This is a genomic window from Cellulomonas xiejunii (assembly GCF_024508315.1).
Classification (GTDB): Bacteria; Actinomycetota; Actinomycetes; order Actinomycetales; family Cellulomonadaceae; genus Cellulomonas; species Cellulomonas xiejunii.
Genome location: NZ_CP101987.1, coordinates 2120290 through 2177960, shown reverse-complemented (window position 1 = coordinate 2177960; position 57671 = coordinate 2120290). Strand labels below are relative to the sequence as shown.

The window sequence follows — 57671 nt, the reverse complement described above, 5'->3', positions numbered from 1 at the left end:
ATCCTGCGGCGCCTGGCGCTGCTCATCCCCACCCTGCTCGGGTTGTCGGTCCTGCTGTTCCTGTGGGTGCGCGCTCTCCCGGGAGGGCCGGCGACGGCCCTCCTGGGGGAGCGCGCCACCCCCGAGGCCGTGGAGCGCATCAACCAGCTCTACGGGTTCGACCGGCCGCTGCCGCAGCAGTACGTCACGTGGCTCGGCCAGCTCCTGCAGGGCAACTTCGGCGTGTCGACCCGCACGGGCCGTCCCGTCCTCGACGAGTTCTGGGCGCGCTTCCCGGCCACCGTCGAGCTCTCGCTCGTCGCCCTGGTCGTCGCCGTCGGCATCGGCATCCCGCTGGGGTACCTCGCCGCGCGCCACCAGGGGCGCCTCGTCGACCACGCGGCGGTCTTCACGTCGCTGCTCGGCGTCACGATTCCCGTGTTCTTCCTCGCGTTCCTGCTCAAGTGGCTGTTCGCGGTGCAGCTCGGCTGGTTCCCGTCCACCGGGCGTCAGGACGCGGCGATGATCGCGACGCACCCCACCCGCTTCTACGTGCTCGACGGTCTGCTGACCCGCGAGTGGGACGCGAGCTGGGACGCCCTCGTGCACCTGGTGCTCCCCGCGCTCGCCCTCGGCACGATCCCCCTGGCGATCATCGCGCGCATCACTCGGGCGTCGGTCATCGACGTGCAGCACGCCGACTACGTCCGGACCGCCCGCGCCAAGGGCCTGTCCCCGGCGCACGTGCGCAGCCGCGTCATCCTGCACAACGCGATGCTCCCGGTGTCCACGACGATCGGCCTGCAGGTGGGGCTGCTGCTGTCCGGTGCCGTGCTCACCGAGACCGTCTTCGCCTTCCCCGGCATCGGCAAGTTCCTCGCCGACGCCGTCTTCAACCTCGACTACGCGGTCCTGCAGGGGTTCATCCTGCTCATCGCCGTGGTCTACGCCCTGGTGAACCTGGCGGTGGACGTGTCGTACGGACTGATCGACCCGAGGACGAGGACGCGATGAGCGCGCCCGAGGTGTACGAGGTCCCGCAGGGACCGGTCGACGCAGGTCTGGCCCTGGCGGAGGACCGCCGGGCGGGGGAGGCGCTCTGGCGCGTCGCTGGGCGGCGGTTGCTGCGCAACCCCGCAGCGATCCTGGGGGTCGTCATCGTCCTCGCCTTCGTGGCCGTCGCACTGCTCGCCCCGGTGATCGCGTCGTACGGTCCGGGCGCGCTCCCCGGCCGCGCCCAGATCCGGCCGACGTTCATCCCCGGTCCGTCTCCCGAGCACCCCCTGGGGCTCGACCGCTACGGGGCCGACGTGCTGTCCCAGCTCGTCTGGGGGGCGCGCGCGTCGCTGCGCATCGGTGTGCTGTCCACGCTGCTGGGCCTGGCGGGCGGCCTGCTCGTCGGCCTGCTCGCGGGTGCGTTCGGCGGTTGGGTCGACTCCGCCGCGATGCGTCTGGTCGACCTCATGCTCGCCGTGCCGAGCCTGCTGCTGGCGGTGTCCGTCGCGGCCGTCGCGGGCCAGACGCCGTCCGCGGTGATCGTCGCGATCGGCGTGGTGCAGGTGCCCGTCTTCGCCCGCCTGCTGCGCGGGTCGATGCTCGCGCAGAAGGGGCAGGACTACGTCCTCGCGGCCCGCTCGCTCGGGCTGTCGCGACGCACCGTCACGATGAGCCACGTCCTGCCCAACAGCGTCTCCCCGGTCATCGTGCAGGCGACCCTCCTGCTCGCGACGGCCGTCATCGAGGCCGCCGCGCTGTCCTTCCTCGGGCTCGGTGGCGGGTCGCCGACCACCGCGGAGTGGGGACGCATGCTCGTCGCGGCGCAGAACGAGCTGGAGATCGCGCCGCGCCTCGCGCTGTGGCCCGGCATCTGCATCTCCGTGACGGCACTGGGCTTCACCCTGTTCGGCGAGGCGCTGCGCGAGGCGCTCGACCCGCGATCGAGGAGGCGATGAGCGTGACCGACGCACCGCAGGGATCGGCCGGCACCCCGCTGCTGAGCATCCGGGACCTCGAGGTCACCTTCCGGACGGAGTCCGGCAGCGCGACCGCGGTGCGCGGGGTCTCGTTCGACGTGCACGCGGGGCAGACGGTGGCCGTCGTGGGGGAGTCCGGCTCCGGCAAGTCGACCACCGCTGCGGCCGTCATCGGGCTGCTCGCGGCCAACGGCTCGGTGACCGCCGGGCAGATCCTGTTCGAGGGCGAGGACCTCGCCGCCCTCGGCCCGGACGCGATGCGCCGCCTGCGCGGCTCGCGCATCGGCATGGTGCCGCAGGACCCGATGTCGAATCTCAACCCGGTGCGCCGCGTGGGGGCCCAGGTCGACGAGACGCTGCAGGACACCGGCGTCGTCCGCGGACGTCGGGCGCGGGCGCGGACCATCGAGCTCCTCGCCGAGGCGGGACTGCCGGACGCCGAGCGACGCGCGCAGCAGTACCCGCACGAGTTCTCGGGCGGCATGCGGCAGCGGGCGCTCATCGCGATGGGCCTGGCGGCACGTCCGCACCTCCTCATCGCCGACGAGCCGACGTCGGCCCTCGACGTGACCGTCCAGCGCACGATCCTCGACGGGCTGACCGACCTCACGGATCGGCTGGGGGTGGCGGTGCTGCTCATCACCCACGACCTGGGGCTCGCGGCGGAGCGCGCGGACCGGGTGGTCGTGATGTACCGCGGCGAGGTGGTCGAGGAGGGTGACGCGCGCTCGATCCTCACCGAGCCCCGGCACGAGTACACGCGGCGGCTGCTCGCGGCCGCGCCCTCGTTGGCATCGCGCCGCATCGAGCTCGCACGCCACGGTGTCGAGGTCGGGGGGACGCCCGAGCAGGACCTGCTGGTCGCACCCGCGCCGGCGACCGGCTCCACCCCGGCGACCGCGACCGCCCCACGGCGCCCTGCGGAGCCGCAGGACGCGGTCCGGCCGCTGGTCGAGGTCGACCACGTCACGAAGGTCTTCACGATCCGGGGGCGCGGGCTGCTGGGGCGCTCCGCCGACTTCACCGCGGTGGACGAGGTCAGTCTCGCGGTGCCGCGGGGACGCACCCTCGCGGTCGTGGGGGAGTCCGGCTCGGGCAAGTCGACGGTCGCGCGCATGATGCTCGGTCTCCTCGAGCCGACATCGGGATCGATCCGGTTCGACGGCGCCGACGTCGTGCAGCGCGACCGTTCCGGGGAGGTGGCGTTCCGCAGGCGCGTGCAGCCGATCTTCCAGGACCCGTACGCGTCGCTCGACCCGCTCTTCACGGTGTACCGCACGGTCGAGGAGCCCTTGCGCGCCCACCGCATCGGCGACCGCGCGTCGCGCCACGCGCGCGTCCGCGAGCTCATGGAGCAGGTCGCACTGCCTGCGGGGCTGCTGCGCCGGTACCCGGCGGAGCTGTCGGGGGGCCAGCGGCAGCGCGTCGCGATCGCGCGGGCCCTGGCGCTGGAGCCCGAGCTGGTCGTGTGCGACGAGGCGGTCTCGGCGCTCGACGTCATCGTCCAGTCCCAGATCCTGCGCCTGCTCGCCGAGCTGCAGGAACGACTCGGCCTGACGTACCTGTTCATCAGCCATGACCTCGCGGTCGTGCGTCAGGTCGCCGACGAGGTGTGCGTGATGCAGGAGGGGCGCGTCGTGGAGCGCGGCACCGTCGACGACGTGTTCGACGCACCTCGGACGACGTACACGCGCACACTCCTCGACGCGATCCCCGGGCGTGACCTGGACCTGGGGCGGCCGGCCTGAGCCGCCACGGCACGGGCGCACCAGGGGGTCTCGGGACCGAAGGCGTGCCGGTGGCGCCGCGGGGGTGGATAGTGTGGTGAACGGTGCGCGTCGACGCGCGCCAGCCCCCGAAACTTTGACGGGGGTGACCCCTGCGAACGAGGAGCTTCCAGCGTGCGAGTCGGTCTGCTCACCGGAGGCGGCGACGTCCCGGGTCTGAACGCCGCGATCCGTGCGGTCGTCAAGCGGGGGGAGGGGGAGCACGGCCACTCGATCATCGGCTTCCGCAACGGCTGGAAGGGCGTCGTCGACGGCGACGTCCAGCCGCTGACCCGCCGGGACATCCGCAACGTCCTGCCGACCGGTGGCACGTTGCTGGGCACGGCGCGCTACCACCCCCACGCCTCGGACGGCGGTCTGGACGCCGCGCTCGCCACCCTCGAGGCGGAGCGCATCGAGGCGCTGATCTGCATCGGTGGTGACGGCACGCTCAACGCGGCCAGCAAGGTCGCCGAAGCGGGCGTGAAGGTCGTGGGCATCCCCAAGACGATCGACAACGACGTCTGGGCGACGGACGCGTCGATCGGGTTCGACACGGCCGTCAGCATCGCCACCGAGGCGATCGACCGGATCCACACGACGGCGGAGTCCCACAACCGCGTGATGATCGTCGAGGTGATGGGGCGGCACGCGGGCTGGATCGCGGTCACGTCGGGCATCGCGGGTGGCGCCGAGCTGGTGCTCGCGCCCGAGGAGCCGTTCGACATCAACCGGATCGAGAAGTTCCTCAAGCACCGTCACCGCGCCCACGCGAGCTTCTCGATCGTCGTCGTCGCCGAGGGCGCCGTGCCGGCCGAGGGCACGACGATGCACTACGAGACGCAGGTCGGGAAGTTCGGCGAGATCGTCGCCGGCGCCATCGGCGAACGGCTCAAGGTCGAGATCGAGCAGCGCACCGGGTTCGACACCCGTGTCACCGTGCTCGGGCACACGCAGCGCGGCGGCATCCCCACGGCGGCGGACCGCATCCTCGCGTCCCGGTTCGGCGTCGCCGCGATCGACGCGGTGACCGAGGGGACGACGAACGTGATGACCGCGATCCGCGGCGAGGAGGTCGTGCTGGTGCCCCTGTCCGAGGTCGCGGGCAAGGTCAAGTTCGTCCCCCAGAACCTGCTGACCGTCGCGCGCGCTCTCGCGTGACGTTCCCTTTGCCTGCCCGGCCGTCCACCCGATAGGGTGGACGGCGGTCCCGCGCGTCCTCGTGCGTACCGGTCCTCGACATCCGCCGTTCCTGACGTGCGCGGCTGCGGGGCAGCTCGAGCCGTGGCGCCCTGTCACGCACCATCCCTGTCCGTCCTACTTCCTGTCCGCATCGGAGTCCACCACTACATGAGCATCTCCACCCCCGCGAAGCCCGCCAGCCCGCAGGTCGCGGTGAACGACATCGGTACGGCTGAGGACTTCCTCGCCGCGATCGACGCCACCATCAAGTACTTCAACGATGGCGACATCGTCGAGGGCACCATCGTCAAGGTCGACCGTGACGAGGTCCTGCTCGACATCGGTTACAAGACCGAGGGCGTCATCCCCTCCCGTGAGCTGTCCATCAAGCACGACGTGGACCCCGGCGAGGTCGTGAAGGTCGGCGACGAGGTCGAGGCCCTGGTCCTCCAGAAGGAGGACAAGGAAGGTCGTCTGATCCTGTCCAAGAAGCGTGCGCAGTACGAGCGCGCGTGGGGCACGATCGAGAAGATCAAGGAAGAGGACGGCGTCGTCACCGGCACCGTCATCGAGGTCGTCAAGGGTGGCCTCATCCTCGACATCGGCCTGCGCGGCTTCCTGCCCGCCTCCCTCGTCGAGATGCGTCGTGTGCGCGACCTCCAGCCGTACGTCGGCAAGGAGATCGAGGCCAAGATCATCGAGCTCGACAAGAACCGCAACAACGTGGTCCTGTCGCGCCGTGCCTGGCTCGAGCAGACCCAGTCCGAGGTGCGCTCGACCTTCCTGCAGACGCTGCAGAAGGGCCAGGTCCGCCCCGGTGTCGTGTCCTCGATCGTCAACTTCGGTGCGTTCGTCGACCTGGGTGGCGTGGACGGGCTCGTGCACGTCTCCGAGCTCTCCTGGAAGCACATCGACCACCCCTCCGAGGTCGTCGAGGTCGGCCAGGAGGTCACGGTCGAGGTGCTCGAGGTCGACTTCGACCGCGAGCGCGTCTCCCTGTCGCTCAAGGCGACGCAGGAGGACCCGTGGCAGGCGTTCGCCCGGACGCACGCCATCGGCCAGGTCGTGCCCGGCAAGGTCACCAAGCTGGTCCCCTTCGGCGCGTTCGTGCGCGTCGAGGACGGCATCGAGGGCCTGGTCCACATCTCGGAGCTGGCCGTGCGCCACGTCGAGATCCCGGAGCAGGTCGTCCAGGTCGGCGACGACGTCTTCGTCAAGGTCATCGACATCGACCTCGAGCGTCGCCGCATCTCGCTGTCGCTGAAGCAGGCGAACGAGGGCTTCGACCCCGAGTCGGACGACTTCGACCCCGCGCTGTACGGCATGGCGGCCGAGTACGACGAGCAGGGGAACTACAAGTACCCCGAGGGCTTCGACTCGACCACCAACGAGTGGCTCGAGGGCTTCGAGGCGCAGCGCGAGACGTGGGAGGCCCAGTACGCGGCCGCGCACGAGCGCTGGGAGGCGCACCGCAAGCAGGTCGCCGCTGCCGCCCAGGCGGACCTCGACGCGTCCACCTCGGAGACCCCGGCCAGCAGCAGCTCCAGCAGCAGCCCGGCGCCGTCGACGTACTCGTCGGCGACCGAGGAGGTCACCGGGACGCTCGCGTCGGACGAGGCGCTCGCCGCGCTGCGTGAGAAGCTCACCGGCAACTGACGCCGCGCGGGCCTGCCCGCACCGGTAGCACGACGACGGCCGGTCACCTTCGGGTGACCGGCCGTCGTCGCGCCAGGGGGTCGCGCGCGGCCGCGCAGGACGCCACGATGGGGCGATGCAGAGGATCGGGCTGACCGGAGGCATCGCGGCAGGCAAGTCGGTCGCCGCCCGCAGGTTCCACGAGCTGGGCGCCGTGGTCGTCGACGCCGACGTGCTGGCCCGTGAGGCGGTGGCGCCCGGCACGGTGGGCCTCGACGAGGTCGTGGCGGCGTTCGGCACCGGCGTCGTCGACGACGCCGGCGCGCTGGACCGGGCCGCGCTCGCCCGGATCGTGTTCTCCGACCCGGAGGCGCGCGCCCGGCTCGACGCGATCGTGCATCCGGTCGTGCGGCGCCTGGCGGCCGAGCGCGAAGCCGCCGCAGCTGCGCTCGACGCGGGGGCCGTGGTCGTCCAGGACATCCCGCTGCTGGTGGAGACCGGCCAGGCGGACGACTTCCACGTCGTCGTGGTCGTGCACGCCCCCGCGGTGCTGCGGGTCGAGCGGCTGGTGCGCCTGCGCGGCATGCCGCGCGCTGACGCGGAGGCACGCGTCGCCGCGCAGGCTCGTGACGAGGACCGGCTCGCGGTCGCGGACGTGGTCCTCGACGGCTCGGGCAGCGAGGTCGACCTGCGCGCCCAGGTCGACGAGCTGTGGGCCCGGTTGGCCGTCGAGCGGGACGACGAGCGCGCCGCGGACCAGCACTGAGCCCTGCGGTGTGCGCTGCAGGACCTAGGTCCTCCGTACCGGTGGGTAGCAGCACCCGTTCGGGTGAATTGAACGCGTGTCCATGCGAGGAGTAACGTGAACGAGCCGATCACTCGGAAGGACGCGCGGCACGCGCGTCCTGTGGGCCGCGTCGGGCGGTCTGCGGCAACGGAGCCGGAGGAACGATGGCGGTCCAGTCGGTCGGTAGTGGGTGGGAGGCGCGCCCACTGCAGTCCAAGGCGTCGATGTCGGTGGCCACAGGGGCCCTGTCGGCGACCCAGGTGCTCGATCTGGTGACGGCAGCGGCGTCGCAGGTCGAGGACGAGAGCGGCTGGCTGCGGGTCGGGGAACGCAGCGCGAACAAGGTCTCCGTGTCGGTCCGTGACATGACCCGGGAGAGCACCGATCCGGTGCTCTTCTTCGACGTCGAGGTGGACCGCGCCGTCGGACGCGTGACCGTGCGCACCGTCATCACCAGCTACGTCGTGAAGTCGGGCGGGATGAGCGCCCTGGTGCCGATGACGAGGCGCAAGATCGGCGGGTTCAGCGCGTACCGCGCGTTCATGGACCGGTACGCCAAGATGCTCGGCAAGGCGGACCCGTCCGCGAACGTGTCGTTCAGCGGGGAGTGGTAGGGCTTCTGCCGCGCGTCCCCCCGGGGGCCGCCAGGACGCCGCGTCGATGTCGGTGGGTCGACGTAACGTGGGCACATGCGTCCCGTCACCGACCTGCAGCGGACCGTCGCGCCGTTCGAGGTGGTCTCCGAGTACACCCCGAGCGGTGACCAGCCGGCGGCGATCGCGGAGCTCGCCGCCCGGGTGCGCGCAGGCGAGAAGGACGTCGTCCTGCTGGGCGCGACCGGGACCGGGAAGTCGGCCACGACGGCATGGCTCATCGAGCAGCTGCAGAGGCCGACGCTGGTCATGGCGCCCAACAAGACGCTCGCGGCGCAGCTCGCCACCGAGTTCCGTGAGCTCATGCCGAACAACGCGGTCGAGTACTTCGTGTCGTACTACGACTACTACCAGCCCGAGGCGTACATCGCGCAGTCGGACACCTACATCGAGAAGGACTCCTCGATCAACGAGGAGGTCGAGCGGCTGCGCCACTCCGCGACCAGCTCGCTGCTGACCCGGCGCGACGTCATCGTCGTCTCCACGGTCTCCTGCATCTACGGCCTGGGGACGCCCCAGGAGTACGTCGACCGGATGGTGACGCTGGCCGTGGGGGACCAGGTCGACCGCGACCAGCTGCTGCGGAAGTTCGTGACGATGCAGTACACGCGCAACGACATGGCGTTCACGCGCGGCACGTTCCGGGTCCGCGGTGACACGGTCGAGATCATCCCCGTCTACGAGGAGCTCGCGATCCGCATCGAGTTCTTCGGGGACGAGATCGAGGCGATCGCGACGCTGCACCCGCTGACGGGTGACGTGGTGCGCTCCGAGCAGCAGATGCACGTGTTCCCTGCCACGCACTACGTGGCCGGCCCCGAGCGCATGGAGCGCGCCATCGCGGGCATCGAGCTGGAGCTCGAGCAGCGGCTCGCCGAGCTCGAGCAGCAGAACAAGCTCCTCGAGGCGCAGCGGCTGCAGATGCGCACGACCTACGACATCGAGATGATGCGCCAGATCGGCTCCTGCTCGGGCATCGAGAACTACTCGCGTCACATCGACGGGCGTGCACCGGGGTCCGCCCCGAACACCCTGATCGACTACTTCCCCGAGGACTTCCTCCTCGTGATCGACGAGTCGCACGTGACCGTCCCGCAGATCGGCGCGATGTTCGAGGGGGACATGTCGCGCAAGCGGGCCCTGGTCGACCACGGTTTCCGGCTGCCCAGCGCGATCGACAACCGGCCGTTGCGCTGGGAGGAGTTCGTCGAGCGGATCGGCCAGACGATCTACCTGTCCGCGACGCCGGGCGACTACGAGCTGTCGATGTCCGACGGCGTCGTCGAGCAGATCATCCGACCGACCGGGCTGGTCGACCCGCAGGTCCTCGTCAAGCCCACCAAGGGGCAGATCGACGACCTCCTGGGCGAGATCCATGAGCGGGTCGAGCGCGACGAGCGCGTCCTGGTGACGACCCTGACCAAGAAGATGTCCGAGGACCTGACCGACTACCTCCTCGAGAAGGGGGTTCGCGTGCGCTACCTCCACTCGGAGGTCGACACGCTGCGTCGCGTCGAGCTGCTGCGTGAGCTGCGGCTCGGCGAGTACGACGTGCTCGTCGGGATCAACCTGCTGCGCGAAGGGCTCGACCTGCCGGAGGTGTCGCTGGTCGCGATCCTCGACGCCGACAAGCAGGGGTTCCTGCGGTCCGGCAAGTCGCTGATCCAGACCATCGGCCGCGCAGCGCGCAACGTCTCCGGCGAGGTCCACATGTACGCGGACACGGTGACGCCGGCGATGCGGCAGGCGCTCGACGAGACCGAGCGTCGTCGTGACAGGCAGATCGCGTACAACCTCGAGCACGGCATCGACCCGCAGCCGCTGCGCAAGCGCATCGGTGACATCACGGACATGCTGGCGCGTGAGGACGCCGACACGGCCGAGCTGCTGGGCGGCGCGGCGCGGCAGTCGAGTCGCGGCAAGGCGCCCGTGCCGGGCCTGGGATCGCGCGGCACGGGCGACGACCGCACGCGCCTGGTGGGAGCGGCCGCGCACGACCTCGCCGATCTGATCCAGCAGCTCACGGACCAGATGCACGCCGCCGCCGGGGAGCTCCAGTTCGAGCTCGCGGCACGCCTCCGCGACGAGATCTCGGGGCTGAAGAAGGAGCTCCGGCAGATGCAGTCCGCGACCGCCTGACGCGCCAGGCGTGCCGCCGCGTGCCGTCGCCGCCGGATGGCGCGGCACGCTCCGTCACCTATAGTTCTCGGCGGAGGGGAGTACTCCCCACGACGTCATCGTCATCACGGTCGCCAGCGTTGCCGGCCCGGTGGCGTCGGCCGCGCGCACGATCTCGCACCTGATGCGGTCGGCGCTGGGCGGAAGAGACCTCCGGTCCCTTGTCGTACCGATCCGGAGGTCTGTTCGTGGATGTTCCCCTGTGGGCGTGGGCCGTCACCGTCGGCGTCATCCTGCTCATGCTCGCCGTCGACTACGTCGGCCACGTGCGCTCGCCGCACGAGCCCACCCTGCGCGAGTCGGCCTGGTGGTCGGCCGGGTACGTGGGCGTCGCGCTCCTCTTCGGGGTGCTGGTGTGGGGCGTCTGGGGCTCGACGTACGGGGCGGAGTACTTCGCCGGCTACGTGACCGAGAAGAGCCTGTCGGTCGACAACCTGTTCGTCTTCGTCCTCATCATGGCCAGCTTCCGGGTGCCGCGGCTGTACCAGCAGAAGGTGCTGCTCATCGGCATCACCATCGCGCTCGTGCTGCGGACGGTGTTCATCTTCGTCGGCGCGGCGATGATCGAGAACCTGTCATGGATCTTCTACATCTTCGGTGCGTTCCTGCTCTACACCGCCTGGACCCAGATCAAGGCCGGCCGCGAGGATGACGACGAGTACCACGAGAACAGCGTGCTGCGCTGGACGCGCCGGGTGTTCCCGACCACCGACGACTACGTGGGCGACAAGATGTTCGTGCGCCGCGACGGCACGCGCTTCATGACCCCGATGCTCATCGTGATGATCGCCATCGGCACCGCGGACATCATCTTCGCGGTCGACTCGATCCCCGCGATCTTCGGCCTCACCCAGGAGACCTACCTCGTCTTCGCGGCCAACGCGTTCTCTCTCCTCGGTCTGCGCCAGCTGTTCTTCCTCATCGACGGGCTGCTCGACAAGCTGGTGTACCTGTCGTACGGCCTGGGTGCCATTCTCGGGTTCATCGGGATCAAGCTCCTCATCCACGCGCTGCACACCAACGAGCTGCCCTTCATCAACGGCGGCGAGCACGTCACGGCCGTCCCGGAGATCGGGACGTGGGTCTCGCTCGGCGTCATCGTCGGCACCCTCACGGTGACGACGGTGCTGTCGCTGCGTCGCACGCGTCTCGACGAGGCGGCCGCCGCGCGTGCGGCCTCCCGCGCGCAGACCCACGGTCTGGCGTCCGACGCCGACGAACGCCCCGAGGGCCGGGCGTGACGTGACGCGGGAGCTGCCGGTCGCCTTCGAGGTCGCGACGCTCGTCGCGGTCGTGGCGATCCTCCTGCTGGACCTGGCCGTCGTCCGCCGTCGTCCCCATGTGCCGGGGATCCGCGAGAGCGTCGTCTGGGTCGTCCTGTACGTGGCGCTCGCGCTGGTGTTCGCCGGCGTGCTGGCGCTCGTCGGTGGACCCGTGCCCAGCGGCGAGTTCCTGGCCGGCTGGCTGACCGAGTACAGCCTGTCGGTCGACAACCTCTTCGTGTTCCTGCTCATCATGTCGAGCTTCGCCGTGCCCCGGGACCAGCAGCAGCGGGTGCTGATGGTGGGCATCATCGTCGCGCTGGTCCTGCGCGCCGTGTTCATCGTCGCCGGTGCCGCGATCATCGAGCGGTACACGTGGGTGTTCTACGTGTTCGGGGCGTTCCTGGTGTGGACGGCGGTCAAGCTGGTCCGCGAGGGCGTCGGGGGTGGCGACGAGACGTACGAGGAGAGCCGGCTCGTGCGCGCGGTGCGCCGCATCCTGCCGATGTCCCCGACCTACGACGGCGGCAACGTCCGCACCGTGCACGAGGGCCGGCGCGTCTTCACGCCGATCGTGGTGGTCTTCGTGGCCATCGGCACGACCGACCTGCTGTTCGCGTTCGACTCGATCCCCGCGGTCTTCGGCCTCACGCACGACCCGTTCATCGTGTTCACCGCGAACGTGTTCGCGCTCATGGGGCTGCGGCAGCTGTACTTCCTGCTGGGAGGACTCCTCGACAGGCTCGTCTACCTGCCCTACGGGCTGGCCGCGATCCTGGCGTTCATCGGGGTCAAGCTCGTGCTCGAGGCGCTCGCGACCAACTCGCTGCCGTTCCTCAACGGGGGCGCACCTGTGGCATGGGCGCCCGTGGTGCCGACGTGGCTGTCGCTCGTGGTCATCGCCGGCGCGCTCGGGGTCGCCACGGTCGCCAGCCTGCTCCGTTCGCGCCGAGGCGCCGCGTCCCCGCCGCGCGCGTCGACCCCGCACGCCCCGGCAGCGCCGTGACGCACGGGCCGGCCCACGCCTCAGGAGGCGGGGGCCGGCCGACGCCTCAGGAGGCGGACGTCGCCCAGGGGCCGAGGACGAGGCTCCAGCCGCGCACCTCGGTCGCGGCGACGAGGCCCTCGCGCGCGAACGGGTCCTGCGCGAGCACGGCGCGCAGCGCGCTCTCGTCGGGAGCCTGCAGGACGAGCAGCGCGCCGGGCTCCCCGTCGGTGAAGGGTCCGGAGCCCAGCAGGACCCCCGCGGTGGCGAGCCCGGCGAGCCAGGCGCGGTGCTCGGGACGGACCGCGTCGCGGACCTCGGCCCGCTCGTCGTAGGTGTAGCGGACGGCGTAGGTGCTCATGACGCCATCCTGCCCGAGCGTGCCGCACGCTGGTCGCGACCGACCACGGCGCGCGATGGCAGAGTGGCCGCATGGCTCGCTCGCTGCGCACGCTGCTGACCGACGACCTCCTCGCGGGGATCCACGCCCGTGCCGACGCGCACGACCGGGACAACACGTTCCCGCACGACGACCTGGCCGACCTCGTGGCGGCGGGCTACCTGCGGGCGTTCGTGCCCGAGCATCTCGGCGGGTCCGGTCTGTCGCTCGAGGAGGTCGCCCGCGAGCAGGTCCGCCTCGCGGGGGCCGCCCCCGCCACGGCCCTCGCGGTCAACATGCACCTGGTGGTCACGGGGCTCGCCGCGCTGCTCGTCGCGCGGGGCGACACGTCCGTGGAGTTCGTCCTGCGCGACGCTGCCGCGGGTGAGGTCTTCGCGTTCGGCAACTCCGAGGCGGGCAACGACCTCGTCATGTTCGGGTCACGGACGCGGGCCGTCCCGCAGGCCGACGGCGGCTACCGGTACCACGGCACGAAGATCTTCACCTCCCTGTCGCCGGTCTGGACGCGCCTGGCGACCTTCGGCCTGGACGACTCCGACCCCGACGACCCCCGGCTCGTCCACGCGGTCGTCGCCCGCGACGGCGGCGGCGTCGAGGCTCGTGACGACTGGGACGCGCTCGGCATGCGCGCGTCGCAGTCGGCGACGACCGTGCTCGACGGGGCGTACGCACCGGCCGACCGCGTCTGCCGGCGTCTGCCCGTCGGGCCGTCGGCCGACTCGTTCGTGTTCGCGCTCTTCGCCGTCTTCGAGACGCTCCTGGCCGCCGTGTACACCGGCATCGGGCGCCGGGCGCTCGAGCTGGGCATCGGGCACGCCCGGCGCCGCACCTCGTTCAAGCACGGCGGTCGCTCGTACGCGCAGGACCCCGACATCCGTTGGCGCATCGCGGATGCGGCGCTGGCGCAGGACGGCGCCGAGCTGCAGGTGTTCGCGCTCGCGCGAGACGTCGACGAGCAGGTCGACCACGGTTCGCGGTGGTTCGCCCAGCTCGTCGGGCTCAAGGTCCGCGCGACGGAGACCGCGCGGGTCGTCGTCGACCTCGCGCTGCGGGTCTCCGGGGGAGGGGCGTACTTCACCGGCAGCGAGCTCGCGCGGCTGTACCGCGACGTGCTGGCCGGCATCTACCACCCGTCCGACGACGAGTCCGCGCACGCGACGCTCGCGACCTCCGTGCTGGGCGCACCCGAGGAGGGCTGAGCCTCACCAACCGCGCGCGGCCCACTCCGCGAGGTGTGGACGCTGCTCGCCGAGGGTGGTGTCGTCGCCGTGCCCCGGGTAGACCCACGTGTCGTCGCGGTACCGGTCGAAGACGCGGGTCGTCACGTCGTCGAGCAGCTGCGTGAACCGGTGCGGGTCACCCTGGGTGCTGCCCACCCCGCCGGGGAACAGCGAGTCTCCGGTGAAGAGGTGCACGCGGCCCGGCGCCGCACCGGGCACCGACACGTCGTCGGGCTCGGTGAGTGCCAGCGCGACCGAGCCGGGGGTGTGGCCGCGCAGGGCGACGACGTCGAGCACGAGCCGGCCGACCGCGAGGCGGTCGCGGTGCAGCAGCCGGGTGTCCACGGCGTGACCCGTGGCCTTCTCGACCGCCTCCGCGTCAGGCGCCCCCGCGGCGAGCCGTGCTCCCGTGACGGCAAGGACGGAGGCGACGGCGCCGAGGTGGTCGCGGTGCTGGTGGGTGACGACCACCACGTCCAGCCGGGCCGACGCGGACCCCTCGCGCACCAGGGACAGCAGACGGTCCGGGTCGGTCGGCGCGTCCACGAGGAGCTGGGCGCCCGTGCGGCGGCACGTGACCAGGTACGCGTCGTTGTCCATCGGGCCGACCGACGCCTTGCGGATCTCGGCCTCGTCGAGCACCCGCACGGCGCTGGGTCCACCGGGTTCGACCCGGCCCGTCCAGCCGAGCCCGCTCACGGCGCCACCGCCGACGCCGCCACCGCGGCCCGCCGTGCCGCCAGGTCGTGCCGGTGCGCCGCCCGGACGAGGGCGAGGTGGGACAGCGCCTGCGGCACGTTGCCCACCATGCGACGCGCCACCGGGTCGTACTGCTCGGCGAGCATGCCCACGTCGTTCGCCAGCGGGACGAGCACGTCGAGCACCGCGGTCGCGCCCGCGACGTCGTCGGCGCGCGCCAGTGCGTCGGCGAGCCAGAACGAGCAGGCGAGGAAGGGGGCCTCCGCCCCCTGCAGACCGTCATCGGTGCGCTCCGTGCGGTACCGCAGCAGCAGGCCGGGCGCGACCTCGAGCTCCTCACGCACCGCGGCGATGGTGCCGCGCGCGTGCGGGCCGTCGGCGGGGACGAACCCCACCTGCAGGACCTGGAGCAGCGAGGCGTCCGTGTGCCGCGCACCGTAGTGCTGCACGAAGGTGCCGCGCTCGGGTGACCACCCGTGCTCGAGGACGTCGGCCCGGATCTCCTCGCGCACCCGGCGCCACCGCGCCACCGGCCCGGGCAGGCCGTGCGTCTCGACCGCGTGGACCGCGCGGTCCAGCGCCGCCCACGCCATGACCTTCGAGTGGGTGAAGTGCCGGGGGGCGCCCCGCACCTCCCAGATGCCGCGGTCCGGCTCGCGCCAGGTGCTCGCCAGGTCGTCGACGAGCAGCCGCTGCAGCGCCCAGGTGTCGGCCGTCTCGGAGAGCCCTGCCTCGCGCGCCATCGCGAGCGCGGACATGACCCCGCCCAGCACGTCGTGCTGCACCTGGCCCACGGCGGCGTTGCCCAGGCGCACGGGACGGGACCCGGCGTAGCCCGGCAGGTGCGCCAGCTCCATCTCCGGCAGGCGGCGCCCACCGTCGACGCGGTACATGATCTGCACGTCCTTCGGGTCGCCCGCGACGGCACGCACGAGCCAGTCCCGCCACTGCGTCGCCTCCTGCCGGAAGCCCTGCTCGAGCAGGGCCTCCAACGTCAGGGCCGCATCGCGCAGCCAGCAGTAGCGGTAGTCCCAGTTGCGCTCACCGCCGAAGGTCTCCGGCAGCGACGTCGTCGACGCGGCCACGATGCCGCCCGTGGTGGTGTCGGACAGCAGTCGCAGGACGAGCAGCGAGCGGACCACTGCCTCGCGGTACGGTCCGTCGTAGGTGCAGTCCCGGGCCCACAGGCCCCAGGCGACCGCGGTGGCGTCGACGCGGTCCGGCACGGTCAGCCGCGGTGGGACCGGTTCCCACGAGTGGACCCACGTGAGGGACAGCTCGACGCTCTCGCCCGCCCGCAGCGTGAAGCGGTCCCGGTGACGGTGCGCGTCGGGGCGGGGGAGCCGGTCCCCGCGCAGGACGAGCGAGTCCGGTCCGGCGACGGCGCGGATCGTCTCGCACCCCTCCTCGTCGGTCTCCCGCCGGACCCACGGCTGGACGCGCCCGTACCCGAACCGCACCACCCACTCGTGCTCGACCTCCACCTCACCGTGCGTGCACTCGAGGCGTCGCACGACGTCGGCCCGCCCGTCGCCCAGCGGCATGGCCTCGGTCACGACCGCCGTACCACGTGGCGCCCGGTAGGTGGTCTCGAGGACGAACGAGTCGCCGCGGTACCGGCGCGTCACCTCGGTCGCGTCGGGCACCGTCAGCAGCCACCGGCCGTGGTCGGGGGTCCCGAGCAGGGCGGCGAAGCAGGCGTCGGAGTCGAACCTCGGTAGACACAGCCAGTCCACCGAGCCGCGCCGTGAGACGAGCGCGGCGGTGTGGCCGTCACCGAGGACGGCGTAGTCCTCGATCGGCACCTGCGCGCCGGGGAGGTCCGAGCCGACAGGCTGGGGGGTCGGTAGTGCGCTCATCGGCCCCAGCATGGCCCGCCCCGGCATCCTCCGCTCGTCGTGCTCACCACCCCGGGCGGGCGACGTCACACGTCGAACACGTGTGCGATCGTCGGTGCTCGCACGTAGACTCGTCGGCTGTGACCCATCCTCTGTCCGACCGTCTCGTGGTCCGTGGCGCCAGGGAGCACAACCTCCGCAACGTCGACCTGGACCTGCCGCGCGATGCGCTCATCGCCTTCACCGGCCTGTCCGGCTCCGGCAAGTCGTCCCTCGCGTTCGACACGATCTTCGCCGAGGGGCAGCGCCGCTACGTCGAGTCGCTCTCGGCGTACGCCCGCCAGTTCCTGGGGCAGATGGACAAGCCGGACGTCGACTTCATCGAGGGCCTGTCGCCGGCCGTGTCGATCGACCAGAAGTCGACGAACCGCAACCCCCGCTCGACCGTCGGCACGATCACCGAGGTCTACGACTACCTCCGGCTGCTCTTCGCGCGCGCCGGGACGCAGCACTGCCCGGTGTGCGGCGAGCGCGTCACCGCGCAGACCCCGCAGCAGATCGTCGACCGGCTGCTCGAGCTCCCCGACGGCACGCGGTACCAGGTGCTCGCACCCGTGGTCCGCGGGCGCAAGGGCGAGTACGCGGACCTTTTCCGCGAGCTGCAGGGCAAGGGCTTCTCGCGCGCGCGGGTCGACGGCGAGGTGGTCCAGCTCGCGTCCCCGCCGACGCTGGAGAAGAAGCTCAAGCACGACATCGACGTGGTCGTCGACCGCCTGGTCTCCCGGGAGGGCGTGCAGCGGCGCCTGACGGACTCGGTCGAGACGGCGCTCGGCCTCGCGGGCGGCCTGCTCGTCGTGGAGCTCGTCGACGCCGACGCGGACGACCCGCAGCGCGAGCGGCGCTTCTCCGAGAAGCGCGCGTGCCCGAACGACCACGTGCTGACGCTCGAGGAGGTGGAGCCGCGGACGTTCTCCTTCAACGCGCCCTACGGCGCCTGCCCCGAGTGCACAGGGCTGGGGTCACGCCTCGAGGTGGACCCCGACCTGGTGATCCCCGACGACGACCTGTCGCTCGCGCAGGGTGCGGTCGCGCCCTGGGCGCAGATGTCGTCCGAGTACTTCCAGCGCGTCCTGTCCGCGCTCGCGTCGGACCTGGGCTTCTCGATGGACACCCCCTGGCGGGCGCTGCCGCAGCGGGCACGTGACGCGGTGCTGCACGGCCAGAACCACGAGGTCCACGTCAAGTACCGCAACCGGTGGGGCCGCGAGCGGCAGTACTCGACCGGCTTCGAGGGGGTCATCACCTTCCTCCAGAGGCGCCACGCCGAGACCGACTCGGAGTGGAGCAAGGAGAAGTACGAGGCGTTCATGCGGGAGGTGCCCTGTCCCACGTGCGACGGGACGCGCCTGAAGCCCGAGGTCCTCGCGGTGAAGATCGACGGTCGCTCGATCGCGGACGTGTGCGCGCTGCCGATCGACGAGGCGCGGGACTTCATCGCAGATCTCCAGCTCGGGGAGCGCGAGCGGGCGATCGCGGCGCAGGTGGTCAAGGAGATCCAGGCGCGGTTGGGGTTCCTGCTCGACGTCGGGCTGGACTACCTGTCGCTCATGCGTCCCGCGGCGACGCTCTCCGGCGGGGAGGCGCAGCGCATCCGGCTCGCCACCCAGATCGGCTCGGGGCTCGTCGGGGTCCTCTACGTGCTGGACGAGCCGTCGATCGGCCTGCACCAGCGCGACAACCGGCGGCTGATCGACACCTTGACGCGGCTGCGCGACCTGGGGAACACCCTCATCGTCGTCGAGCACGACGAGGACACCATCCGCACGGCCGACTGGATCGTGGACATCGGGCCGGGCGCGGGTGAGCACGGCGGTCGGGTCGTGCACTCCGGCGACCTGGAGGGACTCCTGGCGTCGCAGGAGTCGGTCACGGGTGCGTACCTGTCCGGCCGGCGTTCGATCCCGATGCCGGCCGTGCGTCGGCCCGTGGACCCGTCCCGTCAGGTGACGGTCGTCGGGGCGCGGGAGAACAACCTCCGCGGGATCGACGTGTCGTTCCCCCTCGGTGTGCTGACCGCCGTCACCGGGGTCTCCGGTTCAGGCAAGTCCACCCTGGTCAACGGGATCCTCTACACCGTCATGGCGAACGAGCTCAACGGCGCGCGCCAGGTCGCCGGCCGGCACAGGCGCGTCACCGGTCTGGACCAGCTGGACAAGGTCGTGCACGTCGACCAGGGCCCGATCGGTCGCACGCCGCGGTCCAACCCCGCGACGTACACGGGGGTCTGGGACCACGTCCGCAAGCTGTTCGCGGAGACCACCGAGGCGAAGGTGCGCGGCTACACGCCCGGGCGCTTCTCGTTCAACGTCAAGGGTGGCCGCTGCGAGGCGTGCTCGGGGGACGGCACCCTGAAGATCGAGATGAACTTCCTGCCGGACGTCTACGTGCCGTGCGAGGTGTGCCACGGGGCCCGGTACAACCGCGAGACGCTCGAGGTGCACTTCAAGGGCAAGACCGTCGCCGACGTCCTGGCGATGCCGATCGAGGAGGCGGCCGAGTTCTTCGCGGCCGTCCCGGCGATCTCCCGGCACCTGCGGACCCTCGTCGACGTCGGGCTGGGCTACGTCCGGCTCGGGCAGCCGGCGCCGACCCTGTCGGGCGGCGAGGCGCAGCGCGTCAAGCTGGCTGCCGAGCTGCAGCGCCGGTCCACGGGGCGCACGATCTACGTCCTGGACGAGCCGACGACCGGCCTGCACTTCGAGGACATCCGCAAGCTCCTGGGAGTCCTGCAGTCGCTGGTGGACAAGGGCAACACCGTCCTGGTGATCGAGCACAACCTCGACGTCATCAAGAACGCCGACTGGGTGGTCGACATGGGGCCGGAGGGTGGCTCCGGTGGCGGGACGGTCGTCGCGCAGGGCACCCCCGAGCACATCGCGAACGTGCCCGAGAGCCACACCGGCCGGTTCCTCGCCGAGGCTCTGGAGCCCGCGCGGGTCGAGGTGGCCGTCTGACCGACGCGGTCAGGCGGGGCGCTGCTCGTACGTGAGCGGAGCGGCCTCGTGGCGCACGGGGAAGTTGACGGACCGGGCGATGAAGCAGTGCTCCTGCGCCCGGTGGTGGATCCCTGCGAGCAGGGCGCCGTCGACGGCCGTGCCGTCCGCGAGCGTCGGGTTGCGGACGGTGACGCGGGGACGGAGCACGACCTCGGTGAACCGACCGTGGCCCGCCGCCTCGATCCGCATCGTCCCCGACGCCGCGTCGGTGTAGCCGACCACGACGACACCGGCGCTGGCGGCGAGGTGCAGGAACCACAGCATGTGGCACTGCGACAGCGCACCGACCAGCAGGTCCTCGGGCGACCAGCGGTCCGGGTCGCCCCGGAAGCCGGGGTCCGACGTGCCGGGCAGCGGCGGCCGCCCACCCGACGTCAGCAGGTGGTCGCGCCCGTAGGAGGTGTACGTCGCCGTGCCCTCGTCGCCGGCGCCGGTCCACGTCAGGTCCACCGAGAACTGGTGCAGGAGCTGTGCCATGCCCCGACCCTAGTGGCGCCGGTCACACCCGCGGGTGCGTACGCGCCCGCGGCGCCTGCGCAGGCTCGCGCTGTCGGCGCCGGGACTTAGGCTCGGACGCATGGCCGATCCCGCGACCTACCGACCGGCGCCGGGCGAGATCCCTGACGCACCGGGCGTCTACCGGTTCCGGGACGAGCACGGCCGTGTCGTGTACGTGGGCAAGGCCAAGAGCCTGCGCAACCGGCTGAACAGCTACTTCCAGGACATCGCCGGGCTGCACCCGCGCACGCGGCAGATGGTGACGACCGCCGCCGCCGTCCAGTGGACCGTCGTCGGCACCGAGGTCGAGGCCCTGGCGCTCGAGTACACGTGGATCAAGGAGTACGACCCGCGGTTCAACGTGAAGTACCGCGACGACAAGTCCTACCCGTACCTCGCCGTCACCATGGCGGACGAGGTGCCGCGCGTGCAGGTGATGCGGGGCGCGAAGCGACGCGGCACGCGCTACTTCGGGCCCTACGCGCACGCCTGGGCGATCCGCGAGACGGTCGACCTGCTGCTGCGCGTGTTCCCCGTGCGGACGTGCTCGGCCGGGGTCTTCAAGCGAGCCCGCCAGCAGGGCCGGCCGTGCCTGCTCGGGTACATCGACAAGTGCTCGGCCCCGTGCGTGGGCAGGATCGGGGTCGACGAGCACCACCAGCTCGCCCAGGACTTCTGCGACTTCATGGCCGGTGACACCGCGCGGTTCACGCGACGCCTCACCCGGGCCATGAAGGAAGCCGCCGCCGAGCTCGACTACGAACGTGCCGCGCGCCTGCGGGACGACATCAAGACCCTCGAGAAGGCCACCGAGCGCAACGCGGTGGTGCTCTCGGACGGCACCGACGCGGACGTCTTCGCCCTGGCGGGCGACGAGCTGGAGGCCGCCGTCCAGGTGTTCCACGTCCGCGACGGCCGCATCCGCGGGCAGCGAGGGTGGGTCGTGGAGAAGGTCGAGGACATCGACGACGCCGCCCTCGTCGAGCACCTGCTGCAGCAGGTGTACGGGAGCGAGGACCCGGAGGCCGCGACGGCGTCCGTGCCGCGCGAGGTGCTCGTGCCGGTGCTGCCGACGGACGTCGAGCAGGTCCAGGCGTGGCTCACGGGCCTGCGGGGCAGCAGGGTGCAGGTGCGGGTGCCGCAGCGCGGGGACAAGCGCGAGCTGGCCGCGACGGTGCTGCGCAACGCGGAGCACGCGCTCGCGCTGCACCGCACGCGGCGAGCCGGTGACCTCACGAGCCGCAGCATGGCCCTGCGGGAGATCCAGGAGGCGCTCGACCTGCCGAGCGCTCCCTTGCGCATCGAGTGCTACGACGTGTCCCACAACCAGGGGACGTACCAGTCGGCGTCCATGGTCGTGTTCGAGGACGGCCTCGCGCGCAAGAACGAGTACCGGCTGTTCACGGTCCGCGGCCCGCAGGGGCAGGGGGCGCGCGATGACACCGCCGCCATGCACGAGGTCATCACGCGACGCTTCCGGCGGTACCTCGCGGAGCGCGCGGACTCCCACGACCCGGAGCTGGGCGACGACGCCGAGGACGACGTGCCACGCACGGGGCCCGTCGACGAGCGGACCGGCCGACCGACGAGGTTCGCGTACCCGCCGAACCTCGTGGTCGTCGACGGTGGACCGCCGCAGGTGGCCGCCGCCGCGGCGGCGCTCGCCGAGCTCGGCATCGACGACGTCGCGCTGTGCGGCCTGGCCAAGCGGCTCGAGGAGGTCTGGCTGCCGGGGGAGGAGTACCCCGTGATCCTGCGCCGCGCGTCGGAAGGGCTCTACCTGCTGCAGCGGGTGCGCGACGAGGCCCACCGGTTCGCGATCACCGCGCACCGCAAGCGGCGCAGCAAGGGCATGACCGTGTCCGTCCTCGACGACGTCCCTGGCCTGGGACCGGCACGCAAGGCCGCGCTGCTGCGGCACTTCGGCTCGGTGAAGCGGCTGCGCGCGGCCAGCGCCGAGGAGATCGCGACGGTGCCCGGCATGGGGGAGCGCACGGCGCAGGCGGTCGTGGCGGCGCTCGCGACGCCGGCGGACCCGGGGACGGACGTCTCCGCCGCGCTGCCCGGCGGGTCCACGGAGCCGGGGGACGGCGAGCCTGGCATCCTGGGGGCATGAGCGAGCCCTCGCCGATCACGGTGCCGCAGGGCATCCCCGCCCTCGAAGCGGCTGCGGAGGCCCCCGTCCTGGAACAGCCCCAGGTGCTGGTCATCACCGGCATGTCCGGCGCGGGTCGCACGCGCGCGGACGCCGTGCTGGAGGACCTCGGCTGGTACGTCGTCGACAACCTTCCGGCGCAGATGCTCACCCACCTCGTCGGCATGCTGACGAGCGGACCGGTCGGTACCGGTGCGCGCCGGCTCGCCGCGGTCATCGACGTGCGCGGCCGGGAGTACTTCGCTGCGCTGACCGGTGTCCTGGACCACCTCCAGGGCAGCGGAGTCGAGCTGCGCCTGCTGTTCCTCGACGCGTCGGACGAGGTCCTGGTCCGCCGGTACGAGCAGGTGCGCCGTCCGCACCCGCTGCAGGACGAGGGGCGGATCCTCGACGGCATCGCGCAGGAGCGGGCCCTGCTCTCGGACCTGCGCGAGCGCGCGGACACGGTGATCGACACCTCCGACCTCAACGTCCACGACCTGGCTCGCGTCGTGCGCGCCGGCGTCGCGGGCCCCGCGGACGACGTGCTGCTCCTGTCGGTGCTGTCGTTCGGCTTCAAGTACGGGATCCCCCTGGACGCCGACCACGTCGTGGACGTCCGGTTCCTGTCGAACCCGTACTGGATCACCGAGCTGCGTCACCTGTCCGGCAGGGACGCGCCCGTGCGCGACTACGTGCTCGGCCTGCCGGGCGCCACCACCTTCGTCGACCGCTACGTCGACGCGCTCGAACCCGTGCTCGCCGGCTACCTGCACGAGGAGAAGCGTTACGCGACGATCGCGGTGGGCTGCACGGGCGGCAAGCACCGGTCCGTCGCGATCAGCGAGGCGATCGGGGCGCGACTGCGCGACCGCGGCCACCGGGTGCAGGTGACGGCGCGGGACCTGGGCAAGGAGTGAGCGAGCCGTCGCAGGCCCGGTTCGGGGACCCGATGCGTCCCGCCGTCGTCGCGCTCGGCGGCGGCCACGGGTTGTCGGCGGCGCTGTCGGCGCTGCGACTCATGACGGACCGCATCACGGCCGTCGTGACCGTCGCCGACGACGGCGGGTCCTCCGGGCGGCTCCGGGAGGAGATGGGCGTGCTGCCCCCCGGTGACCTGCGGATGGCCCTGGCGGCCCTGTGCGACGACTCCGACTGGGGCCGGACGTGGCGGGACCTGATGCAGCACCGGTTCGCGACCGACGGGCCGTTGGACCACCACTCTGTCGGCAACCTGCTGATCGTGGCGCTGTGGGAGCTGCTGGGTGACACGGTCGACGGGCTCGACCTGGTCGGACGCCTGCTCGGTGCCCGCGGCCGGGTGCTGCCGATGGCGTCGGTCCCGCTGTGCATCGAGGCGGACGTCCGCACGGCGCAGGGCCGGTGCGAGGTCGTGCGTGGCCAGACGCACGTGGCCGTGACCCCGCACCGCATCGAGCACCTGCGGCTGCACCCCGCCGACCCGCCGGCCTGCCCGGAGGCCGTCGCGGCGGTGCGCGAGGCCGACTGGGTCGTCCTGGGCCCGGGATCCTGGTACACGTCCGTCCTGCCCCACCTCCTGGTCCCGCAGCTGCGCGCCGCGCTCGTCGAGACGCCGGCGCGGATCGTCGTCGTGCTCAACCTGACGCCGGACAACGAGACGGCCGGTATGCGAGCCGTCGACCACCTCGAGGTGCTGCGCGCACATGCCCCGGAGCTGGCCCTGCACGCCGTCGTCGCCGACCCGGGGTCGGTGGACGACGTCGGCGAGCTCGCGGACCTCTGCGCGGCGATGGGGTGTCGACTGCTGGTCCGGCAGGTCCGACGTGGCGACCAGAGTGCGGTGCACGACCCGCTGCGTCTCGCAGCCGCGCTGCGTGACGTCGTGGAGGACTACCTCGGGGACGTCGGGACTCGAGCCGGCCGCGCGGTCGGCAGTCGCGACTCCGACGGGTGACGGGTCACAGGAACGTCACGACCACCCGGGCGGCAGTGGCAGGATGACGCCATGGCGCTGACAGCACAGGTGAAGGACGAGCTCGCCCGGCTGAAGGTGGACAAGACGTCCTGCCGCAAGGCGGAGATCTCTGCGACCCTGCGGTTCGCCGGGGGCCTGCACATCATCTCCGGGCGCATCGTCATCGAGGCCGAGCTGGACACGGGCATCGCCGCCCGCCGGCTTCGCCAGGCGATCACCGAGATCTACGGTCACGAGAGCGACATCATCGTCGTCTCCGGCGGCGGTCTGCGCCGCGGCAGCCGCTACGTCGTGCGGGTGGTGAAGGACGGCGAGTCGCTGGCCCGCCAGACCGGTCTGCTGGACAACCGCGGCCGACCCGTCCGCGGCCTGCCGCCGCAGGTCGTCTCGGCGGGCGTGGGCGAGGCGGAGGCCGCCTGGCGGGGCGCGTTCCTCGCACACGGGTCGCTCACCGAGCCCGGACGCTCGTCCGCTCTCGAGGTCACGTGCCCGGGTCCGGAGGCCGCGCTCGCGCTCGTCGGGGCCGCACGTCGGCTCGGCGTCGCCGCCAAGGCGCGGGACGTGCGCGGTGTCGACCGTGTCGTGATCCGCGACGGCGACGCGATCGGCGTGATGCTGACGCGTCTCGGTGCGCACGACGCGATGCTCGTGTGGGAGGAGCGGCGCGTGCGCCGCGAGGTCCGTGGCACGGCGAACCGGCTCGCGAACTTCGACGACGCCAACCTGCGTCGTTCCGCGCGCGCGGCGGTCGCGGCCGGCGCCCGCGTGGACCGCGCGTTCGAGATCCTCGGGGACGACCTGCCGGAGCACCTGCGGCAGGCCGGTGAGCTGCGGCTCGCGCACAAGGAGGCGTCGCTCGAGGAGCTCGGCAAGCTCGCCGACCCGCCGCTGACGAAGGACGCGGTCGCGGGGCGTATCCGGCGGCTGCTCGCCACGGCGGACCGACGTGCCGCGGAGCTGGGGATCCCCGACACCGAGGCGGGCCTGAGCCCCGATCTGCTCGACCTGTGACACGACGCCGCTGCGGCGGCAGGCCGCGCGGGTGCCGCGGGGATGGTCCAGCATGCGAAAGGCGTCCCAGGGTGGACCTTCGTCTTGGGCGGGGCGTGTGCCTCGGGGTATAGGCTCGGGGTCATCCGATCGCAACGAGGACGCAACGCGCTGGGCACGACCCGGCCCGTGACGGTCAGTGGCGGTCGGGACGCACAGCGGCGTGCGTGACCGAACACCAACTGTGTGCGCCGGCTTTGATCGGCGCGTGCCGAGGAGGGCAAGTGACCATCAAGGTCGGCATCAACGGCTTCGGCCGCATCGGGCGCAACTTCTACCGCGCCATCATCGCCTCGGGGGCCGACATCGAGATCGTCGGTGTCAACGACCTGACGGACAACCACACCCTGGCGCACCTGCTCAAGTACGACACGGTCCTCGGCCGCTTCCCGCTGAGCGTGGACTACGACGACGAGAACATCATCGTCGACGGCAAGAAGATCCGGGCACTGGCCGAGCGCAACCCGGCCGACCTGCCCTGGGGCGAGCTGGGCGCGGACATCGTCATCGAGTCGACCGGCTTCTTCACGGACGCCACCAAGGCGAAGGCGCACATCGACGCCGGCGCCAAGAAGGTCATCATCTCGGCCCCGGCCAAGAACGAGGACGCCACCTTCGTCGTCGGTGTGAACCACACCGACTACGACGCTGCGGCGCACCACATCATCTCGAACGCCTCGTGCACCACGAACTGCCTCGCCCCCGTGGCGAAGGCGCTCAACGACGCGATCGGCATCGAGCGTGGTCTCATGACCACGATCCACGCGTACACGGGCGACCAGAACCTGCAGGACGGCCCGCACCGCGACCTGCGTCGTGCGCGTGCCGCTGCGCAGAACATCGTCCCGACGACGACCGGCGCCGCCAAGGCCGTCGCGCTCGTCCTGCCGGAGCTCAAGGGCAAGCTCGACGGGTTCGCGCTGCGCGTCCCGACGATCACCGGCTCGGCCACGGACCTGACCTTCACCGCCTCGCGTGAGGTCACGGTCGAGGAGGTCAACGCCGCGGTCAAGGCTGCCGCCGAGGGTGAGATGAAGGGCACGCTGAAGTACACCGAGGACGAGATCGTCTCCTCGGACATCGTCACCGACCCGCACCAGAGCATCTTCGACGCGAAGCTCACCAAGGTGAGCGGCGACCTCGTCAAGATCGTCGCCTGGTACGACAACGAGTGGGGCTACTCCAGCAGCCTCGTGAAGCTCACGGAGTACGTGGGCGCGCGTCTCTGACGTACGTCACGCTCTGAGGCAGTCCATGCGTCCGCGTGCGCCGAGGCCACCGGCCCGGCGCACGCGGACGCTGCTGTGTCCGGGGCCGTAGCGCCCCACACCGTGCCCCCGCGCAGGCGGGGGCGACCCAGGCCGCCGGCAACGCCGGCGGCAGGTAGGTAGGAGATCATGAAGACCATCGACGACCTCGGCGACCTGCGCGGCAAGCGCGTGCTCGTCCGCTCCGACTTCAACGTGCCGCTCGACGGCACGACCATCACCGACGACGGCCGCATCCGCGCCGCGCTGCCGACGCTGCAGGCGCTGCTCGCCAAGGGCGCGCGTGTCGTGGTCGTGGCGCACCTCGGCCGCCCCAAGGGCACCCCGGACGCCAAGTACTCCCTCGCGCCCGTCGCGGCACGCCTCGGTGAGCTCCTCGGCCAGCCCGTCGCGCTGGCCGAGGACCTCGTCGGCGAGTCGGCGAAGGCCACGGTCGCCGGCCTGGAGGACGGCCAGATCGCCCTCCTCGAGAACGTGCGCTTCGACGCCCGCGAGACCTCGAAGGACGACGCCGAGCGCGGCGCCCTGGCCGACGAGCTCGCGTCGCTCGTGGACGCGTACGTCTCCGACGGCTTCGGCGTCGTGCACCGCAAGCAGGCGTCGGTCTACGACGTCGCGCAGCGGCTGCCGCACGCGGTCGGCCAGCTGGTCCTCAAGGAGGTCGAGTCGCTGCGCAAGGCGACCGACGACCCGGCGCGCCCGTACGTGGTCGTGCTCGGCGGCTCGAAGGTCTCCGACAAGCTCGGTGTCATCGAGAACCTCCTGAGCAAGGCGGACCGCCTGCTCATCGGCGGCGGCATGCTCTTCACGTTCCTGGCCGCGCAGGGTCACCCGGTGGGCAAGAGCCTGCTCGAGGAGGACCAGATCGACCGCGTCAAGGGCTACCTGGCCACGGCGAAGGAGAAGGGCGTCGAGATCGTCCTGCCCGTCGACGTCGTCGTCGCGCCCGAGTTCAAGGCCGACGCCCCGGCGACGGTCGTCGACGTCGACGCGATCCCGGCCGACCAGATGGGCCTGGACATCGGCCCGAAGACGGCCGAGCTGTTCGCGTCGAAGATCGTCGACGCGAAGACCGTCGTCTGGAACGGTCCGGCCGGTGTGTTCGAGTTCGAGGCGTTCGCCGCCGGCACGCGTGCCGTCGCGCAGGCGCTGGTGGACGCGGGCCGCAACGGCGCCTTCACGATCGTCGGCGGCGGTGACTCGGCCGCGGCCGTGCGCACGCTCGGGTTCGACGAGGCCGACTTCGGCCACATCTCGACCGGCGGCGGTGCGTCGCTGGAGTTCCTGGAGGGCAAGATCCTCCCCGGTATCGCGGTCCTGGAGGACTGAGACGTGGCAACGACCCGCACCCCGCTGATGGCGGGCAACTGGAAGATGAACCTGGACCACCACCAGGCGACGCACACGCTGCAGAAGCTCGCCTGGACGCTCAAGGACGCGAAGCACGACTTCGCGGCCGTCGAGGTCGCGGTCCTGCCGCCGTTCACCGACCTGCGCAGCGTGCAGACGCTCGTCGACGCCGACAAGCTCGAGATCGTCTACGGCGCCCAGGACGTGTCGGCGCACGAGTCGGGTGCGTACACCGGCGAGATCTCGCCGCTGTTCCTCGCGAAGCTGGGCGTGACCTACGTGGCCGTCGGCCACTCGGAGCGCCGCCAGTACCACCACGAGGACGACGCGATCGTCAACGCCAAGGTGAAGTCGGCGCTCGGTGCCGGGCTCGTCCCGATCCTGTGCGTCGGCGAACCGCTCGAGGTCCGCGAGGCCGGCGAGCACGTCGCGCACACCCTCGCGCAGCTCGAGGGCGCACTCGCCGGCCTGTCGGCCGAGCAGGTCGCGGGCCTCGTGGTCGCGTACGAGCCGGTGTGGGCCATCGGCACCGGCAAGACGGCCACGCCGGACGACGCGCAGGAGCTGTGCGCGGCTGTCCGCGGCAAGGTCGCCACGCTGTACGACCAGGCCACTGCGGACGCGGTCCGTGTGCTGTACGGCGGGTCCGTGAAGTCCTCCAACGTCGCCGAGATCATGGCGAAGCCTGACGTCGACGGCGCCCTGGTCGGCGGCGCGAGCCTCGACCCGGAGGAGTTCGCCAAGATCGCGCGGTACCAGGCGCACACCGTCGCCTGACCCCCGACCGGGGCCGGGACGCCGCACCTGCGGTGCCCCGGCCCCGGGCCCTGGCGTCCCACGGACTGCGTGGTGGTGGAACGTACCGCCCCGCGTCGCCTACCCTGTACCGCGGTCACCAAGTCGGCGCACGTGCCGACGACCGCACCGGCACGACATGCGACGACGCCGACCACGGCACCGGCGCACCGCTGCACCGAACCGCCCGAGTGAGGAACCCCACCGACGTGACTGGTCTTCGTATCACCCTCCAGGTGCTGCTGGTTCTCACCAGCCTGCTGCTCGTCCCGCTGGTGCTGCTGCACAAGGGCAAGGGCGGCGGCCTGTCCGACATGTTCGGCGGCGGCATCACCGCCGGCGCCGGCTCGTCGGGTGTGGCGGAGCGCAACCTGAACCGCATCACGGTGACCGTCGCCCTGCTGTGGACGGTCATGATCGTCCTGCTCGGCCTGGTCGAGAAGTTCTCGGAGTAGGGGGGCCTGGCCATGGCGAGCGGGAGTGCGATCAGGGGGTCGCGCGTCGGAGCCGGCCCGATGGGCGAGGCCGAACGCGGTGACGCAGCCCCGCGCGTGTGGATCTCCTACTGGTGCGCGAACGGGCACGAGACGCGGCCCAGCTTCGCGGAGGAGGCTGCCGAGGAGGCACCCGTCACGTGGGACTGCCCCCGCTGCGGCTTCCCGGCAGGGCAGGACCCGGAGTCTCCGCCCGCACCGGTGAAGAACGAGCCGTACAAGACCCACCTCGCGTACGTGAAGGAGCGTCGCAGCGAGGAGGACGGGGCAGCGATCCTCGACGAGGCGCTCGCAGCACTGCGTGCTCGGCGGGGTCGTTGAGCCCCACGCGCAGCCACCGGCACTGACGCCGGTCGGCCACCACGACGTCGCGACGGCGCCGCACCCCACGGGTGCGGCGCCGTCGCCGTTCACCGGCTGGCCGTCGCCGCGCCGGGCAGCCGGGGTCAACGGACACGTAGCAGCGCGAACCCGTCGTAGCCCTTCTCGCCGACCGTCTGCACGACCGTGCCGTCGAGCCGGTCGTCGGCCGCGGCGCGCTCGTAGAAGGCGCGCACGCCCTGCACCCGGTCGTCGGGGTGCTCGGGGTCGACCACGGCACCGTTGCGCACTACGTTGTCGACCACGACGAGGGTGCCCGCCCGGGACAGCGCGATCGCGCGGTCGACGTACTGCGCCAGCTGCTGCTTGTCCGCGTCGACGAACACGAGGTCGAACGGGTCGGTCCCGGACGCGACGAGGCGGTCGAGGGAGGCGAGGGCGGGTCCCACGACGAGCTCGACGCGGTCCTGCAGGCCGGCGTCCTGCAGGGACCGTCGGGCGACGGCCGCGTGCTCGGCGTCCAGCTCCAGGGTCACGACCGTGCCGTCCGCGGGCACCGCCTGCGCGAGCCACCACGTGCTGTACCCGCCGAGCGTGCCGATCTCGAGGACCCGCCGGGCGCCGACGGCGCGCGCGAGCACGTCCAGGAGACGTCCCTGGGCGGCGCTCACGGCGATGTCGGGCAGCCCTGCGTCCGCGGCGGCGGCCTGCACGGCACGCGCGGCCGGCGGCTCGTCGACGAGGGGGGCGACGTACTCGTCGACCGCGGCCCACGCGCGCTCCGCGCCGGAGGCGCTGCGGGGACGCAACCCGCCGTCGGCGGTGCCGCCCGGGTGCCCCGGGTCCACTGACGCGTCGGCGGTGGGCAGGTCCGCGGCCGACGCCAGGTCCAGCAGCCAGACGGTGCGCTCGCTGCCGTAGGCGCCCGCTGCGGGGGTCTCGCGGACGTCGTCCCCCGCGAGGGCGCGGGCGACGGCGGGTGCCTTCTCGGCGCCGGCGGCGACGACCCACACCTCACGCGCGGAACGGATCAGCGGGAACGTCAGGGAGACCCGCTCCGGCGGCGGCTTGGGGGAGTGGTGCTCGGCGACGACGACTGCGTTGGCCTCGAAGAGCGACGGACGCCCGGGGAACAGGGAGGCGACGTGCCCGTCGGGACCCATGCCGAGCAGGAGGACGTCGAGCTGCGGCGCGACCCCGTCGCCGCCCGCGTGCGCGCGCAGCTCGGCCGCGTAACGTCGCGCGGCGCTCTCGCCGTCGGGGACGTCGGGGGACAGCGGCGGGACGGGGTGGACGTTGCCGACCGGCAGCGCGTCGCCCAGGGTGTCGATGAGGGCCTCACGGGCCTGCGTCTCGTTCCGGTCCGGGTCGCCGTCCGGGAGGAAGCGCTCGTCGCCCCACCACAGGTGCACGCCGCTCCAGTCCACGGCGTCGCGCGCGGGGGAGGCGGCTACTGCCCGCAGGGTCGCGATGCCCACGGTGCCACCCGTGAGGACGACGTGCACCGGCGACCGGTGCGACTGGAGGTCGACGAGCCGCGTGAGCAGGCGGGCGGCCGTCGCGGCGGCCAGCACGTCGGCGTCGGGGTGGACCAGGACCTCGGGTGGGGCGGGGCTCATGCGTCTCCTCCAGTACCCGGCACCGCCGGGCTCGTCGGGCGGGGTGGCGCCGGCGGCCGGGTGCCGTTGCGGTGTCACGTGTCGATGCGGGCGAGGCCCTTCTGCAGGACGTCGCCGTAGACCTCGTCGGCGTCGAGGCGCCGCAGCTCCTCGACCAGGCACTCGCGGAGCTGGCGGATCGGCAGCGCGATGCGGTGCTCGGGCTGGTCCGGCTGACGCAGGGCGGCCGTCTTCCCGTCGGGACGGTCCAGCACGATGTCGCCCGACGTGCGCTGGAGCCGGACCTGGGTGATCGCCGGCGCACCGGGGACACGCTCGATCTCCACGGGGCACCGCAGCGACTGGGCCAGCCACGCGGCCATGAGGTCGACGGAGGGGTGCGTGCTCTCCCCGACGACCACGGCACGGTGCACGGGCTCGAACGGCGGCTGGTCCAGCGTGGCGGCGATGAGTCCCCGCCACAGCGTCGCGCGGGTCCACGCCAGGTCGGTGTCACCGTCCGCGTAGACGCGCGCGAGGTCGCGCAGCGCGCGCCCGGGTCGTGGGCACGCGGAGGTGTCCGTGATGCGGCGCTGCGCCATGCGGCCCAGCGGGTGCTCGGACGGGTTGGCGGGCACGTCGTAGGGCCACCACACGACGATCGGCGCGTCGGGCAGGAGCAGCGGCATCACGAGGGTGTCCACGTGCCGCGTGACGCCGCCCGAGATGCGCAGGACGACGACCTCGCTGGCGCCCGCGTCCCCGCCGACCCGGATCTGGGCGTCGAGGCTCGACGTGCGCTGGCCGGTGGGCTCGGTGATGACGATGATGCGGCACGGGTGCTCGCGGCTCGCCGCGTTGGCGGCCGCGATGGCCTCCTCGGGGTCGTGCGCGTCGGCGTCGATGATGAGCGTCAGCACCCGGCCGAGCGCGATCGCTCCGCCCTCGTCGCGCACCTTGACCAGGCGCCGGTTGATGTCCCGCGTCGTGGTGTCCGGCAGGTCGATGATCACGGCAGCCTCCAGGCACGCCCGTCGCGGGCCATCATCTCGTCGGCGGACGCCGGGCCCCACGTGCCGGCGCGGTACTCGTCCGGCTTGCCGTGCGAGGCCCAGTAGGCCGTCACGGGATCGAGGATCTTCCAGGACAGCTCGACCTCGTCGTGCTGCGGGAACAGCGGCGGGTCGCCGAGCAGGACGTCGAGGATGAGGCGCTCGTACGCCTCGGGCGACGACTCGGTGAAGGCGTGGCCGTAGCCGAAGTCCATGGTCACGTCGCGCACCTCCATCGCGGTGCCCGGGACCTTGGCGCCGAACCGCAGGGTGACGCCCTCGTCCGGCTGGACGCGGATGACCAGGGCGTTCTTGCCCAGCTCGGAGGCCGCGGTGGCCTCGAACGGCAGGTGGGGAGCCTTCTTGAAGACCACGGCGATCTCGGTGACCCGGCGGCCCAGTCGCTTGCCGGTGCGCAGGTAGAACGGCACGCCGGCCCAGCGCCGGGTGTCGATGTCCACGCGGATCGCGGCGTACGTCTCGGTCGTGGAGTCGGGGTTGAACCCCTCCTCCTGCGCGTAGCCGACGACCTTCTCGCCACCCTGCCACCCTGCGGTGTACTGCCCGCGGGCGGTGTTCCGACCCAGGTCGCGGGGCAGCCGGACGGCCGAGAGCACCTTGGTCTTCTCGGCTCGCAGGGCCGCCGCGTCGAACGAGACCGGCTCCTCCATCGCGGTGAGGGCGAGCAGCTGCAGCAGGTGGTTCTGGATGACGTCGCGGGCGGCGCCGATGCCGTCGTAGTACCCGGCCCGGCCACCGATGCCGATGTCCTCGGCCATCGTGATCTGTACGTGGTCGACGTAGTTGCCGTTCCAGATGGGCTCGAAGAGCTGGTTCGCGAAGCGCAGGGCCAGCAGGTTCTGGACCGTCTCCTTGCCCAGGTAGTGGTCGATCCGGAAGATGTCGTCGGGCCGGAAGACCTGCGACACGATGTCGTTGAGCTCGCGTGCCGACTCCAGGTCGTGGCCGAACGGCTTCTCGATGACGACGCGGCGCCAGGTGCCCTCCTTCGGCTGCGAGAGGCCGGACCGGGCGAGCTGTTCGCACACCACCGGGAACGAGCTGGGCGGCACGGAGAGGTAGAACGCGTGGTTCCCGCCCGTGCCACGCGTGACGTCGAGCTCCTCGACGGTCTGGCTGAGCCGGTCGAAGGCCTCGTCGTCGTCGAAGGTGCCCTGCACGAACCGGATGCCCTCGGACATCTGCCGCCAGGTGGCCTCACGGAACGGGGTGCGCGCGTGCTCCTTGACGGAGTCGTGCACCACCTGCTCGAAGTCCTGGGTCTCCCAGTCCCGGCGTGCGAAGCCCGTCAACGCGAAGCCCGGGGGCAGCAGCCCCCGGTTCGTCAGGTCGTACACCGCGGGCATGAGCTTCTTGCGGGCGAGGTCGCCCGTGACCCCGAAGATCACGAGCCCGCAGGGTCCGGCGATGCGCGGGAGCCGGCGGTCCCGCGGGTCCCGCAGGGGGTTCTGGTCCGGTGCGACCTTCGCCGGGCTCACCTGCCCGCCTCGGCGGGCCCGGCTGCGCGCGCGAGGCCCGCCTCGACCGTGGTGAGCAGCTCGGCCCAGGACGCCTCGAACTTCTGCAGGCCCTCGACCTCGAGCTGCTCGGTGACGTCGTCGACCGAGATGCCGAGCGCCTCGATGCGGTCGAGCAGCGTGGCCGACGCCTCCTGCGTGCCGGTGACGGTGTCGCCGCGCACGTCGCCGTGGTCCTCGACCGCCTCGAGCGTCTTCTCGGGCATGGTGTTGACCGTGCCGGCGACGACGAGCTCGTCGACGTACCGGGTGTCGGGGTACGCGGGGTCCTTGACCCCGGTCGACGCCCACAGGGGCCGCTGCGGGCGCGCCCCGGCCGCCGCCAGCGCCTGCCACCGCTCGCTCGTCACGACGTCCTGGTAGACGCCCCACGCGAGGCGCGCGTTGGCGATCGCGGCCGTGCCGCGCAGCGCAGCCGCCTCGTCCGTCCCGAGGGCGTCGAGCAGCGGGTCGATCGCGGCGTCGACACGCGAGACGAAGAACGACGCGACGGACGCGATGGGTGCCAGGTCGAGCCCGGCGGCGCGTGCCTGCTCGAGCCCGTCGACGAACGCGTCGAGGACCGCGCGGTAGCGCTGCAGCGAGAAGATCAGCGTGACGTTGACGCTGATGCCCTGGGCCAGCGCCGCCGTGATCGCGGGCAGCCCCTCGACGGTGGCGGGGATCTTCACGAACAGGTTGGGCCGCTCGATCTCCGACCAGAGGGTCTCGGCCGACGCGAGGGTGGCCGCGGTGTCGCGCGCCAGGCGCGGGTCGACCTCGATCGACACCCGCCCGTCGACCCCACCGGTGGCGTCGTGGACCGGGCGCAGCACGTCGCACGCGTCGCGCACGTCGTCGGTCGTGATCCGCATCACGGCCTCCTCGACGGCGGCGCCGGCGACGGCGAGCGCCCGCAGCTGTGCGTCGTACGCGTCGCCCTGTGCCAGTGCGGAGGCGAAGATCGTCGGGTTCGTCGTGACGCCGACGACGCCGCGGGCGACCAGGTCGCTCAGGCCCCCGGAGGCGATCCGTTGCCGGGACAGGTCGTCGAGCCACACGGCGACGCCCGCGTCCCGCAACGCGTGCAGGGGGTTGGTGCTGGAGGTCATGGTCGTTCCCCTTCGTCGCACGAGGTGCTTCGCGTCCTGCGCGTGGCGGGGCCGGCCGCAGCCGGCCCCGCCACGTTCGAGCCTCAGGCGGGCAGGTCGCCCGTCCCCGACTGCGTCGGGGTGCTCGGGGTGTCGGACCCGGCGAGCGCCCCACGCGCCGCCGCGACCGACTCGTGCGCCGCGGCCACGACGGCCTCGGCGGTGATGCCGAACTCGCGGTACAGCGTCTGGTAGTCGGCCGACGCACCGTAGTGCTCGATCGACACCGAGCGGCCCGCGTCGCCGACGATCTTGTCCCACGACATCGCGATGCCGGCCTCGACCGACACCCGTGCACGCACGGAGGAGGGCAGCACCGACTCGCGGTACTCCTCGTCCTGCTCGGCGAACCACTCGAGGCACGGTGCCGACACGACGCGGGTGGCGACGCCGGCGGCCTCCAGGGTCTCGCGCGCCTCGACGGCGAGCTGGACCTCGGAACCCGTGCCGATGAGCACGACGTCCGGCGTGCCGGTCGACGCCTCGAGCAGCACGTACGCGCCGCGGGCGACGCCGTCGGTGGTCGCGAACCCGTCCTCGCCGCGCGGGTACGTCGGCACGTTCTGCCGCGTCAGCACGAGCGCGACGGGCCCGTCGGTCCGCTCGAGCGTCGCCTTCCAGGCGGCGGCCGTCTCGTTGGCGTCGGCGGGACGCACCACGGCCAGGCCGGGGATGGCGCGGACCGCGGTGAGGTGCTCGACGGGCTGGTGCGTCGGGCCGTCCTCACCCAGGCCGATCGAGTCGTGCGTCCACACGTAGGTGACGTTGACGCCCATGAGGGCCGCGAGCCGCACGGCGCCACGCATGTAGTCGGAGAACGTGAAGAACGTGCCGCCGTAGGGCCGGGTCAGGCCGTGCAGCCGGATGCCCGACAGGATCGAGCCCATCGCGTGCTCGCGGATGCCGAAGTGCAGCGTGCGCCCGTACTGGTCGCCGGCGAACTCGTGCGACGACCGGTGCGCCGGCAGGAACGACGGCTCACCCTTCATGGTCGTGTTGTTCGAGCCGGCGAGGTCGGCCGAGCCGCCCCACAGCTCGGGCAGGACGGGCGCGAGCGCGGACAGCACCTCGCCGGACGCGGCGCGCGTCGCGACGGACTTGCCGGCGGGGAACGTCGGCAGCGCGTCGGCCCAGCCCTCGGGCAGCGCGTCCGCGCGCAGGCGGTCGAGCAGCGCCTTGCGCTCGGGGTTCGCGGCGGCCCACGCGTCGAAGGCCTCCTGCCACGCCGCACGCTGTGTCGCGGCACGGTCGGCGAGCGAGCGCGTGTGGGCGATGACCTCGGGCGCGACCTCGAAGCTCTTCTCGGGGTCGAAGCCCAGGACCTCCTTCAGGCCACGGATCGCCTCGGCGCCCAGCTTGGAGCCGTGCGACGAGTGGTCGTCGGTCTTGCCGGGCGTCGGCCACGCGATGAGCGTGCGCAGGCCGATGAACGACGGCTTGTCGGTGACGGCCTTGGCGGCCTCGATCGCCGCGTGCAGCGCGTCGACGTCCTCGCGGTACTCGCCACCGACGGTCCAGTCGACGTACTGCACGTGCCAGCCGTACGACTCGTACCGCTTGAGGACGTCCTCGGTGAACGCGATCTGGGTGTCACCCTCGATCGAGATGTGGTTGTCGTCCCACAGCACGACGAGGTTGCCGAGCTCCTGCGTCCCCGCCAGCGAGGAGGCCTCGCTCGTCACACCCTCCTGCAGGTCGCCGTCCGAGGCGATCACGTACACGTGGTGGTCGAACGGGCTCGTGCCGGGGGCGGCCTCGGGGTCCAGCAGGCCGCGCTCACGGCGGGCCGCCATCGCGAAGCCGACGGCCGACGCCAGCCCCTGACCCAGCGGGCCGGTCGTGATCTCGACGCCCGCGGTGTGCCGGTACTCGGGGTGGCCGGGGGTCTTGGAGCCCCACGTGCGCAGCGCCTCGATGTCCTCGAGCTCGAGGCCGAAGCCTGCGAGGTAGAGCTGGATGTACTGGGTGAGGCTGGAGTGCCCCGCCGACAGGATGAACCGGTCGCGACCGAGCCAGTGCGGGTCGGTCGGGTCGTGCCGCATCACCGTCTGGTAGAGCAGGTAGGCGGCCGGCGCAAGGCTGATCGCCGTACCGGGGTGTCCGTTGCCGACCTTCTCGACCGCGTCCGCCGCGAGCACGCGGGTGGTGTCCACCGCACGCAGGTCAAGGTCGGACCAGCCGACCTTGGTGGCCAGGGGAGCCTTCGCGTTCACCGCACCTCATTCCCGTCCCGCACGCGCGGGGCGTCGTTCCGAGCGTCTCCGGGCAGCGTCCGCGGCGAAGCGGTGCGTCCGGCTGGGGCCCCGTCGCATCGTCGGACGGGGATGTCTGCTGGTCGCGAGCCTATAGCCACCCCGAGTGGTCATGCTCACCCGGTCCATCCGCGTGGCAACCGATTGCCAGACCGCACCGGATCGGTCACCACCCTGGTCACGCCCGGGAATGCGACGGATCTCACGCGCTGCCGGCCCGCCGGGCCGGGGTGGTGCCACCCACGCCGGTGTGGGGATGCGTACCATGACCAGGCGGGACCTCGGTCCCACCTGCCCTCGCCCTGCGGTCGTCGGCAGCCCGTCCGACCTCCCGAACGGATACCGAAGCGCGTGCGACCGTCCACCTCCGCGTCCCTCGACGCGAGCAGCCCCGATGCCGTCGTCGGCGCGGCAGGCACGGTGGGCGGCGTCGAGCCGCAGGTCGCGCCCGTGCAGGCGCAGGCGCCCGGATCGTCTGCCCGCGGGTGGTCGGCGGCGCTGGGCACCCTCGCCGCGTACGTCGCACTGACGAAGCCGCGCGTCATCGAGCTCCTGCTCATCACCACGATCCCGACGATGTTCCTCGCCGCACGGGGGATGCCGTCGCTGAGCCTGGTGGCGGCCACGCTCGTGGGCGGCGCCGGTGCGGCGGGTGCGGCGAACACGCTGAACCAGTACCTCGAGCACGACATCGACGCCGTCATGAACCGCACGCGGCGGCGCCCGATCGTCACCGGTCGCATCACCCCGCGCGCCGCGCTGGTGTTCGGCCTGGTCCTGGGAGCGGGGTCGCTCACGTGGATGTGGTTCGTCGTGAACCCGCCGTCTGCGATGTGGACCGCGTCGGCCATCCTCATCTACGTCGTCGGCTACACGATGATCCTCAAGCGGCGCACGCCGCAGAACATCGTGTGGGGCGGCGCCGCCGGGTGCATGCCGGTCGTCATCGGCTGGTCCGCGGTCACGGGCGGCATCTCGTGGGAGGCCGTCCTGCTGTTCGGCGTCGTGTTCTTCTGGACGCCGCCGCACTACTGGCCGCTGTCGATGAAGTTCCGGCGGGACTACGCGGCCGCCGGCGTCCCGATGCTGCCGGTGGTCGCCGCGGACACCAAGGTCGCGCGCGAGATGATCGCCTACACGGTCGCGATGATCGCCTGCTCGCTGCTGCTCGTGCCGGTCGGCGGCATGACGTGGGTCTACGCCGCGGTCGCGGCCGCGCTCGGTGCGTGGTTCCTGTGGTTGTGCATCGCGCTGCTGCGCCGCGCCCGTGACCCGCAGCACCCGCCGCTGCGCGCCATGACGGTCTTCCACGGGTCGATCACCTACCTGACGCTGCTGTCCGTCGCGGTCGCGGTGGACGTCTTCCTCCCGCTGTGACGTCACGGACGTGGCCGACCGTCTGACCGCCGCCCTCGAGGGCTACCTCGCGCACCTCGCCGTCGAGCGGGGGCTGGCCGTCCACACGCTCGCGGCCTACCGGCGGGACCTGACGCGGTACGTCGAGCACCTGCAGGCCGCCGGCCGCACCGACCCCGCCGAGATCACGGAGCGCGACGCCGAGGACTACGTCATCGTGCTGCGCACGGGCTCCGACGGGCGCGCCGTCCTGTCACCGGCGTCCGCCGCCCGCAGCGTCGTGGCGCTGCGCGGGTGGCACCGGTTCCTCGCCCTGGACGGCCTGGCGCCGACGGACGCGGCAGCGGACGTCCGCCCGCCCGCGCAGCCGCGACGGCTGCCCAAGGCGATCTCCGTCGACGACGTCGGTCGCCTCCTGGACGCCGCCGGGCTCGGCGACGGTCCCGTGCCGCTGCGCGACCGCGCCCTGCTCGAACTCGTGTACTCCACGGGCGCCCGGATCTCCGAGGCGGTCGGGCTGGACGTCGACGACCTGGACCTGACGCCGGACCGCGCGGCGGTCCGGCTGCTCGGCAAGGGCGGCAAGGAGCGCGTCGTGCCCGTCGGCTCGTACGCGGCGCAGGCCGTCGAGGCCTACCTGGTGCGGGGCCGGCCCGTGCTCGCGGCGGCGGGGCGCGGCAACGCCACGATCTTCCTCAACACGCGCGGTGCGCCGTTGAGCAGGCAGTCGGCGTGGGCGGTCCTGCGGGTGGCGGCCGAACGTGCGGGGCTCAGGGCGGACCACGTGTCGCCGCACACGCTGCGGCACTCGTTCGCCACGCACCTGCTCGCCGGCGGCGCGGACGTGCGTGTGGTCCAGGAGCTGCTGGGGCACGCCTCCGTGACGACCACGCAGATCTACACGATGGTCACGCCGGACACCATGCGCGAGGTGTACGCGGCCAGCCACCCGCGCGCCCGATGATGCGGATCGTGGGTCGCCCGGTCTGTCGGATCGGGTCCGGGCGCCGCGCTCCGGTAGGTTGTGCGCGAGGCGGGCCCGGACGGGCGACGGGGAGCAGATGGTGAGCCGATGAGCCAGGAGACGACCGAGCAGCCGCTCGACGTAGTGGGACGCCCGCTGCCCACTTTTGCCGTGCCCGCGCCGTTGGCGTCGCACGGGCCTGCGCGGGTCATCGCGATGTGCAACCAGAAGGGCGGCGTCGGCAAGACGACGACCACCATCAACCTCGCGGCCGCGCTCGCGGAGTACGGCCGGCGCGTCCTCATCGTGGACTTCGACCCGCAGGGCGCCGCGTCCGTGGGCCTGGGCATCAGCCCCCACGAGCTGGACCGCACGATCTACAACCTGCTCATGGAGCGGGACGCCGACATCCACGGGGTCATCCGGCGCACCGCCGTACCGAACCTCGACCTGCTGCCGGCCAACATCGACCTCTCGGCGGCTGAGGTCCAGCTGGTCGGCGAGGTCGCGCGCGAGTCGGTCCTGGCGCGTGTCCTGCGGCCGGTCATGGACGACTACGACGTGGTGTTCATCGACTGCCAGCCGTCGCTCGGTCTGCTGACCGTCAACGCCCTCACCGCGTCGCACGGCGTGCTGATCCCGCTGGAGTGCGAGTTCTTCGCGCTGCGCGGCGTCGCGCTGCTCATCGAGACCATCGAGAAGGTGCGCGACCGGCTGAACCCGCGTCTCGAGGTCGACGGGATCCTGGCGACGATGTACGACTCGCGCACCCTGCACGCGCGCGAGGTCGTGACGCGCGTCCGCGAGGCGTTCGGCGACACGCTCCTGCACACCGTCATCGGCCGGACGGTCAAGTTCCCCGACGCGACCGTGGCCGCCGAGCCGATCACCCAGTACGCGCCGACGCACGCCGGTGCCGAGGCCTACCGCCAGCTCGCCCGCGAGCTCGTGGCGCGTGGCGACGCCGCCTGAGGGCGTCCTCGACGCCACGACCGGACAGGGCAGGCCGGGGGAAGGTGCGCCGGGGGAGAGCGCACCCGCCGGGTCCTCGGGGTTCGAGGTCCACCTCGACGTGTTCTCCGGCCCGTTCGACCTGCTGCTCGGCCTGATCGCCAAGCACAAGCTCGACATCACCGAGATCGCGCTGGCGCAGGTCACCGACGAGTTCATCGCGCACATCCGCGCCGGGGAGCGCGCCGCCGCACTCGGCGGTCGGGACTGGGACCTGTCGCAGGCCAGTGAGTTCCTGCTCGTCGCGGCGACCCTGCTCGACCTCAAGGCCGCACGGCTCCTGCCGTCCGCGCAGGTGGAGGACGCCGAGGACCTCGAGCTGCTCGAGGCGCGCGACCTGCTCTTCGCGCGCCTGCTGCAGTACCGCGCGTACAAGGTCGTCGCCGGGGACCTGGCCGCCCAGCTCGAAGCCGGCGCGCGCCGCCACGGCCGGAGCGTCGCGCTCGAGCCGCACCTGGCCGCGCTGCTGCCCGAGCTGGTCTGGCAGATGGGGCCCGAGCAGCTCGCGGTGCTCGCCGCGCGGGCGCTCGCACCCAAGCCGCCGCCGCCCGGTGTCGACATCAGTCACCTGCACGCCCCGCGCGTCAGCGTCCGCGAGCAGGCGGCGGTCCTGGTCGACCGGCTCCGGCGCCACGGCGCGACGACGTTCCGCGCGCTGACCGCCGACGCCGGGGAACCGGTCGTCGTGGTCGTGCGCTTCCTGGCGCTGCTGGAGCTCTTCCGCGAAGGTGCGGTCGGATTCGACCAGGTCGAGCCGCTCGGCGAGCTGACCGTGCGGTGGACGGGCAGCGACGACGGGGAGATCGCGGTGTCGGACGACTTCGATCGCGAGGACGGTGCCGCGCCGCTGCCCGTCGAGGACGTCGTGGCACCCGTCGACGAGGAGGCCGGAGCATGACCGAGAATGTCCCACCGGGCACGACCCGCACCACCGGCGACGAGGAGCCGCCCTCGACCGTCACGGGCGGTGCCGTCGTCGACGGGTCGTTCGACGGCACGCGCGACGAGCCGGCGCCCGACGAGCTCGCGTTCGACGTGGAGACGCTGCCCGGGGGAGCGCTCGCCGCCCTCGAGGCCGTCCTCATGGTCGTCGACGAGCCCGTGCCCGCCGTGCGGCTCGCGACGACGCTCGGGCTGCCCACCGCGCACGTCGAGGAGCTGCTCGAGCAGCTCGCGGCCGAGTACCGCGGCGAGCACGGCGGTCGCCCGCGCGGCTTCGAGCTGCGCCGCGCCGCCGACGGCTGGCGCATCTATTCGGCGGGTGCCCACGGGGACGTCGTCGGACGCTTCGTCGTCGACGGTCAGACGCAGCGGCTCACGCAGGCCGCGCTGGAGACCCTCGCGGTCGTCGCGTACCGCCAGCCCGTCAGCCGCGGCCAGGTCTCGGCCGTCCGCGGGGTCAACGTCGACGGCGTCATGCGGACCCTGTCGACCCGGGGACTGGTCGCCGAGGTCGGTCAGGACGCGGCGACTGGTGCAGTCCTGTACGGGACCACGGGATACTTCTTGGAGCGGATGGGCCTGTCGAGCCTCGACGAGCTGCCCCCGCTGGCGCCCTACCTGCCGGACATCGAGTCCATGGAGGGCATCGACACGTACCACGGACGAGAGGACGCACGATGAGCGGCACGGGAGCGCGTGGTCACCGAGGTGGCGGGCGCGCAGAAGGTGCGAGCCGCCCGGGCGGCGGGAGCGCACGACGCGGCGCGCGCAACGCGCAGCGCCCGTCGCGGCGCGGCGCACAGGTCGCCGAACCCATCGACGTGCACGACCCGGAGGGCGTCCGGCTGCAGAAGGTCCTCGCCTCCGCCGGGCTCGGGTCGCGCCGGGCCTGCGAGGAGCTGATCGCGGCCGGCCGCGTCACCGTCGCCGGCCAGGTGGTCACCGAGCTCGGTGTGCGGGTCGACCCGACGACCGCCGTCATCCACCTCGACGGCATGCGCGTCCAGCTCGACTCCTCGATCATCACCCTCGCGCTGAACAAGCCCGTGGGCGTCGTGTCGACCATGCACGACCCCGAAGGGCGTCCCTCGCTCGCGCAGTACGTCGCCAACCGCGAGGAGCGGCTCTTCCACGTCGGTCGGCTCGACGCGGACTCCGAAGGGCTGCTGCTCCTCACCAACGACGGGGAGCTGGCCAACCGGCTCGCGCACCCCTCGCACGGCGTCCCCAAGACCTACCTCGTCGAGGTCGAGGGCCGCGTCCGAGAGGCGCTCGGGCAGCAGCTCAAGCGCGGCATCGAGCTCGAGGACGGGACCGTGCAGGTCGACGAGTTCAAGATCGTGCAGGTCGCCAGCCACGCGAGCCTCGTCGAGGTCGTGCTCCACGAAGGGCGCAACCGCGTCGTGCGCCGCGTCTTCGAGGAGGTCGGGCACCCCGTCGCCCGCCTCGTGCGCACCCGCATCGGTCCCATCCGCCTCGGTGACCTGCGGCCCGGCCGCACGCGCGTCCTGTCGAAGACGGAGGTCGGGTCGCTCATGACGGCGGTGGGCATGTGACGATCGCCACCGCCGGGCCCGTCCGCGTCGTCGGCACGGGCCTGCTCGGCGCGTCGCTCGGGCTGGCGCTGCGGCAGCACGGCGTCGACGTGCAGCTCCAGGACCCCTCGCGCACGGCGCTCGCACTCGCGCGCGACGTGGGTGCAGGATCACCCGTCGACGCGTCCACACCCTCGCCGGTCCTCGTCGTCGTCGCCGCCCCGCCCGACGTCACCGCCGACGCGGTGGCCACCGCGCTCGCGGAGCATCCCGAGGCGGTCGTGACGGACGTCGCGAGCGTCAAGGGACACGTCCTGGACGAGCTGCGGGCCTGCGGCGCCGACCTGACCCGGTACGTCGGGTCGCACCCCATGGCCGGGCGGGAGCGCTCGGGCCCGTCCGCCGCGGTCCCCGACCTCTTCCTCGGCCGGCCGTGGGTCATCACGGACTCCGGCGTGTCCCGTCCCGACGCGCTGCTGACCGTGCGGCACCTCGCGGTCGACGTGGGTGCCGTGCCGGTCACCATGGACGCCGACGAGCACGACGCGGCCGTCGCCGTCGTCTCGCACGTCCCCCAGCTCGCCTCCTCGCTCGTCGCGGCACGGCTGCGGGGCGTCGACGAGGACGCGCTCGCGCTCGCGGGGCAGGGCCTGCGCGACGTGACGCGCCTGGCGGCGTCCGACCCGGCGCTGTGGACGTCGATCCTCGCGGCCAACGCCGCCGCCGTCCGCGACGTCCTCGTCGCGCTGCGCGACGACCTCGACGTCGTCGTCGGCGCCCTCGACCTCGCCGCGGCGGCCACCGGCCCGGAGGACGTGGAGCTCGGCGCGCTCGCGACGATCGCCCGGGCCATCGCCGACGGCGGCACGGGCGCCGCGCGCATCCCCGGCAAGCACGGCGGGGCCAGCAAGCAGTACGCCGTGGTCACCGTGCTGGTCCCGGACGTGCCGGGCGAGCTGGCGCGCCTGCTCGGCGACGTCGGAGGAGCCGGCGTGAACCTGGAGGACCTGCGGCTCGAGCACGCCGCGGGACGCCCGGTCGGCATGGCGTCGATCGCGGTGCTGCCCGCCCGGGCCGAGCACCTGGAGACCGAGCTGACCGCTCGGGGATGGAGGTTGGTGACGTGAGCACCGTCGTCGCGGTGGACGGGCCGTCGGGGTCCGGCAAGTCGAGCGTGTCGCGCGAGGTCGCGCGTCGTCTCGGCCTGGCGTTCCTCGACACGGGGGCGATGTACCGGGCCGCCACGTGGTGGTGCCTGGACCAGGGGGTGCCCCTGACCGACCAGGTCGCCGTCGCGCAGGCGGTGCGGGACCTCCCGCTCGTCGTGGGCGTCGACCCGGACGGCCCCACCGTCGTCGTCGACGGGCGCGACGTGGGCGTCGCGATCCGCACGACCGAGATCTCGTCGCGCGTCAGCGCCGTCGCCACCAACCTCGAGGCACGCGCCGAGCTGGGACGTCGTCAGCGCGCCGTCATCGAGGCCGAGCGCACGGGCGGCTGGTCCGACGGCCGGGGTGTCGTTGCCGAAGGGCGGGACATCACCACGGTCGTCGCCCCCGACGCCGACGTGCGGGTCCTGCTGACCGCCTCCGAGGAGGCGCGGCTCGCACGCCGGGCCCGCGAGCTGCACGGCACCGCCGACGCGGCAGCCCTCTCCGCGACCCGCGACCAGGTCGTGCGCCGCGACGCCGACGACTCCACCGTCGTGCAGTTCCAGGTCGCCGCCGACGGTGTCGTCACCGTCGACTCCTCGGACCTCGACCTCGAGCAGACCGTCGAGGCCGTCCTCGACGTCGTCGAGCGCGCGCGGGGAGCACGGGCATGACACGCACCGGCAAGGACACCGCGCCGCACGTGCCGTCGACGCGCGGACCCGCGTGGTCCCGCTGGGTCGGGTGGTTCCTCGCCCACGTCGTGTGGGACGCGCACGTCACGGGCGCCGAGCACGTCCCGGCCACCGGTCCGGTCGTCCTCGCCGCCAACCACGTGACCGCCCTCGACGGGCCGCTGCTCGTCGGGACCTCCCCGCGCGGGCTGCACGTCCTGATCAAGACGGAGATGTTCCGGGGCCCGCTCGGCACGTTCCTGCGCGCCGCGGGGCAGATCCCCGTCGACCGGGCCATGGCACGTCCCGCCCTGCAGGCCGCTCTCGGCGTGCTGCGACGCGGTGGCCCGGTCGGCATCTTCCCCGAGGGGACGCGCGGCAGCGGCGCCGTCGAGCAGGTCCGCGCGGGCGCCGCGTGGCTCGCGGTGAACGGGCACGCGCCGGTCGTGCCCGTCGCGATCCTCGGCACCCGCCGCACCGGTGACGCCCGACGCGGGCTGCCCCCGCTGCGCCGCAAGCTGTACGTGGAGTTCGGCGAGCCGATCGACGTCAGCAGCGCAGGCGGGTCGCGGCGCGCGGCCATCGACCACGCCGCCACGGCGATCCGCGACGCGCTCGCGGACCTCGTGGTGGCCGCGCAGGACCGCACGGGCGTGCGGCTGCCGGAGGACGACGCGCACGCCGTGGTCTGACCTGCCTCTCCCGTCGGGGGACAATGGGCCCATGGAGCAGCCGGACCCCACCACGACGCACGCCTCGGACGACGACCGTGTCGGCCTCGCCGACCCCGCCGCACCCCTGGGCGACGCCGCACCGCAGGGTGCCGACGACGCGCCGGACGGCCTCGACCTGGCGCAGGACGGTGCCGACGACGCGGCGCGCGAGCGCGCCCTGCTCGCGGGACTCGCCGAGTACGACCTCGCCGACGAGGACCTCGCGCTCCTCGAGGGCGAGGTCACGGACGACGAGCGTGAGGTCGCCACGACGCTGCCCGTGCTTGCCGTCGTCGGGCGCCCGAACGTCGGCAAGTCGACTCTCGTCAACCGCATCATCGGGCGGCGCGAGGCGGTCGTCGAGGACAACCCGGGCGTCACGCGCGACCGCGTCAGCTACCCCGCCGAGTGGTCGGGACGCCGCTTCACCCTCGTCGACACGGGCGGGTGGGAGGTCGACGTCGCCGGCATCCACAAGCGGGTCGCCCAACAGGCGGAGGTCGCGATCGAGCTGGCCGACGCGGTCCTGTTCGTCGTGGACGCCACGGTCGGCTCCACCGACACCGACGAGCAGGTCGTCCGGCTGCTGCGGCGCTCCGGCAAGCCCGTCGTGCTCGTCGCCAACAAGGTCGACGGCCCCGCGGTCGAGGCCGACGCGGCCACGCTGTGGTCCCTCGGCCTGGGCCAGCCGCACCCCATCTCCGCACTGCACGGCCGGGGGACCGGTGACCTGCTCGACGCCGCCATGGCCGCCCTGCCGACCGTCTCGGCGCACGCCACGCCGCTGCCGGACGGTCCGCGCCGCGTCGCGCTCGTCGGACGTCCCAACGTCGGCAAGTCCTCCCTGCTGAACAAGGTCGTCGGCTCCGAGCGCGTCGTCGTCGACGACGTCGCCGGCACCACGCGCGACCCCGTCGACGAGCTCGTCGCCCTCGGCGGCAAGCCGTGGGTCTTCGTCGACACCGCGGGCATCCGACGCCGGGTGCACCAGACGTCCGGCGCGGACTTCTACGCCTCGCTGCGCACCCAGGCGGCGGTCGAGAAGGCCGAGGTCGCGGTCGTGCTGGTCGACGCGTCGGCGCCCATGACCGAGCAGGACATCCGCATCGTCCAGCAGGTCATCGACGCCGGGCGCGCGCTGGTCGTGGCGTACAACAAGTGGGACCTCATGGACGACGACCGCCGTCCCTTCCTCGAGCGGGAGATCGAGCAGCAGCTCGTGCAGGTGCAGTGGGCGCCCCGCGTGAACGTCTCCGCGCGCACGGGCTGGCACACGGACCGGCTCGTGCCGGCCCTGGAGCGCGCGCTCGCGTCCTGGGACACCCGCATCTCCACCGGGCGTCTCAACGCGTTCCTGGGCGAGCTCGTGTCCGCCCACCCGCACCCGCTGCGCGGCGGCAAGCAGCCGCGCATCCTGTTCGCCACCCAGGCCTCGACGCGCCCGCCCCGGTTCGTCATCTTCGCCAGCGGCTTCCTCGAGCCGACGTACCGGCGGTTCATCGAGCGTCGCCTGCGTGAGACCTTCGGGTTCGAGGGCACGCCCATCACGATCTCCGTGCGCGTCCGCGAGAAGCGCAAGCGGTGACGCGAGGGTGAGAGCCCGGCAGCCCGAGGACGCCGCGCGCGCGGCGACGCACGTGATGCTGCGCCTCGGGCTGCCGCGCGACCCCCGAGGCCCACGCCACCTCGCCACGTTCCTCGTCGCGACCGGGGTGACCGTCCTGGCCACGCGTGCGCTGCTCGCGGCCACCGGGTACCCGCAGCTCGGTGGGGACTCCCTGCACATCGCGCACGTGCTGTGGGGCGGGTTGTTGATGGCACTCGGCTTCGTGCTGCTGCTCTCGTACGTCGGGCCCTCCGCGCGCCCGCTGGGGGCACTCGTCGGTGGCATCGGGTTCGGCCTGTTCGTCGACGAGGTCGGCAAGTTCGTGACCTCCGACAACGACTACTTCTACGAGCCGACCGCCGCGATCATCTACGCGACGGTGGTCGGCCTGGGGCTCGTCGCCGACGCGCTGCACAGCCGCCGCGCCCGTGACCCGCGCGAGGCGCTCGCCGGCGCGGTCGACGAGGCGGTGGCCGGCGTCGTCGGGGGGTTCACGCCGGCCGCGCGCAGTCGCGCGGAGGCGCGCCTGGCCGACGCGGGGGACGTGCCCGGTGCCCGCGAGACCCGGGCGCTGCTGCGGAGCATCGAGCTCGACCACGCCGAGCTGCCGGACCCCGTCGGGATCGTGGCGTCGACGGTCGTGCGCGTGCTGCACACGCTGGTGCGGGCGCGGTTCGTGCCGTGGCTCGCCGTGGCCGTGCTGGTCGGGACCTCCGCGGTGACCGTCAGCGGCGCCGTGTACCGGTGGTGGAGCGGTGACGACTCCCCGGGCTGGGTGGTCGCCGGCGCCCTGGTCACGGGCGCGGCGAGCGTGGTGCTCGCATGCGTCGGGCTGGTTCGGGTCCGCCACGACGCGGTCGACGGGTACCTGTGGTTCCGCCGCGCGGTGCTGGTCAGCCTGCTGGTGACGCAGTTCTTCCTGTTCCGCCTCTCGCAGTGGGACGCGTCGTGGGGCCTGCTCGTCGACCTGGTCGTCCTGGGCGTCGTCGGCGCGGAGCTCGAGGTGCTGCGGCGGCGGCGTGAGGAGAGGGACGCGAGCGCCTGACGTCGCGGGTGCTGTGACACGCCTCCTGCAGTATCTGGTCCGAGCGACGGCGTCGGGTGCGATAGAGTCTTCGAGGCTTCTGCGGGAGCCAACGGGCTGTGGCGCAGCTTGGTAGCGCACTTGACTGGGGGTCAAGGGGTCGCAGGTTCAAATCCTGTCAGCCCGACAGAGATGTGCAGGTCAAAGGCTCGTCCCGGACGCCGGGACGAGCCTTTGCTGTGCAGGGCGCCGTTGTGCAGGGCGCCGTGCGTCTGCCGGCCTGGAGGCCTCAGGACGCCGACCGGCTGACCAGCACGCTCGACGACGCGTTGCGCAGGACGTCGTGGCTGACCGAGCCCAGCAGCATGCCGCGGAACGCGCCGAGCCCGCGGCAGCCGACCACGACCAAGTCGCTGCTGCGCGACAGCGTGACCAGCGCGTGCGCGGGGTGGTCCTCGACCACCTCGACCTCGACGCGCAGCCCGGGGTGCTCGTCGCGCAGGTCCTCGGCGAGCCGGGCCACGGCGTGGTGCGCTGCGCCGGCCTCCTGCGGCGGGATCGGCGCGGGTGTGTCGTGGGTGCCGTACGGGTCGACCACGGTCGGTCGGGCGTGCACGAGAACGAGCGGGACGTCCCGCGACTGCGCCGCACGTGCGGCGGTCCGCACCGCGACGAGGGAGGCCGCGGAGCCGTCGACGCCGACGACCACGGGCCCCGCCGGCGCGTCGGCCGGAGCGTCCCGGACCACCGCCACCGGGACCGGCGCGTGCGCAGCGACGTGCCCGGTCGCACTGCCCAGGCGGGACCCGTCGGCGCGGCCGCTGGAGCCGATCACCAGCAGCTGTGCGCCCTCGGCGACCGCGAGCAGCGCGGGGACCACCGCGCCCTGGATCGCACGGGCCTCGATGCGCAGCCGCGGGTACCGGGCCGCCGCGCGCGCCTTCTGGGCGTCGAGGTAGCCCTGCGCCTCCACGTCGACCCCCAGAGCGCCCAGGGGCGCGTACCAGCCCCACGGCGTGACCTCGTACGGTTCCTGCCAGGCGCGGACGAGCAGCACGTCCGCCTCGCGCCGTTCTGCCTCTGCCAGGCCCCACTGCAGCGTGGTGGCGCTGTGCTCCCCGCCGTCCAGGGCGATGACCACGGGTCCGTCGACCATCGTGACCCCTCCGCTCAAGTGGTCGAATTCGTGCTCTTCTCCAGATTCTGCCCTCGCCAGAGCGTGTCGGCGTGACGAAGGGCCCATGCGGTGCCGTCGTCACGCGCCCGAGATGCCGGATCCGTCGTGGGGGAGGAGTGTGGGGCGTCTCACACTTCGACATCGCGAAGGGGTAGTCATGTACCTGCACGTCCAGCGCCTGATCAACGAGATCGTCCCCGACGAGCCGGACCCGGCCGCCGCCAACGCGCTCCAGGAGGGCCTGGGAGGGCAGTTCGGCGAGATGCGGACGATGATGCAGTACCTGTTCCAGAGCATCAACTTCCGTGGACCTGCCGGTAAGCCCTACCGCGACCTGCTGCAGGGGATCGGCACGGAGGAGATCAGCCACGTGGAGCTGATCGGCACGACCATCGCACGGCTGCTCGACGGGTCACCCCGCTACCAGGGCAAGAAGACGGACCCGCTCGACACCCCGGGCGCAGGCGGTGACACCCCCCTGAGCATCGCGCTCGACCAGAGCAACATCCACCACTACCTGGTCGCGGCCCAGGGTGCCCTGCCGGTCGACGCGGCGGGCAACCCGTGGAGCGGGTCCTACGTCTACAACTCCGGCAACCTCGTCCTGGACCTGCTGTACAACCTCATGCTCGAGTCCACCGGCCGGCTGCAGAAGTGCCGCATCTACGAGATGACGGACAACAAGACCGCCCGGTCGACGATCGCCTACCTCATCGTCCGCGACCAGGCCCACGAGAACGCCTACGCGCGGGCCCTCGAGACCCTGGGTGTCGACTGGGCGAAGGTCCTGCCGATCCCCAAGACGAACGCCGAGAGGTTCCCCGAGGTCAAGAAGCTCCTCGATCTCGGCCTGCAGAGCAAGCAGTACTCGTTCGACCTCACGGCGGCGTCCGAGGCGGGCAAGATCTTCCAGGGGATGTCCCCGTCGAAGGACGGCACGCAGCTCGACGCGAGCGAGCAGGCCCCGGCCGGTGTGCCGATCACCATCGCGGAGGAGCGTTACGAGGAGTTCTCGCCAGGGCTGGACCCCGAGCTCCTCTCGCTCATCCAGGCGACCGCAGACCTCGAGATGGCGGAGGTGCAGCCGCTCTTCGGCCCCGTCGAGCCGTAGTCGAGCTGCGGCGGGCGCAGAGACGTCCGCTGGTGCGACGACCGGTCCGGAACTCCGGACCGGTCGTCGCACGTCACGCGATGAGTTCCGGCCGCGCCCGGTGTCTGTACCCGGGGGCCAGGGCGCCGGACCGCGGTGCCCGCCCACACCCGCCCGCGGAGGGACCATGACCACCACGCACGAACCCCCGACCTCCTTGCCCGGCCGCCCGGCCGTCGTCGACCCGGCCACCTGGCAGGCGGCCCGCGACGCGCTGCTCGTCCGCGAGAAGGCGCACACCCGCGCCGGCGACGCGCTCGCGGCCGAGCGGCGGCGCCTGCCGATGGTGGAGCTCGACGGGACCGTCGAGGTCGTCGGCCCCGACGGCGCCGTTCCCTTCCTCGACCTGTTCGCCGGCCACGACGAGCTGCTCGTGTACCAGCACATGTGGCACGACGGCGCGCCGCACCAGGGGCAGTGCGAGGGCTGCACCGTCTCCGCGTGGCACCTCAAGGACGCGGTCTACCTCGACGCACGGGGCGTGTCCTTCGCGATCCTCACGACAGGACCGTGGGACGAGGTCGCCCCCTACCTGGAGTTCATGGGGTACACGCAACCCTGGTACTCGGTGCGCGGCCTCGACGAGCCGATCGGCGGGGACATGGGTTCTTTCGCCTGCTTCCTGCGCGACGGCGACCGCGTGTTCCTCACGTACTCGACGACCGGCCGGGGCGTCGAGCAGGCGGCGGGGTCGTTCAGCCTGCTCGACCTGACGCCCTACGGACGACGCGAGGCGTGGCAGGACGTGCCCGACGGCTGGCCCCAGGGCAACGAGCCGTGCTGGTACTGGCGCACCGACGTGGACGGGCACGCGACGTGGGGTCCCACGGGCCGTCCGGTCCCGCAGTGGACCCGGCCGGGCGTGACGGCAGCCGAGACGTTGGGCAGGCACGACCACCACCACTGACGTGCGACGCGCGCAGGGCACCTACCGGTCGCACTCGCCGACGAGGTCGAGCTCGACGACCTCCTCGCCGGGCTGCGCCCAGGCCTCCGCCTCGGCCCGGTCCGCGAACCGGCGTCCCGCCAGCCGCCCGTTCGCCAGGAGCACGGCGACCTGGATCTGCTCGCGCGGGTCGTCGGGATCGACCACCGTGACCACCTCGATCGTTCGCGTCGCACCAGCATGCGTCTGCGTCGTTGCCGACGTCCCCTGACGGGCGCACGCTGGGGACTGTCGTCGACGGTGCGTCGCGGCGCTGTCAGGCCGTCGTGCGCACCGGGAGGTCGCGCGCATGCCCGACACGCCCAGGCCCTACCCCGACCGCGCCGCTGCCGGGCGCGACCTCGCGCGTCATCTCGCCGCCCACGCGCACGACGCCCGGGTCCTCGTCCTCGCGCTGCCGCGCGGCGGGGTGCCGGTCGCGGCTCCGGTCGCCGCGGCGCTCGGCGCACCGCTGGACGTCGTCGTCGTCCGCAAGCTCGGACTCCCCGGCCATCCCGAGGTCGCGATGGGTGCCATCGCCGGTATCGGCGACGCGGTCGAGCTGGTGCACGAGCGCCGGGTCCAGGCGCAGGCACGTGTCACGGCGGACGACCTCGACCGCGTGCGCCGCCGGGAGCTCGTCGAGCTGCGCCGCCGCGAGGCCGCGTACCGCGACGGGCGCCCCGCGCCGGACGTCCGCGGTCGCGTCGTGGTGCTCGTGGACGACGGGCTGGCGACCGGCGCGACCATGCGCGCCGCGGTCGCGGCCGTCCGCAGCCACGCTCCGGCGCGCGTCGTCGTGGCCGTGCCGGTCGGATCCACCGGCGCGTGCGCGGCCCTGGCGCGCGAGGCCGACGAGGTCGTCTGCGTGCGGCGACCAACCGCTTTCCGGGCCGTCGGGCAGGCGTACGTCGACTTCGACCCGCCCACCGACGACGAGGTGCGGGCGCTGCTCGTGACCGGGGGAGGGGCGGCCTCGCCCGGTGCGTGACGCGACCAGCGTCGGACGGACGTGAAGAGCGGGCGTCACCACGTCCGGCGGTGCGACCTGTCCGCGAAGCGCTCCATCGCAGCGAGAACGTCACCGGCCTGCCACACCCGGTCCCGGCTGCCGTGGCCGATCTGCTCGAGCACGCCGGCCTCGACGAGGCGGTCGATCGCGAGCTGGGCGTTGACCGTCGAGACACCCAGGTGCTCGGCAGCGAGACGCGCGTCGACCACCGGACGGGTGGTCACCAGGTCCGCCAGGGCCCAGGCGGCGGCGCCGCGTCGTGCGCGGATCCGCTCGCCCCACGCGGCGCGCGCCTCGGTGACGTCGCCGATGAGGCGCCGGGAGCTCGCCAGGGCAGGGAACACCGCCTGCGCGACCTCGGTGACGATGGGTTCGACGTCCCCGTCGCGGTAGGCGGTGAGGGCCTGGAAGTACCGGTCGGTGTCGGCGAGCAGGCCGGCCGAGACCGGGACGATGGCCTCACGCGTGAGGCCTCCGTGGCGCAGCTGGGCGTGCAGCAGCGCGCGGCCGGTGCGGCCGTTGCCGTCGGGGAAGGGGTGGATCGCCTCGAAGTGGGCGTGGGTCAGCGCGGCCTGGGCGAGCAGCGGGACGTCGTCGCGCGCCATGAACGCCGTGAGGTCGTCGACGGCGTCGGGGACGCGCCCGTGGACGGGAGCGACGTAGGCGGCGCCGTGCGGGCTGCGGGACCCGCCACCGATCCAGACCTGCTGGTCGCGCCAGCGTCCGGCGTCCCCCGGCATGTGGCCGATCATCAGCGCGCGGTGCATCGCGAGGACCGCGGCGCCGTCGAGGCGGTCGGCCACCTGCAGCGCCTGGGTCATCGCCGCCACGTTGGCGACGATCTCGTCGGCGTTCGCCCGGCCGCGCCGCCCCAGCTCGGCCAGCGCGACGGCGCGGGGCGAGGACGTGAGGTTCTCGATCTGGGAGGAGCTGGCCGCCTCGGTGCGCAGCAGGAGGGCGGCGAACGACGTCGTGGCGGCGTGCGTCTCGCCGTCGAAGCGTGCGACCTCGGCGGACGCCTCGGCGACCAGCGCGGTGGTGGCCGACGGCAGGTGCACGGGGGCGTCGGCGATGGTCGGCGGCACCGCGGCCTCGTAGGGCCCGACGTGGGCACGGCGAGCGGCGCGCGGGCCGTAGCCCGCGTCCGCGGACTCCCACGGCACCGTCTCGGTGGAGAACCTGGGCCACCCGTCCGGCGACCTTGCGTCAACCGTTGCCACCCGACGACGTTACCATCGGATCCATCGATATCCATTGGTAACGGCGGGCGGTGACCGGGGGAGGGGCCCTCCCCGGTGCACGGCGCGTTCACCGTCAGACGGCCGCAGGCCCGCCGTCGTCGGGAGCCGCGCCGACCTCCACCTCGTCGGCGTCGGGTGTCGGGCGGGTGGTGGGCGGCCCGCTCAGGCCACGCGGCGGCGCGCCGAGCCGCGACGTCATGTGCCCGCCGAGGTAGCCACCCGCGCCCACGAGCCCCGTGGCGGCGAGCGACGCGACGACACCCCAGGTGTGCGCACCCCGCCGACGCAGCACCCAGGAGGCGGTGAAGAGGCCGAGCCCGACGGAGTTCAGGGCGGCGTGGGCCGACCCGACCCGCCGGGTTCGCCTGCCCGACACGGCCCAGTCCGCGACGCCGGTGAGCGCCGTGGGCAGCGCGGCGAGGATGCCCAGCCCGATGAGCCGCTCGCTGTGCGGGCGTGCCGACGGGCCGCCGGTGACGTCCAGCACCACCGCGCTGGACCACAGCCCGATGGGGACGTCCGTCAGGACGGGGTGGAGCGCGTGCCCCAGCGGACGCCCGTGGAGCAGGTCTGCCGCGTCGGGCCGGCGCGCGAGCAGGTCGGCCACGACGGGCCGCACGCGGTCGATGACGGGGTCGAGCGCGGGGCTGTCCTCGAGGGACCGGACTGCTCGGAGGGCTGCGGACCGGTCGTCCGTGCGGGTCATCGGGACCTCCCTGTCGGCGACGGGTGTGGACGTCGTCGAGCGTCTCACGGAGGCCCGGTGCCCGCAGGTCAGCGAACCGGACGACCGGGACGGCAGCGGAGATAACGGAACCTAGCGCCGAGACCGGCACGACAACGACGAAACCCCCGGCCCTGACGGGCGGGGGACGGACGGACCGGGGGAGCCCCCCCGTGCGCACGCGGGACTCCGGTCCCACCTGGGGCGTCGTCGGCGGTGAAAGTGTCGACGTGCTGGACGCCGCGTTCCCCGCGGCGCCGGTCGACACGGAGGTCAAGCAGCGGTGGCAGTCCCGACCAGCACGCGCCCCCAACCGAACCGCCCTCCCGCGGTCGCCCGACCCGCGACGAGCCCGCCCCCGCGGCCCGCGACCTGGGCGCTCAAGGCCGTCATGGCGGTCACGGGCAGCGTCCTGGTCGTCTTCGCGGTCGTGCACCTCGTCGGGAACCTCAAGATCTTCCTCGGCCCCGAGCAGCTCGACGGGTACGCCCACTGGCTGCACGAGGACCTGCTGGCGCCCCTCGTCCCGCACGGGTGGTTCATCTGGATCTTCCGCGTCGTCATGCTCGCGGCTCTGGTCGCCCACGTGGGGGCGGGGGTGGTGCTCCGGCGCCGCGCGCGTGCCGCCCGGGGTCCGCACCGCCGCCAGGGGCTGCGCGGGCTGCGCAGCTTCCAGGCGCGCAGCATGCTCGTCACCGGCACGGTCCTGCTGCTCTTCGTCGTCTTCCACGTCCTGGACATCACGACCGGGACCCAGCCCGCCGCGACGGACGAGTTCGTCGCCGGCCAGGCGTACGCCAACATCGTGAGCTCGTTCCAGCGGCCTGCGGTCGCGGCGTTCTACATCCTCGCGATCGGCACCCTGACGCTGCACCTCGCGCACGGCCTGTGGAGCGTGGTCAACGACCTGGGCGCGACCGGCCGCCGGCTGCGCGCCACCGGCGCCGCGGTCGCCGGGATCGTCGGGCTCCTGATCCTCGTGGGGAACCTCGTCATCCCGATCGCCGTGCTGACGGGAGTCGTGGCATGACCGACGACACGACCCGGCCGGACACCACCCAGAGGGAGACGACGCCTGTGCTCGAACCCGAGGCGGTACGCACCGTCGGCAGCCCGCTCGACGGCAAGGTCCCCGACGTGCCCGCCGAGCAGGCGTGGGACGACCGGCGGCTGCACTACGACCTGGTCGCGCCCGCCAACCGTCGCAAGTTCACCGTGATCGTCGTCGGGACCGGCCTGGCCGGAGCGGGTGCCGCGGCCGCGCTCGGTGAGCTGGGCTACCAGGTGGAGTGCTTCACCATCCACGACGCCCCGCGTCGTGCGCACTCGGTCGCCGCGCAGGGCGGCATCAACGCCGCACGGGCGCGCAAGGTCGACAACGACTCCGTCCACCGGTTCGTGAAGGACACCGTCAAGGGCGGGGACTTCCGTGGGCGCGAGGCCGACGCCTACCGGCTCGGTCAGGAGTCGGTCCGCGTCATCGACCACATGAACGCGATCGGTGCGCCCTTCGCGCGCGAGTACGGCGGAGAGCTCGCCACCCGGTCCTTCGGCGGTGTGCAGGTCTCGCGGACGTACTACACGCGCGGGCAGACGGGCCAGCAGCTGCAGGTCGCAGGGGCCAACGCGCTGCTGCGGCAGGTGGCCCGCGGGACGGTCACGCTGCACACGCGCCAGGAGATGCTCGACCTCGTCGTCGCGGACGGCCGCGCGCAGGGCATCGTCGTGCGCGACCTGGTCACGGGCGAGGTCCGCGCGGTCACCGCGCACGCCGTCGTCCTGGCCACGGGGGGCTACGGGAACATCTACTGCAAGTCGACCCTGGCGAAGAACTCGAACGCGACGGCCGCGTGGCGCGCCCACAAGCGGGGTGCCCACTTCGCCAACCCGTCGTTCATCCAGTTCCACCCCACGGCGCTGCCGCTGATGAGCGAGTGGCAGTCCAAGACGATCCTCATGTCGGAGTCCCTGCGCAACGACGGCCGGATCTGGGTCCCGGTGCGCGCCGACGACGACCGAGCGCCCGCCGACATCCCCGAGGACGAGCGGGACTACTACCTCGAGCGTCGCTACCCGACGTACGGCAACCTCACGCCGCGCGACGTCGCGTCGCGGGCCGCACGCGAGCGCATCGACGCCGGCTTCGGGGTGGGCCCGCTGAAGAACGCGGTCTACCTCGACTTCGCCGACGCGATCGCGCGGCTGGGGCGCGCGACCGTGATGTCGCGGTACTCGAACCTGTTCCACATGTACGAGCAGGCGACGGGGGACGACCCGTTGCGCACCCCCATGCGCATCGCACCGGGCGCGCACTTCGCCATGGGCGGGCTGTGGTCCGACTACGACCTGATGACGTCGGTCCCCGGGCTGTTCGTCGGGGGAGAGGTCGGCTGGGGCTACCACGGGGCCAACCGACTGGGCGCCAACTCGTTGCTCTCGGCGTGCGTCGACGGGTGGTTCACCCTGCCGTACGCGGTGCCCGGGTACCTGGCACCCCTGCTGGGCACACCCCCGCTGGCGCTGGACGACGACGCCGTGCTCGACGCGGTCGAGGCGGTCGAGGCGCGGACGCAGCGGCTCCTGAAGAACGAGGGCACGCAGGGTCCGGACCGGTTCCACCGCCGGCTGGGAGAGATCCTCTACCGCTGCGCCGGCGTGAGCCGCACGCCTGAGGGCCTCTCCCAGGGCATCACCGAGATCCGCGCGCTGCGCGAGGAGTTCTGGCGTGACGTGCGCGTCCTGGGGGAGGGGACGGCACTCAACCAGGAGCTCGAGCGTGCGGGCCGCGTCGCGGACTACCTCGAGATGGCCGAGCTGCTGTGCGTCGACGGGCTCGACCGGGACGAGAGCTGCGGCGCGCACTTCCGTGCCGACCACCAGACACCCGACGGCGAGGCGCTGCGCGACGACGCGGCGTGGTGCCGGGTCTCGGCGTGGGAGTCACCGGCTCCCGACGCCACCGACGGACGGTTCGTCCGGCACGACGAACCGCTCACGTTCCAGGCCGTGCCGCTGCAGACGAGGAACTACGCGTGAAGCTCACCCTTGACGTCTGGCGTCAGCCCGACGCCGCATCGCCCGGCGCGTTCGAGTCGTACGTCGTCACCGACGCGACGGCGGAGATGACCCTGCTGGAGCTGCTGGACCGGCTCAACGACCAGCTGGTCGAGGAGGGCCGCGAACCGGTCGCGTTCGAGTCCGACTGCCGTGAGGGCATCTGCGGGTGCTGCGGCGTGAACGTCGACGGGCGCCCTCACGGCCCGGAGGCGAACACCCCGTCGTGCGAGCAGCACGTGCGCTCGTTCGCCGACGGCGACCACATCGTCCTCGAGCCGCTGCGCTCTGCGGCGTTCCCCGTGGTCAAGGACCTCGTGGTGGACCGTTCGGCGCTCGACCGCGTCATCCAGGCCGGTGGG

General features: G+C 72.7%; 51 protein-coding genes and 1 tRNA gene (2 of these 52 only partly in view). 39 read left to right on the top strand and 13 right to left on the bottom strand.

The window, feature by feature from the left end; all coding sequences use genetic code 11:
• The 10 genes from NP048_RS09970 to NP048_RS09925 form a co-directional block, all read left to right on the top strand.
• Positions 1–993 carry the 3' portion of an ABC transporter permease gene (locus NP048_RS09970; RefSeq protein ID WP_227575466.1) on the top strand. It extends 12 nt beyond the left edge of the window, so the window shows 993 of its 1005 coding nt (coding positions 13–1005); its start codon lies off the left edge, out of view; the stop codon is at positions 991–993.
• On the top strand, positions 990–1931 hold the full coding sequence (locus NP048_RS09965) for an ABC transporter permease (RefSeq protein ID WP_227575465.1): 942 nt from the start codon (positions 990–992) through the stop codon (positions 1929–1931). Before NP048_RS09970 ends, NP048_RS09965 begins: the two co-directional genes overlap by 4 nt.
• Positions 1928–3700, top strand: coding sequence for a dipeptide ABC transporter ATP-binding protein (locus tag NP048_RS09960; protein ID WP_227575464.1), 1773 nt, complete (start codon positions 1928–1930; stop codon positions 3698–3700). The genes NP048_RS09965 and NP048_RS09960 overlap by 4 nt, the downstream gene beginning before the upstream one ends.
• A gap of 153 nt (positions 3701–3853) precedes the next feature.
• Positions 3854–4879 carry a 6-phosphofructokinase gene (locus tag NP048_RS09955; RefSeq protein WP_227575463.1) on the top strand — a complete coding sequence of 342 codons (1026 nt, stop codon included), beginning with the start codon at positions 3854–3856 and terminating at the stop codon, positions 4877–4879.
• A gap of 189 nt (positions 4880–5068) precedes the next feature.
• The gene (rpsA, locus tag NP048_RS09950; RefSeq protein WP_227575462.1) at positions 5069–6556 is read left to right on the top strand and encodes a 30S ribosomal protein S1; all 1488 of its coding nucleotides are present in this window, start codon (positions 5069–5071) and stop codon (positions 6554–6556) included.
• 115 nt (positions 6557–6671) lie between these two features.
• The gene (gene coaE, locus NP048_RS09945) at positions 6672–7301 is read left to right on the top strand and encodes a dephospho-CoA kinase (protein WP_227575461.1); all 630 of its coding nucleotides are present in this window, start codon (positions 6672–6674) and stop codon (positions 7299–7301) included.
• 251 nt (positions 7302–7552) lie between these two features.
• Complete coding sequence (locus tag NP048_RS09940; protein ID WP_256769258.1) at positions 7553–7936, top strand: hypothetical protein; 384 nt, start codon at positions 7553–7555, stop codon at positions 7934–7936.
• Between the two features lie 75 nt (positions 7937–8011).
• Complete coding sequence (uvrB, locus tag NP048_RS09935; RefSeq protein ID WP_227575459.1) at positions 8012–10114, top strand: excinuclease ABC subunit UvrB; 2103 nt, start codon at positions 8012–8014, stop codon at positions 10112–10114.
• Between the two features lie 227 nt (positions 10115–10341).
• Positions 10342–11394 carry a TerC family protein gene (locus NP048_RS09930; RefSeq protein ID WP_227575458.1) on the top strand — a complete coding sequence of 351 codons (1053 nt, stop codon included), beginning with the start codon at positions 10342–10344 and terminating at the stop codon, positions 11392–11394.
• A 1-nt stretch (position 11395) separates the two neighbouring features.
• Positions 11396–12421, top strand: a complete 1026-nt coding sequence (locus NP048_RS09925; RefSeq protein ID WP_227575457.1) for a TerC family protein — start codon at positions 11396–11398, stop codon at positions 12419–12421.
• Between the two features lie 46 nt (positions 12422–12467).
• On the opposite strand, the gene NP048_RS09920 is transcribed toward NP048_RS09925, so the two are convergent.
• Positions 12468–12761, bottom strand: a complete 294-nt coding sequence (locus tag NP048_RS09920; RefSeq protein ID WP_227575456.1) for a YciI family protein — start codon at positions 12759–12761, stop codon at positions 12468–12470.
• 71 nt (positions 12762–12832) lie between these two features.
• On the opposite strand from NP048_RS09920, the gene NP048_RS09915 reads away from it, so the two are divergent.
• Positions 12833–13999, top strand: a complete 1167-nt coding sequence (locus NP048_RS09915; protein ID WP_227575455.1) for an acyl-CoA dehydrogenase family protein — start codon at positions 12833–12835, stop codon at positions 13997–13999.
• 3 nt (positions 14000–14002) lie between these two features.
• Here NP048_RS09915 and NP048_RS09910 read toward each other — a convergent pair whose 3' ends face one another.
• Both NP048_RS09910 and NP048_RS09905 read right to left on the bottom strand, forming a co-directional pair.
• Positions 14003–14719, bottom strand: a complete 717-nt coding sequence (locus NP048_RS09910) for an MBL fold metallo-hydrolase (protein ID WP_227575454.1) — start codon at positions 14717–14719, stop codon at positions 14003–14005.
• Positions 14716–16578 carry a glycoside hydrolase family 15 protein gene (locus NP048_RS09905; protein ID WP_227575453.1) on the bottom strand — a complete coding sequence of 621 codons (1863 nt, stop codon included), beginning with the start codon at positions 16576–16578 and terminating at the stop codon, positions 14716–14718. The genes NP048_RS09910 and NP048_RS09905 overlap by 4 nt, the downstream gene beginning before the upstream one ends.
• Positions 16579–16709: 131 nt before the next feature.
• Between NP048_RS09905 and uvrA the strand changes: the two genes are divergently transcribed.
• The gene (gene uvrA / locus NP048_RS09900) at positions 16710–19571 is read left to right on the top strand and encodes an excinuclease ABC subunit UvrA (RefSeq protein WP_227575982.1); all 2862 of its coding nucleotides are present in this window, start codon (positions 16710–16712) and stop codon (positions 19569–19571) included.
• A gap of 9 nt (positions 19572–19580) precedes the next feature.
• Here uvrA and NP048_RS09895 read toward each other — a convergent pair whose 3' ends face one another.
• Positions 19581–20090, bottom strand: coding sequence for an OsmC family protein (locus tag NP048_RS09895; RefSeq protein WP_227575452.1), 510 nt, complete (start codon positions 20088–20090; stop codon positions 19581–19583).
• A gap of 100 nt (positions 20091–20190) precedes the next feature.
• Between NP048_RS09895 and uvrC the strand changes: the two genes are divergently transcribed.
• The 9 genes from uvrC to NP048_RS09850 all read left to right on the top strand — a co-directional run bounded on the left by uvrC (position 20191) and on the right by NP048_RS09850 (position 29480).
• On the top strand, positions 20191–22227 hold the full coding sequence (gene uvrC / locus NP048_RS09890) for an excinuclease ABC subunit UvrC (RefSeq protein ID WP_227575451.1): 2037 nt from the start codon (positions 20191–20193) through the stop codon (positions 22225–22227).
• A complete protein-coding gene (rapZ, locus tag NP048_RS09885; protein WP_256769257.1) occupies positions 22224–23165 on the top strand; it encodes an RNase adapter RapZ in 942 nt (313 codons plus the stop codon). Before uvrC ends, rapZ begins: the two co-directional genes overlap by 4 nt.
• A 32-nt stretch (positions 23166–23197) precedes the next feature.
• Positions 23198–24181 (top strand): gluconeogenesis factor YvcK family protein, encoded by a 984-nt coding sequence (locus NP048_RS09880; RefSeq protein WP_227575981.1) that lies wholly within the window; start codon positions 23198–23200, stop codon positions 24179–24181.
• Positions 24182–24232: 51 nt separating this feature from the next.
• Positions 24233–25213 (top strand): DNA-binding protein WhiA, encoded by a 981-nt coding sequence (gene whiA / locus NP048_RS09875; RefSeq protein ID WP_227575449.1) that lies wholly within the window; start codon positions 24233–24235, stop codon positions 25211–25213.
• Between the two features lie 263 nt (positions 25214–25476).
• Positions 25477–26481: a type I glyceraldehyde-3-phosphate dehydrogenase gene (gap, locus tag NP048_RS09870; RefSeq protein WP_227575448.1), complete on the top strand. Its 1005-nt coding sequence runs from the start codon at positions 25477–25479 to the stop codon at positions 26479–26481.
• Between the two features lie 168 nt (positions 26482–26649).
• The gene (locus NP048_RS09865; protein ID WP_227575447.1) at positions 26650–27849 is read left to right on the top strand and encodes a phosphoglycerate kinase; all 1200 of its coding nucleotides are present in this window, start codon (positions 26650–26652) and stop codon (positions 27847–27849) included.
• A gap of 3 nt (positions 27850–27852) precedes the next feature.
• Entirely contained in the window at positions 27853–28647 is a 795-nt protein-coding gene (gene tpiA, locus NP048_RS09860) for a triose-phosphate isomerase (RefSeq protein WP_227575446.1), read from the top strand.
• A 227-nt stretch (positions 28648–28874) separates the two neighbouring features.
• Complete coding sequence (gene secG, locus NP048_RS09855) at positions 28875–29120, top strand: preprotein translocase subunit SecG (protein ID WP_227575445.1); 246 nt, start codon at positions 28875–28877, stop codon at positions 29118–29120.
• A gap of 12 nt (positions 29121–29132) precedes the next feature.
• Positions 29133–29480, top strand: a complete 348-nt coding sequence (locus tag NP048_RS09850) for an RNA polymerase-binding protein RbpA (RefSeq protein WP_227575444.1) — start codon at positions 29133–29135, stop codon at positions 29478–29480.
• A 125-nt stretch (positions 29481–29605) separates the two neighbouring features.
• Here NP048_RS09850 and pgl read toward each other — a convergent pair whose 3' ends face one another.
• From pgl to tkt, 5 genes are all read right to left on the bottom strand, one after another.
• The gene (pgl, locus tag NP048_RS19355; RefSeq protein WP_308054092.1) at positions 29606–31099 is read right to left on the bottom strand and encodes a 6-phosphogluconolactonase; all 1494 of its coding nucleotides are present in this window, start codon (positions 31097–31099) and stop codon (positions 29606–29608) included.
• Between the two features lie 74 nt (positions 31100–31173).
• A complete protein-coding gene (gene opcA, locus NP048_RS09835; protein ID WP_227575443.1) occupies positions 31174–32091 on the bottom strand; it encodes a glucose-6-phosphate dehydrogenase assembly protein OpcA in 918 nt (305 codons plus the stop codon).
• Complete coding sequence (zwf, locus tag NP048_RS09830; protein ID WP_227575442.1) at positions 32088–33629, bottom strand: glucose-6-phosphate dehydrogenase; 1542 nt, start codon at positions 33627–33629, stop codon at positions 32088–32090. The genes opcA and zwf overlap by 4 nt, the downstream gene beginning before the upstream one ends.
• On the bottom strand, positions 33626–34759 hold the full coding sequence (gene tal, locus NP048_RS09825; RefSeq protein ID WP_227575441.1) for a transaldolase: 1134 nt from the start codon (positions 34757–34759) through the stop codon (positions 33626–33628). Before tal ends, zwf begins: the two co-directional genes overlap by 4 nt.
• 83 nt (positions 34760–34842) lie before the next feature.
• Complete coding sequence (tkt, locus tag NP048_RS09820) at positions 34843–37011, bottom strand: transketolase (RefSeq protein ID WP_227575440.1); 2169 nt, start codon at positions 37009–37011, stop codon at positions 34843–34845.
• Positions 37012–37500: 489 nt separating this feature from the next.
• Between tkt and NP048_RS09815 the strand changes: the two genes are divergently transcribed.
• The 12 genes from NP048_RS09815 to NP048_RS09760 all read left to right on the top strand — a co-directional run bounded on the left by NP048_RS09815 (position 37501) and on the right by NP048_RS09760 (position 48213).
• Positions 37501–38427: a heme o synthase gene (locus tag NP048_RS09815; protein ID WP_372456789.1), complete on the top strand. Its 927-nt coding sequence runs from the start codon at positions 37501–37503 to the stop codon at positions 38425–38427.
• Positions 38428–38437: 10 nt separating this feature from the next.
• Positions 38438–39370 carry a site-specific tyrosine recombinase XerD gene (locus tag NP048_RS09810; RefSeq protein ID WP_227575439.1) on the top strand — a complete coding sequence of 311 codons (933 nt, stop codon included), beginning with the start codon at positions 38438–38440 and terminating at the stop codon, positions 39368–39370.
• 108 nt (positions 39371–39478) lie between these two features.
• Entirely contained in the window at positions 39479–40342 is an 864-nt protein-coding gene (locus NP048_RS09805) for a ParA family protein (RefSeq protein ID WP_227575438.1), read from the top strand.
• The gene (locus NP048_RS09800) at positions 40326–41279 is read left to right on the top strand and encodes a segregation and condensation protein A (RefSeq protein ID WP_372456767.1); all 954 of its coding nucleotides are present in this window, start codon (positions 40326–40328) and stop codon (positions 41277–41279) included. The genes NP048_RS09805 and NP048_RS09800 overlap by 17 nt, the downstream gene beginning before the upstream one ends.
• Entirely contained in the window at positions 41276–42004 is a 729-nt protein-coding gene (scpB, locus tag NP048_RS09795) for an SMC-Scp complex subunit ScpB (protein WP_255619466.1), read from the top strand. The genes NP048_RS09800 and scpB overlap by 4 nt, the downstream gene beginning before the upstream one ends.
• A complete protein-coding gene (locus NP048_RS09790) occupies positions 42001–42879 on the top strand; it encodes a pseudouridine synthase (RefSeq protein WP_255619465.1) in 879 nt (292 codons plus the stop codon). Before scpB ends, NP048_RS09790 begins: the two co-directional genes overlap by 4 nt.
• A complete protein-coding gene (locus NP048_RS09785; protein WP_227575437.1) occupies positions 42876–43985 on the top strand; it encodes a prephenate dehydrogenase in 1110 nt (369 codons plus the stop codon). The genes NP048_RS09790 and NP048_RS09785 overlap by 4 nt, the downstream gene beginning before the upstream one ends.
• Positions 43967–44683, top strand: a complete 717-nt coding sequence (gene cmk / locus NP048_RS09780) for a (d)CMP kinase (protein WP_227575436.1) — start codon at positions 43967–43969, stop codon at positions 44681–44683. Before NP048_RS09785 ends, cmk begins: the two co-directional genes overlap by 19 nt.
• Positions 44680–45375, top strand: coding sequence for a lysophospholipid acyltransferase family protein (locus NP048_RS09775; RefSeq protein ID WP_227575435.1), 696 nt, complete (start codon positions 44680–44682; stop codon positions 45373–45375). The genes cmk and NP048_RS09775 overlap by 4 nt, the downstream gene beginning before the upstream one ends.
• A gap of 31 nt (positions 45376–45406) precedes the next feature.
• Positions 45407–46981: a ribosome biogenesis GTPase Der gene (der, locus tag NP048_RS09770; protein ID WP_227575434.1), complete on the top strand. Its 1575-nt coding sequence runs from the start codon at positions 45407–45409 to the stop codon at positions 46979–46981.
• 7 nt (positions 46982–46988) lie between these two features.
• Positions 46989–48047: a hypothetical protein gene (locus NP048_RS09765; RefSeq protein WP_227575433.1), complete on the top strand. Its 1059-nt coding sequence runs from the start codon at positions 46989–46991 to the stop codon at positions 48045–48047.
• 92 nt (positions 48048–48139) lie between these two features.
• A tRNA-Pro gene (locus tag NP048_RS09760) sits at positions 48140–48213 on the top strand.
• A gap of 102 nt (positions 48214–48315) precedes the next feature.
• On the opposite strand, the gene NP048_RS09755 is transcribed toward NP048_RS09760, so the two are convergent.
• On the bottom strand, positions 48316–49182 hold the full coding sequence (locus tag NP048_RS09755; RefSeq protein WP_227575432.1) for a universal stress protein: 867 nt from the start codon (positions 49180–49182) through the stop codon (positions 48316–48318).
• A 178-nt stretch (positions 49183–49360) separates the two neighbouring features.
• Between NP048_RS09755 and NP048_RS09750 the strand changes: the two genes are divergently transcribed.
• Complete coding sequence (locus NP048_RS09750) at positions 49361–50314, top strand: manganese catalase family protein (protein WP_227575431.1); 954 nt, start codon at positions 49361–49363, stop codon at positions 50312–50314.
• Positions 50315–50480: 166 nt separating this feature from the next.
• Entirely contained in the window at positions 50481–51260 is a 780-nt protein-coding gene (locus NP048_RS09745) for a DUF899 family protein (RefSeq protein WP_227575430.1), read from the top strand.
• Positions 51261–51281: 21 nt separating this feature from the next.
• Here NP048_RS09745 and NP048_RS09740 read toward each other — a convergent pair whose 3' ends face one another.
• Positions 51282–51446: a hypothetical protein gene (locus NP048_RS09740; RefSeq protein WP_227575429.1), complete on the bottom strand. Its 165-nt coding sequence runs from the start codon at positions 51444–51446 to the stop codon at positions 51282–51284.
• Between the two features lie 142 nt (positions 51447–51588).
• On the opposite strand from NP048_RS09740, the gene NP048_RS09735 reads away from it, so the two are divergent.
• Positions 51589–52269 (top strand): phosphoribosyltransferase, encoded by a 681-nt coding sequence (locus tag NP048_RS09735; protein ID WP_227575428.1) that lies wholly within the window; start codon positions 51589–51591, stop codon positions 52267–52269.
• A 35-nt stretch (positions 52270–52304) separates the two neighbouring features.
• On the opposite strand, the gene NP048_RS09730 is transcribed toward NP048_RS09735, so the two are convergent.
• Positions 52305–53453: a Fic family protein gene (locus tag NP048_RS09730; RefSeq protein WP_256769256.1), complete on the bottom strand. Its 1149-nt coding sequence runs from the start codon at positions 53451–53453 to the stop codon at positions 52305–52307.
• A gap of 151 nt (positions 53454–53604) precedes the next feature.
• Entirely contained in the window at positions 53605–54237 is a 633-nt protein-coding gene (locus tag NP048_RS09725; protein ID WP_227575426.1) for a DUF2231 domain-containing protein, read from the bottom strand.
• A gap of 301 nt (positions 54238–54538) precedes the next feature.
• Between NP048_RS09725 and NP048_RS09720 the strand changes: the two genes are divergently transcribed.
• The 3 genes in view from NP048_RS09720 to NP048_RS09710 are tightly spaced (each overlapping or abutting the next) and all read left to right on the top strand, a layout consistent with a single transcriptional unit that may run on beyond the window.
• Complete coding sequence (locus tag NP048_RS09720) at positions 54539–55285, top strand: succinate dehydrogenase cytochrome b subunit (RefSeq protein WP_227575425.1); 747 nt, start codon at positions 54539–54541, stop codon at positions 55283–55285.
• Entirely contained in the window at positions 55282–57291 is a 2010-nt protein-coding gene (locus tag NP048_RS09715) for a fumarate reductase/succinate dehydrogenase flavoprotein subunit (protein ID WP_227575424.1), read from the top strand. Before NP048_RS09720 ends, NP048_RS09715 begins: the two co-directional genes overlap by 4 nt.
• Positions 57288–57671, top strand: partial view of a succinate dehydrogenase/fumarate reductase iron-sulfur subunit gene (locus tag NP048_RS09710; protein ID WP_227575423.1) — the 5' portion only. Its footprint extends 366 nt past the window's final position; only the first 384 of its 750 coding nucleotides appear in the window; its start codon is at positions 57288–57290; the stop codon falls past the right edge of the window. The genes NP048_RS09715 and NP048_RS09710 overlap by 4 nt, the downstream gene beginning before the upstream one ends.

Bases quoted from the DNA above. Each gene is read 5' to 3' on its own strand.
- NP048_RS09865 (WP_227575447.1), top strand. From the start codon at position 26,650: ATGAAGACCATCGACGACCTCGGCGACCTGCGCGGCAAGCGCGTGCTC.
- der (WP_227575434.1), top strand. From the start codon at position 45,407: ATGGAGCAGCCGGACCCCACCACGACGCACGCCTCGGACGACGACCGT.
- NP048_RS09920 (WP_227575456.1), bottom strand. From the start codon at position 12,761: ATGAGCACCTACGCCGTCCGCTACACCTACGACGAGCGGGCCGAGGTC.
- NP048_RS09745 (WP_227575430.1), top strand. From the start codon at position 50,481: ATGACCACCACGCACGAACCCCCGACCTCCTTGCCCGGCCGCCCGGCC.
- NP048_RS09790 (WP_255619465.1), top strand. From the start codon at position 42,001: ATGAGCGGCACGGGAGCGCGTGGTCACCGAGGTGGCGGGCGCGCAGAA.
- NP048_RS09755 (WP_227575432.1), bottom strand. From the start codon at position 49,182: ATGGTCGACGGACCCGTGGTCATCGCCCTGGACGGCGGGGAGCACAGC.
- pgl (WP_308054092.1), bottom strand. From the start codon at position 31,099: ATGAGCCCCGCCCCACCCGAGGTCCTGGTCCACCCCGACGCCGACGTG.
- rpsA (WP_227575462.1), top strand. From the start codon at position 5,069: ATGAGCATCTCCACCCCCGCGAAGCCCGCCAGCCCGCAGGTCGCGGTG.
- NP048_RS09715 (WP_227575424.1), top strand. From the start codon at position 55,282: ATGACCGACGACACGACCCGGCCGGACACCACCCAGAGGGAGACGACG.
- coaE (WP_227575461.1), top strand. From the start codon at position 6,672: ATGCAGAGGATCGGGCTGACCGGAGGCATCGCGGCAGGCAAGTCGGTC.
- rapZ (WP_256769257.1), top strand. From the start codon at position 22,224: ATGAGCGAGCCCTCGCCGATCACGGTGCCGCAGGGCATCCCCGCCCTC.
- tal (WP_227575441.1), bottom strand. From the start codon at position 34,759: ATGACCTCCAGCACCAACCCCCTGCACGCGTTGCGGGACGCGGGCGTC.
- NP048_RS09725 (WP_227575426.1), bottom strand. From the start codon at position 54,237: ATGACCCGCACGGACGACCGGTCCGCAGCCCTCCGAGCAGTCCGGTCC.
- NP048_RS09805 (WP_227575438.1), top strand. From the start codon at position 39,479: ATGAGCCAGGAGACGACCGAGCAGCCGCTCGACGTAGTGGGACGCCCG.
- NP048_RS09915 (WP_227575455.1), top strand. From the start codon at position 12,833: ATGGCTCGCTCGCTGCGCACGCTGCTGACCGACGACCTCCTCGCGGGG.
- NP048_RS09750 (WP_227575431.1), top strand. From the start codon at position 49,361: ATGTACCTGCACGTCCAGCGCCTGATCAACGAGATCGTCCCCGACGAG.
- NP048_RS09960 (WP_227575464.1), top strand. From the start codon at position 1,928: ATGAGCGTGACCGACGCACCGCAGGGATCGGCCGGCACCCCGCTGCTG.
- scpB (WP_255619466.1), top strand. From the start codon at position 41,276: ATGACCGAGAATGTCCCACCGGGCACGACCCGCACCACCGGCGACGAG.
- NP048_RS09905 (WP_227575453.1), bottom strand. From the start codon at position 16,578: ATGAGCGCACTACCGACCCCCCAGCCTGTCGGCTCGGACCTCCCCGGC.
- NP048_RS09965 (WP_227575465.1), top strand. From the start codon at position 990: ATGAGCGCGCCCGAGGTGTACGAGGTCCCGCAGGGACCGGTCGACGCA.
- NP048_RS09895 (WP_227575452.1), bottom strand. From the start codon at position 20,090: ATGGCACAGCTCCTGCACCAGTTCTCGGTGGACCTGACGTGGACCGGC.
- NP048_RS09735 (WP_227575428.1), top strand. From the start codon at position 51,589: ATGCCCGACACGCCCAGGCCCTACCCCGACCGCGCCGCTGCCGGGCGC.
- uvrB (WP_227575459.1), top strand. From the start codon at position 8,012: ATGCGTCCCGTCACCGACCTGCAGCGGACCGTCGCGCCGTTCGAGGTG.
- NP048_RS09850 (WP_227575444.1), top strand. From the start codon at position 29,133: ATGGCGAGCGGGAGTGCGATCAGGGGGTCGCGCGTCGGAGCCGGCCCG.
- NP048_RS09880 (WP_227575981.1), top strand. From the start codon at position 23,198: ATGCGTCCCGCCGTCGTCGCGCTCGGCGGCGGCCACGGGTTGTCGGCG.
- whiA (WP_227575449.1), top strand. From the start codon at position 24,233: ATGGCGCTGACAGCACAGGTGAAGGACGAGCTCGCCCGGCTGAAGGTG.
- NP048_RS09775 (WP_227575435.1), top strand. From the start codon at position 44,680: ATGACACGCACCGGCAAGGACACCGCGCCGCACGTGCCGTCGACGCGC.
- uvrC (WP_227575451.1), top strand. From the start codon at position 20,191: ATGGCCGATCCCGCGACCTACCGACCGGCGCCGGGCGAGATCCCTGAC.
- cmk (WP_227575436.1), top strand. From the start codon at position 43,967: ATGGAGGTTGGTGACGTGAGCACCGTCGTCGCGGTGGACGGGCCGTCG.